42 protein-coding genes, 1 pseudogene and 1 riboswitch (1 of these 44 only partly in view) are annotated in these 50,102 nt (G+C 72.3%); of the genes and pseudogenes, 10 read left to right on the top strand and 33 right to left on the bottom strand.

What is annotated here, in order from left to right:
* Positions 1 to 61 precede the first annotated feature (61 nt).
* Positions 62 to 1,456 (top strand): sulfatase-like hydrolase/transferase, encoded by a 1,395-nt coding sequence (locus ABZ434_RS17715; protein WP_359136992.1) that lies wholly within the window; start codon positions 62 to 64, stop codon positions 1,454 to 1,456.
* Between the two features lie 28 nt (positions 1,457 to 1,484).
* Here the strand turns inward: ABZ434_RS17715 and ABZ434_RS17710 are convergent, their stop codons facing one another.
* The 8 genes from ABZ434_RS17710 to ABZ434_RS17675 all read right to left on the bottom strand — a co-directional run bounded on the left by ABZ434_RS17710 (position 1,485) and on the right by ABZ434_RS17675 (position 9,721).
* Positions 1,485 to 2,714 carry an MFS transporter gene (locus ABZ434_RS17710; protein WP_359136966.1) on the bottom strand — a complete coding sequence of 410 codons (1,230 nt, stop codon included), beginning with the start codon at positions 2,712 to 2,714 and terminating at the stop codon, positions 1,485 to 1,487.
* 141 nt (positions 2,715 to 2,855) lie between these two features.
* The gene (locus tag ABZ434_RS17705) at positions 2,856 to 4,073 is read right to left on the bottom strand and encodes a 4-hydroxybenzoate 3-monooxygenase (RefSeq protein WP_359136963.1); all 1,218 of its coding nucleotides are present in this window, start codon (positions 4,071 to 4,073) and stop codon (positions 2,856 to 2,858) included.
* A 3-nt stretch (positions 4,074 to 4,076) separates the two neighbouring features.
* Positions 4,077 to 5,282 (bottom strand): alpha/beta fold hydrolase, encoded by a 1,206-nt coding sequence (locus ABZ434_RS17700; RefSeq protein WP_359136960.1) that lies wholly within the window; start codon positions 5,280 to 5,282, stop codon positions 4,077 to 4,079.
* A 127-nt stretch (positions 5,283 to 5,409) separates the two neighbouring features.
* Positions 5,410 to 6,852: a 3-carboxy-cis,cis-muconate cycloisomerase gene (gene pcaB, locus ABZ434_RS17695; RefSeq protein WP_359136957.1), complete on the bottom strand. Its 1,443-nt coding sequence runs from the start codon at positions 6,850 to 6,852 to the stop codon at positions 5,410 to 5,412.
* Positions 6,839 to 7,453, bottom strand: a complete 615-nt coding sequence (gene pcaG / locus ABZ434_RS17690; protein ID WP_359136954.1) for a protocatechuate 3,4-dioxygenase subunit alpha — start codon at positions 7,451 to 7,453, stop codon at positions 6,839 to 6,841. The genes pcaB and pcaG overlap by 14 nt, the downstream gene beginning before the upstream one ends.
* Complete coding sequence (gene pcaH, locus ABZ434_RS17685; RefSeq protein WP_359136952.1) at positions 7,453 to 8,250, bottom strand: protocatechuate 3,4-dioxygenase subunit beta; 798 nt, start codon at positions 8,248 to 8,250, stop codon at positions 7,453 to 7,455. The genes pcaG and pcaH overlap by 1 nt, the downstream gene beginning before the upstream one ends.
* A gap of 41 nt (positions 8,251 to 8,291) precedes the next feature.
* Positions 8,292 to 8,939 carry a CoA transferase subunit B gene (locus tag ABZ434_RS17680; protein WP_359136949.1) on the bottom strand — a complete coding sequence of 216 codons (648 nt, stop codon included), beginning with the start codon at positions 8,937 to 8,939 and terminating at the stop codon, positions 8,292 to 8,294.
* Positions 8,936 to 9,721: a CoA transferase subunit A gene (locus ABZ434_RS17675; RefSeq protein ID WP_359136946.1), complete on the bottom strand. Its 786-nt coding sequence runs from the start codon at positions 9,719 to 9,721 to the stop codon at positions 8,936 to 8,938. The genes ABZ434_RS17680 and ABZ434_RS17675 overlap by 4 nt, the downstream gene beginning before the upstream one ends.
* A 172-nt stretch (positions 9,722 to 9,893) precedes the next feature.
* Here ABZ434_RS17675 and ABZ434_RS17670 point away from each other — a divergent pair, with 172 nt between their 5' ends.
* The 5 genes from ABZ434_RS17670 (at position 9,894) to ABZ434_RS17650 (ending at position 17,104) form a co-directional block, all read left to right on the top strand.
* Entirely contained in the window at positions 9,894 to 11,561 is a 1,668-nt protein-coding gene (locus ABZ434_RS17670; RefSeq protein ID WP_359136944.1) for an IclR family transcriptional regulator C-terminal domain-containing protein, read from the top strand.
* A gap of 186 nt (positions 11,562 to 11,747) precedes the next feature.
* Complete coding sequence (locus ABZ434_RS17665; RefSeq protein ID WP_359136941.1) at positions 11,748 to 12,710, top strand: quinone oxidoreductase; 963 nt, start codon at positions 11,748 to 11,750, stop codon at positions 12,708 to 12,710.
* A gap of 71 nt (positions 12,711 to 12,781) precedes the next feature.
* Positions 12,782 to 13,378 carry a TetR family transcriptional regulator gene (locus ABZ434_RS17660; protein WP_359136939.1) on the top strand — a complete coding sequence of 199 codons (597 nt, stop codon included), beginning with the start codon at positions 12,782 to 12,784 and terminating at the stop codon, positions 13,376 to 13,378.
* Positions 13,379 to 13,727: 349 nt separating this feature from the next.
* Entirely contained in the window at positions 13,728 to 15,362 is a 1,635-nt protein-coding gene (gene abc-f, locus ABZ434_RS17655; protein WP_359136936.1) for a ribosomal protection-like ABC-F family protein, read from the top strand.
* A gap of 77 nt (positions 15,363 to 15,439) precedes the next feature.
* Positions 15,440 to 17,104, top strand: a complete 1,665-nt coding sequence (locus ABZ434_RS17650; RefSeq protein ID WP_359136933.1) for an ABC-F family ATP-binding cassette domain-containing protein — start codon at positions 15,440 to 15,442, stop codon at positions 17,102 to 17,104.
* A gap of 313 nt (positions 17,105 to 17,417) precedes the next feature.
* Here the strand turns inward: ABZ434_RS17650 and ABZ434_RS17645 are convergent, their stop codons facing one another.
* From ABZ434_RS17645 to ABZ434_RS17600, 10 genes are all read right to left on the bottom strand, one after another.
* Positions 17,418 to 19,904: a hypothetical protein gene (locus ABZ434_RS17645; protein WP_359136930.1), complete on the bottom strand. Its 2,487-nt coding sequence runs from the start codon at positions 19,902 to 19,904 to the stop codon at positions 17,418 to 17,420.
* The gene (locus tag ABZ434_RS17640; RefSeq protein WP_359136927.1) at positions 19,891 to 20,691 is read right to left on the bottom strand and encodes an STAS domain-containing protein; all 801 of its coding nucleotides are present in this window, start codon (positions 20,689 to 20,691) and stop codon (positions 19,891 to 19,893) included. Before ABZ434_RS17640 ends, ABZ434_RS17645 begins: the two co-directional genes overlap by 14 nt.
* Positions 20,692 to 20,753: 62 nt before the next feature.
* On the bottom strand, positions 20,754 to 21,317 hold the full coding sequence (locus tag ABZ434_RS17635; RefSeq protein WP_359136924.1) for a hypothetical protein: 564 nt from the start codon (positions 21,315 to 21,317) through the stop codon (positions 20,754 to 20,756).
* Positions 21,318 to 21,411: 94 nt separating this feature from the next.
* Complete coding sequence (locus ABZ434_RS17630) at positions 21,412 to 23,601, bottom strand: alpha-galactosidase (RefSeq protein ID WP_359136921.1); 2,190 nt, start codon at positions 23,599 to 23,601, stop codon at positions 21,412 to 21,414.
* Between the two features lie 61 nt (positions 23,602 to 23,662).
* Positions 23,663 to 24,430 (bottom strand): NPP1 family protein, encoded by a 768-nt coding sequence (locus tag ABZ434_RS17625; protein ID WP_359136918.1) that lies wholly within the window; start codon positions 24,428 to 24,430, stop codon positions 23,663 to 23,665.
* 305 nt (positions 24,431 to 24,735) lie between these two features.
* Positions 24,736 to 25,557: a hypothetical protein gene (locus ABZ434_RS17620; protein ID WP_359136916.1), complete on the bottom strand. Its 822-nt coding sequence runs from the start codon at positions 25,555 to 25,557 to the stop codon at positions 24,736 to 24,738.
* Between the two features lie 316 nt (positions 25,558 to 25,873).
* Entirely contained in the window at positions 25,874 to 27,010 is a 1,137-nt protein-coding gene (locus tag ABZ434_RS17615; protein WP_359136913.1) for an XdhC/CoxI family protein, read from the bottom strand.
* On the bottom strand, positions 27,003 to 29,165 hold the full coding sequence (locus ABZ434_RS17610) for a xanthine dehydrogenase family protein molybdopterin-binding subunit (RefSeq protein WP_359136910.1): 2,163 nt from the start codon (positions 29,163 to 29,165) through the stop codon (positions 27,003 to 27,005). The genes ABZ434_RS17615 and ABZ434_RS17610 overlap by 8 nt, the downstream gene beginning before the upstream one ends.
* Entirely contained in the window at positions 29,162 to 30,154 is a 993-nt protein-coding gene (locus tag ABZ434_RS17605) for a xanthine dehydrogenase family protein subunit M (protein ID WP_359136908.1), read from the bottom strand. The genes ABZ434_RS17610 and ABZ434_RS17605 overlap by 4 nt, the downstream gene beginning before the upstream one ends.
* A complete protein-coding gene (locus ABZ434_RS17600; RefSeq protein WP_359136905.1) occupies positions 30,151 to 30,708 on the bottom strand; it encodes a 2Fe-2S iron-sulfur cluster-binding protein in 558 nt (185 codons plus the stop codon). The genes ABZ434_RS17605 and ABZ434_RS17600 overlap by 4 nt, the downstream gene beginning before the upstream one ends.
* Before the next feature lie 238 nt (positions 30,709 to 30,946).
* Here ABZ434_RS17600 and ABZ434_RS17595 point away from each other — a divergent pair, with 238 nt between their 5' ends.
* The gene (locus tag ABZ434_RS17595) at positions 30,947 to 31,546 is read left to right on the top strand and encodes a TetR/AcrR family transcriptional regulator (protein WP_359136902.1); all 600 of its coding nucleotides are present in this window, start codon (positions 30,947 to 30,949) and stop codon (positions 31,544 to 31,546) included.
* 22 nt (positions 31,547 to 31,568) lie between these two features.
* On the opposite strand, the gene ABZ434_RS17590 is transcribed toward ABZ434_RS17595, so the two are convergent.
* The 12 genes from ABZ434_RS17590 to ABZ434_RS17535 all read right to left on the bottom strand — a co-directional run bounded on the left by ABZ434_RS17590 (position 31,569) and on the right by ABZ434_RS17535 (position 44,587).
* A complete protein-coding gene (locus ABZ434_RS17590) occupies positions 31,569 to 32,813 on the bottom strand; it encodes a VWA-like domain-containing protein (protein ID WP_359136899.1) in 1,245 nt (414 codons plus the stop codon).
* Positions 32,810 to 34,072 carry an AAA family ATPase gene (locus ABZ434_RS17585; RefSeq protein WP_359136896.1) on the bottom strand — a complete coding sequence of 421 codons (1,263 nt, stop codon included), beginning with the start codon at positions 34,070 to 34,072 and terminating at the stop codon, positions 32,810 to 32,812. The genes ABZ434_RS17590 and ABZ434_RS17585 overlap by 4 nt, the downstream gene beginning before the upstream one ends.
* A 69-nt stretch (positions 34,073 to 34,141) precedes the next feature.
* Positions 34,142 to 35,542: a hypothetical protein gene (locus tag ABZ434_RS17580; protein ID WP_359136893.1), complete on the bottom strand. Its 1,401-nt coding sequence runs from the start codon at positions 35,540 to 35,542 to the stop codon at positions 34,142 to 34,144.
* 181 nt (positions 35,543 to 35,723) lie between these two features.
* Positions 35,724 to 37,175: a hypothetical protein gene (locus ABZ434_RS17575; protein ID WP_359136890.1), complete on the bottom strand. Its 1,452-nt coding sequence runs from the start codon at positions 37,173 to 37,175 to the stop codon at positions 35,724 to 35,726.
* 27 nt (positions 37,176 to 37,202) lie between these two features.
* Positions 37,203 to 38,609, bottom strand: coding sequence for an NtaA/DmoA family FMN-dependent monooxygenase (locus ABZ434_RS17570; RefSeq protein WP_359136887.1), 1,407 nt, complete (start codon positions 38,607 to 38,609; stop codon positions 37,203 to 37,205).
* An 18-nt stretch (positions 38,610 to 38,627) separates the two neighbouring features.
* Positions 38,628 to 39,854 (bottom strand): LLM class flavin-dependent oxidoreductase, encoded by a 1,227-nt coding sequence (locus ABZ434_RS17565; RefSeq protein ID WP_359136884.1) that lies wholly within the window; start codon positions 39,852 to 39,854, stop codon positions 38,628 to 38,630.
* Between the two features lie 72 nt (positions 39,855 to 39,926).
* Positions 39,927 to 40,013 (bottom strand): putative leader peptide, encoded by an 87-nt coding sequence (locus tag ABZ434_RS17560; RefSeq protein ID WP_359136989.1) that lies wholly within the window; start codon positions 40,011 to 40,013, stop codon positions 39,927 to 39,929.
* A 69-nt stretch (positions 40,014 to 40,082) separates the two neighbouring features.
* Positions 40,083 to 40,195, bottom strand: a riboswitch (SAM riboswitch).
* 219 nt (positions 40,196 to 40,414) lie between these two features.
* The gene (locus tag ABZ434_RS17555; RefSeq protein WP_359136881.1) at positions 40,415 to 41,686 is read right to left on the bottom strand and encodes a sugar ABC transporter permease; all 1,272 of its coding nucleotides are present in this window, start codon (positions 41,684 to 41,686) and stop codon (positions 40,415 to 40,417) included.
* A complete protein-coding gene (locus ABZ434_RS17550; RefSeq protein WP_359136878.1) occupies positions 41,683 to 42,462 on the bottom strand; it encodes an ATP-binding cassette domain-containing protein in 780 nt (259 codons plus the stop codon). Before ABZ434_RS17550 ends, ABZ434_RS17555 begins: the two co-directional genes overlap by 4 nt.
* Before the next feature lie 127 nt (positions 42,463 to 42,589).
* Positions 42,590 to 43,678: a substrate-binding domain-containing protein gene (locus ABZ434_RS17545; RefSeq protein WP_359136875.1), complete on the bottom strand. Its 1,089-nt coding sequence runs from the start codon at positions 43,676 to 43,678 to the stop codon at positions 42,590 to 42,592.
* A 163-nt stretch (positions 43,679 to 43,841) separates the two neighbouring features.
* Positions 43,842 to 44,294, bottom strand: coding sequence for an NAD(P)H-dependent oxidoreductase (locus ABZ434_RS17540; RefSeq protein ID WP_359136872.1), 453 nt, complete (start codon positions 44,292 to 44,294; stop codon positions 43,842 to 43,844).
* A gap of 155 nt (positions 44,295 to 44,449) precedes the next feature.
* Positions 44,450 to 44,587 (bottom strand): hypothetical protein, encoded by a 138-nt coding sequence (locus ABZ434_RS17535; RefSeq protein ID WP_359136870.1) that lies wholly within the window; start codon positions 44,585 to 44,587, stop codon positions 44,450 to 44,452.
* 47 nt (positions 44,588 to 44,634) lie between these two features.
* Between ABZ434_RS17535 and ABZ434_RS17530 the strand changes: the two genes are divergently transcribed.
* Positions 44,635 to 45,891 carry a four-carbon acid sugar kinase family protein gene (locus ABZ434_RS17530; RefSeq protein ID WP_359136867.1) on the top strand — a complete coding sequence of 419 codons (1,257 nt, stop codon included), beginning with the start codon at positions 44,635 to 44,637 and terminating at the stop codon, positions 45,889 to 45,891.
* A gap of 88 nt (positions 45,892 to 45,979) precedes the next feature.
* Here the strand turns inward: ABZ434_RS17530 and ABZ434_RS17525 are convergent, their stop codons facing one another.
* The 3 genes and pseudogenes from ABZ434_RS17525 to ABZ434_RS17515 all read right to left on the bottom strand — a co-directional run bounded on the left by ABZ434_RS17525 (position 45,980) and on the right by ABZ434_RS17515 (position 47,329).
* Positions 45,980 to 46,285: a hypothetical protein gene (locus ABZ434_RS17525; protein WP_359136994.1), complete on the bottom strand. Its 306-nt coding sequence runs from the start codon at positions 46,283 to 46,285 to the stop codon at positions 45,980 to 45,982.
* 68 nt (positions 46,286 to 46,353) lie between these two features.
* A pseudogene (locus ABZ434_RS17520) lies at positions 46,354 to 46,527 on the bottom strand (cytochrome P450); the annotation flags it as partial.
* Between the two features lie 16 nt (positions 46,528 to 46,543).
* Positions 46,544 to 47,329, bottom strand: a complete 786-nt coding sequence (locus ABZ434_RS17515; protein ID WP_359136864.1) for an alpha/beta hydrolase — start codon at positions 47,327 to 47,329, stop codon at positions 46,544 to 46,546.
* Positions 47,330 to 47,663: 334 nt separating this feature from the next.
* On the opposite strand from ABZ434_RS17515, the gene ABZ434_RS17510 reads away from it, so the two are divergent.
* Positions 47,664 to 49,112, top strand: coding sequence for a Gfo/Idh/MocA family oxidoreductase (locus tag ABZ434_RS17510; protein WP_359136861.1), 1,449 nt, complete (start codon positions 47,664 to 47,666; stop codon positions 49,110 to 49,112).
* A 26-nt stretch (positions 49,113 to 49,138) separates the two neighbouring features.
* On the top strand, positions 49,139 to 50,102 hold the 5' portion of the coding sequence (locus ABZ434_RS17505) for an NEW3 domain-containing protein (RefSeq protein ID WP_359136858.1). The gene runs 41 nt beyond the window's last position; only the first 964 of its 1,005 coding nucleotides appear in the window; the start codon lies at positions 49,139 to 49,141; its stop codon lies off the right edge, out of view.

Raw genomic sequence — 50,102 nt, 5'->3', positions numbered from 1 at the left:
GGGTCGGCCCGCGCCCCGGGGGGCGGCGCCGCGGCCCCCCCCGCCCGGGGCGCCCCCGCAGGTGATCGTGATTCTCACCGACCAGCAGCGCTGGGACACGGCCGGTGTGCACGGCAACCGGGCGGGAGTGACTCCCGAGTTCGACCGGATCGCCCGTGAGGGAACCCTGTTCGAGCAGGCGATCACTCCCAACCCGGTGTGCGCACCCGCCCGTTCGGCATTGCAGACCGGTCTCTTCCCGACTGCCACGGGCGTCTTCCGCAACGGTCTGCCGCTGCCCCCCGAACTTCCCACGCTGGCCGGTGAGTTCGCGGCCGCCGGATACGCGACGGGTTACATCGGCAAATGGCATCTGGCGGGCGAGGACCAGCCGGACGGCCCGGTGGAGCCCGGCCATCGAGGCGGCTACACACGCTGGCTCGCCTCGGACCGGCTCGAATTCACTTCGGACGCGTACCGCACGGTGGTGTACGACGAGGACGGGGATGCCGTCCGGCTGCCCGGATACCGATCGGACGCCCTGATCGACGCGGCGATCCGTTTCGTCGCCGACCACCATGACCACCCGTACCTGCTGTTCCTCTCCCTGCTGGAGCCGCACCACCAGAATCCCACCGACGACTACCCCGCCCCGGCGGGGTTCCGGGAGCGCTACGAGGGCGCCTGGCTGCCCCCCGATCTCGCCGCGCTCGCACCGGGCGCCCCGCAGGGCGGTGCGCACCGCCATCTGGCCGGGTACCTCGGGCAGATCAAGCGGGTCGACGAGGGTGTGGGGCGGCTGCGCGATGCCCTGCGGAGCATCGGCACCGAGGAGAACACCGTACTGGCGTGGACCGCGGATCACGGCTCCCACTTCCGTACGCGTAACAGCGAGTACAAGCGCTCGGCCCATGACGCGTCCGTCCGTGTGCCGTTCGCGCTCACGGGGCCGGGCTTCACGGGCGGTGGACTCGTCCGGCAGCCCGTAGGCACGGTGGATTTGATGCCCACGCTTCTGGCAGCCGCGGGCCTCCCGGTGCCCGACGGAGTGCAGGGGCGTTCCCTGCTCCCCCTGACGGGTGGGGGCCGTGATCCCGGCCGGCCCGGCTCCGTGTTCGTCCAGATCAGCGAGGACCGTGTGGGGCGCGCGGTACGCACCTCCCGGTGGAAGTACGCGGTGGAGGCGCCCGGTGCGGACGCCTGGAACGAATCCGGCGCGGACCGCTACGCGGAGACGGAACTGTACGACCTGGCAGCCGACCCGTACGAGCTCGACAACCTCGCCGGTCTCGACTCGCACCGGGAGGTCGCCGACGAGCTGCGGCGGGAACTGCTGGACTGGCTCGGTCGCATCGAGGACGCGGAGCCGGAGATCGAGCGGGCGGCCACGCGCCCGGCGGGCCAGCGCCGCACGGAGTCGTTCCCGGCCGGGGCGCCGTGGGAGGGATTGCGCTTCGGTCATCGCCCGCGCCCCTGACCGCCCCGGGCCCGTCGCCGCTGCCTGCTCAGGCGCCCTGAGCGACAACGGCGGCGGGCGCGGGCTCCTGCCGCGTCCGTGCCGCCCACCGTGCCGCCGGGCCCAGCCCGTACGACGCGGCAAGGACCGTGGCCCCGAGCAGCAGCCAGCCCGCCGTGCCCCATCCGACCAGCAGTGCGGTGAGCAGCAGGGGTCCCAAGGTGCGCGCGACGGTGACCCCTGTTCCGAAGAAGCCCTGGTACTCACCGATGTGCCCTACCGGCGCCAGTTCGAAGGCGAGGTGCCAGGAGCCTGCCGAGTGGAGCATCTCCGCCGTCACCAGCAGTACGGAGCCCCCTGCCAGTGCGGTCACCGCGGCCCACGGGGAGTTCACCGCCGAGACGGCGAAGACGGCGCAGGCAAGGAGCATCAGAGCGCCGGACCGACGCAGCGCGCGGACGGCCGTGGGAAGCCCGTACACGGAGCGGGCGGTACGCACTTGAAAGAGCATCACTGCGACGGTGTTGAGAACGAAGGCCACGGAGATCACCCATTCGGGAGCCTCCGTCCGTTGGGTGATCCACAGGGGCAGTCCGAGGCTGAGCAGCGGCATGCGCAGCAGGAGGACGGTATTGAGGAGCGTGACGAGGGCGTACGGCCGGTCCCGCAGCACTTCGAGCTTCGCACCCCGGGCTCCGGGCACCGCCTCGACGGCCGGCAGCCGCAGAAGGACGAGCGCGCAGAGCAGAAAGCTCAGGGCGTCGACGGCGAAGACGGACAGGTAGGCCGCCTGGCTTCCGGCGGACAGGGCGAGGCCGCCGAGCACGGCGCCCACCGCGAGGCCCGCGTTGAGCGTTGACTGGAGGTGGGCCAGTGCCCCCGTGCGGTCCTCCTTGGCCACCAGGCCCGCGAGCAGCGCCTGCCGGGCGGCGGCGAGACCCGATTGCGCGGTGGCGTAGAGGCACGCGGCGGCGAGGAACGGCGCGAAGTCCCGTACCACCAGGAAGGACGCGACAGCGAAGGCCGTAGTGAGGGCGAGCAGCACCGCCGTACCCCGCGGACCGCGGCGGTCCGCGATCCGGCCGAGCGGGACCCCGGCGACCGAGCCGACCGCCCAGGCCACGGTGAGGCCGAGACCGATCCTGGCAGGGGCGAGACCCACGACGTGGGTGAAGTAGAGGGCGGACGTGACGTAGTACGCGCCGTCGCCGACGGAGTTGCTCAACTGAGCCAGTGCCAGAGTTCGTTGTGATCCGGCCGGTGGCAGAAGGTTCGGCATGGCCCCGACGTTACGCAGGGACCGGCTCACCCGCGTGGGGCACTTCGAGGCTGTCTGCATGGGCCACTTGGCCCGCCTTCTTCCCGATGGGCGCTGCACGGGCGAAGTGGACTCGTGTGCAAGTGCCACCAAGTACCGCAGTCACTGGAGTGAGATCCAGGGAAGTCCTCCTGGTGGCCATCGCTGGGGCAGGGGCAGTCCGGCGTAGTTCTGCGCGAGTTCGGCCGCGGCGTGCGGTGAGGCGGCGATCCTGTCCAGCTGCGAGATCTGCAGCCGGGTGTCGAAGCCGCTCTGCTGCGGGTCGGTGTGGAGCATGGTGGTCATGGCGTACGAGAAGTGCTCGGCCCGCCAGACCCGGCTCAAGCAGGTGTCCGAGTAGGCGTCCAACAGGTCGGACGATCCGGTCGTGTGCCGACGTACCAGCGCGCGGGCCAGCACGACGACGTCGGCCGCCGCCAGGTTGAGCCCCTTCGCCCCGGTGGGGGGAACGATGTGGGCTGCGTCTCCGGCGAGGAGCACCCGGCCGTACCGCATGGGTTCCGTGACGGAGCTGCGCATCGGCAGGACGGACTTCGACGTGATGGGGCCGCGTCGCAGCTGCCAGTCCCCCTCCACGGCGAAGCGGGCGTCGAGCTCGTCCCAGATCCGCTCGTCGGACCAGTCGGCGGGGTCGGTGCCGTTGGGCACCTGGAGGTAGAGCCGGCTGACCTCGGGTGAACGCATGCTGTGCAGCGCGAAACCGCGCGGCGAGTGGGCGTAGATCAACTCGTCGCACGACGGCGGTACGTCGGCCAGGATCCCCAGCCAGGAGTACGGGTAGACCCGGTCGTACGTGCGCCGCGCCCCGCCCGGGATCGCGGTCCGGGTCACGCCGTGGAATCCGTCGCAGCCCACCACGTAGTCACAGGTGAGCACCTTGTCCAGGCCCTCGTGGGTGTACCGGACTGTCGGGCGGTCGGTGTCGGCGCCTTCGACCGACGTGACCTGAGCCCCGAAGAACAGCGGGGCCCCGTCCGCGAGTTGCAGGGCGATGAGGTCCTTCACGACTTCGGTCTGGGCGTAGACCCACACCCTGCGGCCGCCGGTGAGCGAGGGGAAGTCGACGCGGTGCGCCCTGCCCTCCCAGCGCAGTTCGATGCCGTCGTGCACCAGGCCCTCGGAGTCGAGGCGCTGGGCGGCGGCGGCATCGCGAAGGGCGTCGACCGTGGGCTGTTCGAGGATTCCGGCGCGCTGACGCTGTTCGACGTAGGCCCGGTCGCGGCTCTCCAGGACCACGCAGTCGACGCCTGCGCGGTCCAGCAGCCGGGCGAGCAGCAGCCCCGCCGGACCACCGCCGATGATGCCTACGGTCGTGTGCATGGGCTACTTCTCCTCTGCGGCAGGGGTGATTTCGTCGAGGATCCGGTCCGCTGCGGCGAACGCGGCGTTGGCCGCGGGGACTCCGCAGTAGACGGCGGCCTGGAGCAGTACCTCCTGGACGTCCTCGGGGGTGAGGTCGCCGCTGACGAGCGCGGCCCGCAGGTGCATGGCCAGTTCCTCGTGGTGGCCGCGGGCCACGAGGGCGGTGAGGGTGAGGCAGCGCCGGATGCGGTGGTCGAGACCTGGCCGGGTCCACACCTCGCCCCAGGCGTAGCGGGTGATGAAGTCCTGGAAGACGGCGGAGAAGGGTGTGGTGCGGGCGATCGCCCGGTCGACGTGCGCGTCCCCGAGGACGGTTCGGCGCACGGTGAGCCCCGCGCCGTGACGGGCCGCGTCGTCGCCGGCGAGCGCCGCCCCGGCCGCGAAGTGGCTGAGCAGCGCCGCCGATACGGGCGCCGGCCGTTCGACGTTGGCCAGGTGCGAGGCGCCCGGGAGTTCTACCAGCGTCGATCCGGGGATGGTGTCGGCCAGTTCGCGGGCATCGGCGACCGGGGTCGCGGGGTCCTCGCGGCCTGCCACGACGAGCGTGGGTGCGGTGATGCCTGCGAGTTCGCCGCGCAGGTCGTGGGCGGCGAGGGCGTCGCACAGTGCGGCGTACGCGTGGGGGTCGACGCCGCGCAGGCCGGCCAGGAGGGCGCGGGCCGGGGGGCTGTCGGCGAAGTCCGCGGTGAACCAGCGGCCCGCCGCCGTGCCGGCCACCGGTCCGATGCCTTCGGCCCGTACGAGGGTTGCGCGCTCGCGCCACGCCTCCGGTTCGCCGAAGCGCGCCGATGAGCAGACGAGTGCGAGCGACGTGAGCCGGTCGGGGTTGTGGACGGCAAGCCAGGCTCCGACCGCGCCCCCGAGGGATATGCCCGCGTACGCGAACTGCTCGATGCCGAGGGCGTCGGCGAGGCGGAGCACCTGCCGGCCCAGCTCCGCGACCCCACCATCCGTGGGGAACAGCGCGGCGGGGGTGCCGCCGTGGCCGGGCAGATCCCAGCGGACGACGCGGTGCTCGCGGGCCAGGCCGGTGACCTGCGCGTCCCATACGGACAGTGCGGTGCCCAGGGACGGCCCGAGGAGAAGGGGCGGTCCGCAGTAAGGGCCGTCCACCCGGTGGTGGAGAAGACGCTCGGTGGGGGTGGTGGACGGGGGCGGGGTGGTCATGGGGCTCCTGTACCGGACGGCGCCGGTGGTGAGGGGTGTCCGGCATCAGCTTCCGGGGCCGCGCGGTCAGGGCGCGCCGCCTCCGGGCCATGGGTGCGCGTCGGGAGTGTTCTGCGGGGGCTGCACGTCACGCGGGTGCGCCCCCCTGGCTGCCACGGCGCAGGGCGCGGTCGACGAGGAGGCCGGCCGACCCGGTGTATCCGGACGGGTCGGCGAGGACCCGCAGCTCGTCCGGCCGGACCACGCCCGCCAGTGCCGGGTCCCGGGCCAGGGCTTCGTGCAGGGACAGCCCGTCGCGGGCCGCGCGGGCGGCACCTTCGGTCACCGCTCTGCGGGCCTCGGCCCGTCCGGTCCTGGCCGAGAGGACGGCGGTGAGCCGTTCGCTGACGATCAGTCCGCGGGTCGCGCCGAGGTTCGCGCGCATGCGCCCGGGGTGGGCCCTCAGCCCTTCGGCAAGGGAGGCCGCCGCGTCGGCTGCTCCGCCGACCGCGCGCAGGGCGTCCCGCAGGGGCTGCCATTCGGCGTGCCACGCTCCGGGCGGGCGTTCGTCCTCGGCGGCGAGTGCCCCGTACAGGATCCCCGCGAGCGCGGGGACCTGACGGGCGGCCCCGGCGATGAGGACGGCGGAGACCGGGTTCGCCTTGTGCGGCATCGCCGACGATCCGCCGCCGGCGCTCTCGGAGACCTCTCCGATCTCGGTGCGCGACAGGACGAGGACGTCCGCGGCAAGTTTCCCGAGTGCCCCGGCGGTGAAGGCCAGGGCTCCCCCGAGGTCGGCGACCGGGGTGCGCAGGGTATGCCAGGGCAGCGAGGGCGCGGTCAGTCCGGTCGCGGCAGCGTAGGCCTCGACAAGAGGCAGGCCGCTCTCACGATCCGTTGCCGCGGCGTCTGACGCGACCGCCTCCCCCGACTCCGCGAAGGCCGAGAACGCAGCCAACGTCCCGGCGGCTCCGCCCAGTTGAACCGGGAGCGTATGCCTGACCGCGGCTATCCGGTCGCGGGCATCGAGGATCAGGCTGCGCCAGCCCGACACCTTCAGACCGAACGTCGTGGGCACGGCATGCTGGGTGAGGGTACGGCCCGCCATCGGTGTGTCGCGGTGCTCGGCGGCGGCGCGTGCGAGAGCCGCGGCGGCACGGTCCAGGTCGGCCAGGATCAGGCACAGAGCCTCTGACGCCACCAGCATGGCGGCGGTGTCGAGGATGTCCTGGCTGGTCGCGCCCCGATGGACATGGGCGGCGGCCTGCGGGGACCACTCGGCCACGGCGGCCGTCAGGTCGGCGGCCAGCGGGATGACCGGGTTGCCGCCCGAACGGGCCCGCAGCGCCAGGGAGCGCGGGTCGAACCGGGCGGCGTCGGCCGCGGCCGCGGCAACGCAGTCCGCGGTCCCGGCCGGGGCGTGGCCGAGCGATTCCTGGGCGCGGACGAGCGCCGTCTCGGCGGCGAGCAGGGCGCGTACGTAAGAGGCGTCGCCCGTCGCCCCCTCGACCGCCGTCCCGGCGCGGGCCGGTGCCAGCAGGCCGATGTCCGCCGCCGGGCCGAAGCCCGGCGCCGCGTCACCCGAAGTCAAGGAAGACCGTCTCCTCATGTACGCCGTCGTACTGCAGACGGATGTCGAACCGGTGGACGCCCGGGTCCTCCGGCGTGGTGAGGAGGGTGGCCCTCCGCACCTCGGTAAGCCCTGCGAGGAGCTGGTCCTGCGCGAGACCGTCGGCGTCGTGCAGATAGGCGCGGGTGTGCAGGTGGTGCGTCAGACCGCGGGCGAAGACGACGATCGCGAGGTACGGGGCTCCGCCCGGCGGCTGCGTCACGACGGTGTAGTGGCCGTCGGCGTCCGTCGCGACCCGGCCGAAGCCGGTGAACGCGACTCCGTGGCGGCCGATGACCGTCCCGGTGACGGGGTCTCGGCGCAGGGAGCCGGGCTCACCGTGCCGGGACCCGTCGGGTGCGGCCTGCCACACCTCGATCAGGGCGTCGGGCACCGGCTCGCCCGCCCCGTCGATGACGTGACCGTGCAGGACCACGGTGGTGGGCTGGCCCGCGCGGGCGATGTCGCCGCCGCCCGCGAAGGGCAGGGCGTACCCGTAGAAGGGCCCGACGGTCTGGGACGGGGTGGGCAGGAGCTCGCGGGGGCCCGGAGCCGAGGCGCCGGCGGGTATGGCGGCGGACATCAGCGGCCCTCCTCGGTCCAGGTGGCGGACGGGCCGTCGAGGACGATGTCCCAGCGGTAGCCGAGCGACCATTCGGGAGTGGACCCGTCGTGGTCGTACGCCGCGACGAGACGGCCGCGGGCGTCGTCGTCGGTGACGGACTGGAGGATGGGGTCGTAGGCGAAGAGCGGGTCGCCCGGGAAGTACATCTGAGTGATCAGACGCTGCGTGAACGCGGCCCCGAACAGCGAGAAGTGGATGTGCGCGGGACGCCAGGCGTTGGTGTGGTTGCGCCAGGGGTAGGCCCCCGGCTTGACGGTGACGAAGGAGTAGGCGCCCTGATCGTCGGTCAGGCAGCGGCCCACACCGGTGAAGTTGGGGTCGAGCGGGGCGGGGTGCTGGTCGCGCAGATGGGCGTACCGGCCCGACGCGTTGGCCTGCCAGATCTCGACGAGCTGACCGCGCACGGGACGGCCCGAGCGGTCGAGGACCCGTCCGGAGACCGCGATCCGCTCCCCCAGCGGTTCTCCGTGGTGCTGCCGTGTGAGGTCGTGGTCGAGTTCGGTGACGTCGGTGACGCCGAACACGGGACCGGTCAGCTCGACGGCCTCCGGGTCGTCGCCCACCGGGATCAGCGGCTGCTTCGGATGGCGCAGGGCGCTGCTGCGGTAGGGCGCGTAGTCGCGGGCGGGGTGATGGCGCGCGGGTGCGCCGCCGGCGAGGGTCGCGGCGTACTCCTCGCGCGCGGCGGTGATCTCGGCGGTGATGTCTGCCTGGCCCGGCGGGCGGGGAACGGACGGTGCCGGCAAGGTGCTCATGGGTGTGGCTGCTTCCCTTCCGGTACGGTGCGGCCGCCCGCTCATGACATCGTCTCTTCGGCGACGCGGACCGGGGCGGCGGTCCGGGCGAGCACCTCGGCCACACCGACGCCCGGGGCGGTCTGTGCGAGGACCAGTCCGTGGGGGGTCACGTCGAGCACGGCCAGATCGGTGATGACGCGGTGGACGCAGGCCCGGCCGGTGAGCGGGAGGGTGCACTCCTCGACGATCTTCGGGCTGCCGTCCTTGGCGGTGTGGGTCATCGTCACGATGACGCGGCGCGCCCCGTGCACGAGGTCCATGGCACCGCCGATCCCGGTCACCAGCTTGCCGGGGACGGCCCAGTTGGCCAGGTCACCGCGCGCGGACACCTGCATGGCACCGAGCACCGCCGTATCGATGTGCCCGCCGCGGATCATGCCGAAGGAGAGCGCCGAGTCGAAGAACGAGGCACCCGGCACCACGGTCACCGTCTCCTTGCCGGCGTTGATCAGATCGGGATCGACGTCCTCGTCGTACGGGAACGGGCCGGTCCCCAGGATGCCGTTCTCGGACTCGAGGACGACGTGCACACCGTCGGGCAGGTGGTTCGGGATCAGCGTCGGCAGGCCGATGCCCAGGTTGACGTACTCGCCGTCGCGGAGCTCGGCAGCCGCTCGGGCGGCCATCTCCTGGCGGTTCCAGCTCATCGGTGACCGTCCTCGTCTGGGTTGATCCGCGGTGTCACGGTGCGCTGCTCGATCCTCTTGCCGGCGGCCTGTTCCGGGGTCAGTGCGACCACGCGGCGGACGAAGATGCCGGGCAGGTGCACGTGGTCGGGGTCGATCTCGCCCGGCTCGACCAGCTCCTCGACCTCGGCGATCGTGATGCGGCCCGCCATGGCCGCGAGGGGGTTGAAGTTGCGGGAGGCCTTGTTGAAGACGAGGTTCCCGTGCCGGTCCCCCCTGGCCGCCCTGACGAGTGCGAAGTCGGTACGGATGCCGCGCTCCAGGACGTAGGGGGTGCCGTCGAAGTCGCGTACCTCCTTGGCCGGCGAGGTGATCGCGACGCCCCCGTTCCCGTCGTGACGCCAGGGCATTCCGCCCTCGGCGACCAGGGTGCCGACTCCGGCCGGCGTGTAGAACGCGGGAATGCCCGCCCCGCCGGCGCGCAAGCACTCGGCGAGGGTGCCCTGCGGGATGAGTTCGAGCTCCAGCTCACCGGCCAGGTACTGGCGGCCGAACTCCTTGTTGCCGCCGATGTACGAGCCGGTGACCCGGCTGATCCGGCCGGCGGCCAGCAGGACGGCGAGCCCGGCGTCCTGTGCGCCGCAGTTGTTCGACACGACACGCAGGTCCCCGGTGCCCCGTTCATGGAGGGCCGCGATCAGCACGTCGGGGACGCCGCTGAGTCCGAAGCCGCCGACCGCGATCGATGCGCCGTCCGGCACGTCGGCCACGGCTTGCGCGGCGGATGCGACCACCTTGTCCATGGGTCCGTTCCTCACTTGTTCGCATAGTGAAGTTTCCTTCACTATTCTTGGCCCCGGAGTCTGCCGCCCGCCCGGATCCCTGTCAACGGTCGGCGGCTCACCACTCCGACCGGACCGCCCCTCACCTGCCGGTGTTCACTACTGTGTCCCCACGACGCACGACGGAGAGCCGATGTCACCGACCCACACACTCCAGCAGACCGAGACGTCGGCGCCGGCCGAAGCCGTGGCCCCGCTCATGCGCGGCATCGCGGTCCTGCGCCGGCTCACCGACGAGGGCGGGACGATGAGCCCCAGTTCCATCGAGCGCGCCACCGGCCTCGCCCGGTCCACCGTCGACCGGATCACCGCGACCCTGGCCCGCATGGAGTACGTACGGGTGGACGGACGCGAGGTCACGCTCGCCCCGCACCTGATGGAACTGGGCAACGCCTACCTCTCCGCCCTCCGCCTCCCGTCGCTGCTCGGCGGACGCGCCGACGCGCTGGCCGGCGAGCTCGACGAGTCGGTGTCCCTCGCGGTCGGCGACGGCGACGGGATCCGCTTCGTCCATCAGGCCACCCGGCGTCGCGCGATGTCGCTGAGCTTCCGCATCGGGGACCTGCTGCCCGCCGAACGCACCGCCCCCGGACCGCTGTTGGCAGCCGACTGGGATGCGCGGGAGTGGCAGCGGTGGCGGGAGCAGCGGGCCGCGGCCCCGGAGGGCCTGGCCTTCACCGTCGTGCCTCCGCATGCGCCTTCGGACGAGAGGGAGTTCGCCTTGCGTGCGGAGCGGGCGCGCCACGACGGCTGGGCTCTCGACGACCAGCTGATCGAGCCCGGCCTCGTCGCCCTCGCCGCACCGGTGCGCTCCCCCGGGGGTGAGGTGGCCTGCTTCGTCAGCGTCGTGAGCCACACCAGCCGGCACACCGCGGCCTCGCTGCGCGACACCCTGCTGCCCCGCGTGCTGGCGGCCGCGGCAGCCATGGAGCAGGACCTCCGGCAGGCCCCGCCCGCGGTCGCGCCGGACTCCTCCCCGGCGCTGGCGTCCTGGACCGGCGCCTCCAAACAGGAACTGGGCCGCGAGTTCATCGAGTCGCTCGCACGCGGTCTGACCGTGCTGGCCGCGTTCGGCGAGGGCCGGGACACGCTGACGCTGACCGACGTGGCCCGTGCCACCGGGCTGGCCAGGGCCACTGCCCGGCGCGCCCTGATCACCCTGGAACACCTCGGTTACGTCACCGTCCGGGGCCGGGACCACCGCCTCACCGCGCGCGTGCTGGCCCTCGGCTACCCGCCGCTGTCCGTCGCGACGCTGCCACAGATCGCCCAGCCCCACCTGGCCGCGCTGACCGGCCAGGTCCGGGACTCGGCCTCGCTCGCGATCCTCATCGGCGACGACATCCAGTACACCGGTCGCGTGGCGACCCGGCGCATCATGAACGTCCACATCACGGTCGGCACGCGCTTCCCGGCGCACGCGACCTCAATGGGCCGCGTCCTGCTCGCCGCGCTGTCCCGGGCGGAACGCGAGACCCGTCTCGCCGGCGCGGAACCGCGCGCCCTGACCCCGCACACCGTCACCCGGCCCGACGAGCTCCGCGCCACCCTGGAGCGTGTGAGGCAAGACGGATACGCGCTGGTCGACGAAGAGTTGGAGGTGGGGCTGCGTTCGGTGGCGGTCCCCGTCCACGACCGCCGCGGCACGGTGGTGGCAGCGGTCAACGTGGCCATGCACAGCAGCAGCCGCACGCTCGAGGAGTGCGTCCGGGATGTGCTGCCCCGCCTGCGCACTGCGGCCGGATTCATCGAGGCGGACCTCCACATCACCGAACGGTTCGTACGGGTCCCGGCGATGTGATCCCGGCGGGCGCCCGCCCGACACGAACACGTCGCACGTACCCCAGCCCGAAGGACCCCTGCCGACCTCTCGTACCTCCGGGCGCCCCAGCAGACTGGACTTGCGGGTCCATTTTTGCGTTTCTACGGTGCTCATACGTCGTCCTCGTGAACGGACCACGGCCAACTTCGAGAGAGGCGCACCCTCATGCACGCTGTCCACATCGGGCGACACGGCGGACCCGAGGTTCTGACCTGGACCGAAATGCCGGACCCCACCCCCGCCCCCGGCCAGGCGCTGGTCAGGCTCGGCGTCGCCGGAGTGAACTTCATGGACGTCGGCGCCCGCGCGGGCGGAGCCCCGGGGTGGGCCGCCCCCACCGTCCTGGGTGTCGAGGGCATGGGTTACGTGACCGGGCTGGGCGATGGCGTCGAGAACGTGGCCGTCGGCGACCGGGTCGCCTGGTTCTACCACCCGGGCAGCTACGCGGAGCTCCTGGCGGTGCCCGCGGACACGCTGGTCAAGGTCCCCGACGGGGTGCCGGACGAGACGGCTGCCGCGGTGATGATGCAGGGGCTCACGGCGAATCACTTCACCACGGAGACGTACGCCGTCCGGCCCGGCGACACGGCCGTGGTGCACGCGGCAGCAGGAGGCGTGGGGCTGATGCTCACCCAGATGATCAAGGCGCGTGGAGGCCGGGTCATCGGCCTCGTGTCCCGCGCGGACAAGGCTGCCGCGGCCGAGGAGGCCGGAGCCGACCATGTCCTCGTGTCGTCAGGAGCCGGGTTCGAGGGCCGGGTGAAGGAGCTGACGGACGGCGCGGGCGCCCACGTGGTGTACGACGGTGGCGGCAGCGCCACGTTCCGGTCCTCGCAGCTCTCCCTGCGGCTGCACGGAGTGCACGCCTACTACGGCCCCTTCATGGGCATCCCGTCACTTTCCGTGACCGATCTGCCGAACAGCATCCTGTTGACATACCCGACCGTGCAGCACCACGTCCCCACCCGGGAAGCGCTGGTCACCCGGACCGCGGAGGTCTTCCGGATGGTCCAGGAGGGGCACGTCTCTCCGCGCGTCGGAGGCCGCTACGCCCTCCACGACGCGCCACAGGCACACACGGACCTCGAATCCCGCAGGACCACCGGGAAGCTGCTGCTCCTCCCCTGACCCGCGCACACCGGGCCCCGGCCACCGCACAGCGGTTCAATGGACTCCCCGTCCCGGACAGGAGAAGCATCGTGCCGTTGACTCCCAAGGGGGCCGCGACCAAGCAGCGCATCGTCGAGGGTGCCGCCACGGCGATCCGGCGACAGGGCGTGTTCGCGCTGACGCTCGACGACGTCCTGGCAGCCACCGCGACCAGCAAGAGCCAGCTGTTCCACTACTTCCCCGGCGGGAAGGACGAGCTGATGCTGGCCGTCGCCCGCCACGAGGCGGACCGGGTGATCGGCGACCAGCAGCCGGAACTCGGCGCCCTCACCTCGTGGGCGGCCTGGCAGAGCTGGCGGGACAAGGTGGTCGCCCGCTACCGCGAGCAGGGCAGGGAGTGCCCGCTCGACATCGCGGTGTCACAGATCGGATCGGCGACGGCGGGCGCGCAGTCCGTCGCCGTCGGACTGCTCGACCACTGGCAGGCCGAGCTGGCCGCGGGCATCCGGCACATGCAGTCCATCGGTGAGGTCGACGCCGACCGGGACGCGGACCGCGCGGCGGCGGCGCTGCTGGCCGGCATCCAGGGAGGCGTGGTGATCCTCCTGTCCACCGGCCGCCTGGGACACCTCGAAGCGGCCCTGGACCAAGGGATCGCCGATCTGCGCCGCCGGGTGACCGCGTGAGCCCTCGCGCACGGACAGGCGCCGCCGGGCGGCCGCGTGAGCCCTCGCGCACGGACAGGCGCCGCCGGGCGGCCGCGTGAGCCCTCGCGCCGGATCGCGGGACGACGCGCGCGAAAACCGTAAGGCCGTGAAGCGGCTCGACTGCTAAGATCGTCGGGCTGTTCAGCGTGTACCGAGGAGACCAGACATGGCAGGCGACGACGACATCTCCGGGTGATACCCGGAGCCGATCGGCCACCGCGGGCGCCCAGGGGCGCCACCGCAGTGGCCATGTCGTTGTTCCCCTTTTGGCCACTCCTCCGGGGCGGCAGTCCGTGCCGACCCCGGATTCACACGCGAGGTCTTCCGTATGTCCGACGCATCCATCATCTGCTCGAACCTCTCCTTCTCCTGGCCCGACGACACCCCCGTCTTCGCCGATCTCTCCTTCACCGTGGGCATCGGCCGCACCGGCCTGGTCGCACCCAACGGGTCCGGCAAGAGCACCCTGCTCAAGCTGATCGCCGGGGAGCTGCGCCCCGCAGCCGGTTCCGTTTCCGTGGGCGGCACGCTCGGCTACCTCCCGCAGAGCCTGCCCCTGACCGGTGACCTGTCGGTGGCCGAGGTCCTGGGCGTCGAGGCGGTGATCCGCGCGCTGGACGCCGTCGAGTCCGGCGACGTGGGCGAGGAGCATTTCGCCGTCATCGGTGACGACTGGGACATCGAGGAGCGCACCCGCGCCCAACTGGACCGGCTCGGGCTGGAGGGCCTCTCGCTCGACCGCAGCATCGGCACGCTCAGCGGCGGTCAGGTCGTCTCGCTCGGTCTGGCCGCCCAGTTGCTGAAGCAGCCCGATGTACTCCTGCTCGACGAACCCACCAACAACCTCGACATCGACGCGCGCCGCACACTCCACGACACACTGGCGGCGTGGAACGGCACCCTGCTCCTCGTCAGCCACGACCGCGCGCTGCTCGACCGCATGGATCGCATCGCCGAGCTCCACCCGGACGGACTGAACCTGTACGGGGGCAACTTCACCGCCTACGAGGAGTCCGTGCGGGCGGAGCAGGAAGTGGCCGAGAAGAACGTCCGCAATGCCGAACAGGAGCTGAAGCGGGAGAAGCGGGAGCTGCAGCAGGCCCGTGAGCGGGCCGAGCGCCGCGCGAGCAACGCGGCCCGCAACCTCAAGAGCGCGGGCCTGCCCCGCATCTTCGCCGGGAACATGAAGAGGGGCGCCCAGGAGTCCGCGGGCCGGGCGGGTCAGACACATGCCGCCCGGGTCGGCGAGGCCAAGGCGCGGCTGGACGAGGCGGGCCGTGCCGTACGCGACGAACAGCGCATCACCCTCGACCTCCCGGAAACCGACGTCCCCGCAGGTCGCACCGTCCTGCTCGGTGAACGGATGCGTGTCCGCCACGGCGACCAGGAGCAGTTCGCCGGCCAAGGCGTCGACCTGACGATCCGGGGCCCCGAGCGCATCGCGCTCACCGGTCCCAACGGGGCGGGCAAGAGCACCCTGTTGCGCCTGATCAACGGCGATCTGCCGCTGGACGGCGGAGATATCAGGCGGGCCGACGGACGGATCGCCTACCTCTCGCAACGCCTCGATCTGCTCGACCTCGACCGCACGGTGGCGGAGAACTTCGCCGTGTTCGCACCGCACCGGTCGGAGGCGGAGCGGATGAACCTGCTCGCGCGCTTCCTGTTCCGCGGCGACCGCGCCCACCTGCCCGTCGGTGTGCTGTCCGGCGGCGAACGGCTGCGGGCCACCCTGGCCTGTGTCCTGTGCGCGGAGCCGGCCCCGCAGTTGCTGCTCCTGGACGAGCCGACCAACAACCTCGACCTGGTCAGCGCCGATCAGCTGGAGAGCGCGCTGGGTTCCTACCGGGGGGCGTTCGTGGTCGTCAGCCATGACGAGCGGTTCCTCGAACGGATCGGGGTGCAACGGTGGCTGAGGCTGGCCGACGGGGCCCTGGTGGAGACCGGAGCGCCGCAGACGTGACCCCCTGACGTGCCGTCCTGGCCCGCGCCGAGGCCCAGCGCCCGGCGGGCCGAGTACCCCTCACGTCGGAGTCAGCCATGAGCAACCCCACGCCCCCGCCCGCCCTGCTCGCACACGACCTCGTCCGCACCTTCGGCGCGCGGCGCGTACTGGACGGGGTGTCACTCATCGCGCCGCCCGGCCACCGCATCGGCCTGATCGGGGAGAACGGGGTCGGCAAGTCGACCCTGCTGCGGCTCCTCGCCGGGACGGACGAACCCGAATCCGGCAGCGTCACCCGGCCCCCCGATGTGGGCTTCCTGCACCAGGAGATGGCGTTCGACACGGGGTCGACGATCGCCGACGTGCTGGACGACGCCCTCCGCGAGGCCCGGGCGGACCTGGCGGAGCTCGACCGGCTCTCCGCCCTGCTCGCCCATACCCCCCAGAGCTCCCCGGACCACGCCCTGCTGATGGAGGCGTACGGGGGCCGGCTGCAACAGGCCGAGGAACGCGAGACGTGGGACGCCGACCGGCGCGCCGCGATCCTGCTCACCGGGCTCGGCCTCGCGGCTCTGCCGCACGGGCGGACGCTCGGTTCGCTCTCGGGCGGGCAGCGCGGCCGTCTGGCACTCGCCGCGTTGCTGGTGCGACGCCCCTCCGCCCTGCTGCTGGACGAGCCGACCAACCACCTCGACGACGAGGCCGCCGCCTTCGTCGAGGAGCAACTGCGCACCTTGCCGGGTCCCGTGGTGATCGCCAGTCACGACCGTGCCTTCCTCGACGCCGTCTGCACGGATCTGATCGACCTCGATCCGGCCGTCGACGGCCCCGTACGGTACGGCGGCGACTACAGCGCCTACCTGACCGAGAAACGGGCCGAACGGGCGCGCTGGGAGCGCCGCCATGCCGAGGAACAGCAGGAACTTCGGACGCTGCGGCACTCGGCGGACGTGACCGCGCGCATGGTCGCGCCCGACCGCGGTCCGCGCGACAACGAGAAGATGGGGTACGGCCTGCGGGCCGGCCGCGTGCAGAGTCAGATCGCGCGCCGGGTCCGCAACGCCTCCCGCCGGCTGGAGGAGCTGGAGCGCAACCGGATCGGCGAGCCGCCCCCACCCCTTCGGTTCCGGTACACCTCTGTGGCCGGGCCGTCGGCACCGGGCACCCTCCTGTCCCTGCGGGCCGTACGTGTCCCCGGGCGCCTGGCCGTCGACCGCCTCGACGTCACGGCGACCGAGCGCCTGCTGGTCACGGGCGGCAACGGAGCGGGAAAGTCGACGCTCCTCGCGGTGCTCGCCGGGGGCCTCGCGGCCGGTGGTCTCGCCGTCGAGGGTGAGGTGGGCCGGCGGCCGGGGCTGACGGTGGGGATGCTCACCCAGGACACGGAGTTCGCCCGGCCGGAGCGAACCGTCCGGGAGACGTACGAGAAGGCGCTGGGCGTAGAACGGGCCGAGAAGGTTCCGCTGGCCTCGCTCGGCCTGCTGCACGAGGGAGACCTCGACAAACCGGTGGCACATGTGTCGGCCGGCCAGCGCCGCAGGCTCGCCCTCGCCGTGCTGACTGCACGCCCACCGCAGCTCCTGCTGCTGGACGAGCCCACGAACCACCTGTCCCCGCGCCTGTGCGACGAACTGGAGGAGGCCCTGGGAACCGGCCCCGGCGCCGTCGTCCTGGCCAGCCACGACCGCTGGCTGCGCAGGCGCTGGCAGGGCAGGGAACTCCGGCTGCACCCGGCACTGGAGGACCGGGGCACAGGGTGAGCATCACACCCGGCACGGGAGGACCAGGCCACAGCATGAGCATCACACCCAGCACGGAGGACCAGGCCACAGCATGAGCATCACACCCAGCACGGAGGACCAGGCCACAGCGTGAGCATCACACCCAGCACGGACGACCAGGCCACAGCGTGAGCATCACACCCGGCGCGGAAGGCCCGGGGCCTGCACGGACGAGCGCCCGCCCCGCGATGCCGTTCGCAGCATCGCGGGGCCCGTGCTTCGGGCGGTCGGCGCTCGCCCGCCGGGCTCCGGGCTACGGGCTACGGGCTACGGGCTACGGGACAGGAGCTCATCACTCCGCCGGCAGCCCCGTCCTGCGCAGCCGCTCCACCGTCTGTGCCGAGGTCGCGCGGGGGGCCTGGACCGCCAACGCCGACAGCAGCGCTTCCCAGGCGTCGGGGAGTCCCGCGTCCACGGCCGACCGGTAGGCGGCGCAGGCCTCGGCCGGCCTGCGCTGTTCCAGGTACAGGGCGCCGAGCGCGGCGTACGCCTCCGTGTCACCGGCCTCGCAGCCACGGATGTAGGCGCGTTCAGCGGCAGCGGGGTCGCCCCGTTCCTCCCGTGTGCGGCCCAGCGCGGTCCAGGCGTCAAAGGCGCCGAGGGCTCCGGCCCGCAGCACCGCTCGCCTGGATCCGTCCCGGTCGCCCGCCCGCTCCCGCATCCGGGACAGCGCGGCCCACGCCGCGGCGGAGCCCCGGTCCGCGGCGAGGTCTGCGGCACTCTCCGCGCCCGCCGTGTCCCCGGCGCGTTCCCGGCCGCGCGCCAGCGCGATCCACGCCTCCACGTCTCCGGCGCGCGCCGCCTCCTCGGCGGCACGTGCGGCGCCCGTGTCGTCACCGCGTTCCTCGCGGTCTTCGGCGAGCGCGGTCCAGGCCTCCGGATCGCCGGTGCGCACCGCCTGCGCCGCCGCCTCCTCGGCGGCGACGCCGTTGCCTTCCGACTCGGCGAGCAAGGCCAGTTCTCGCCAGGCCGCGCCGACGCCGAGGGCCGCGGCCTCCCGATGGGCAGCGGCCGCCCCCGACACGTCCCCGTCCGTATGGCGCAGTCGAGCAAGCAGGGACCAGCCTTCGGCACTGCCGCCGTCCGCACCCCCCGTGGCCGCGGCCACGGCTGACGCGGGGTCACCGAGCGACCAGTGCAGCCGTACAAGGCGCGCCCACGCGGCTGTGACGCCCAGACCGGCCGCCCGCGCGGCGTGCTCCACCGCCCCCTGGGGATCGCCCGCGCGCTCGGCGACCTGCGCGAGCCCGATGTGCCCCCACCCGTCACCGACGCCCGCTGCCTGCGCGAACGCCTCGGCCGCCGCCGGGCCGTCATGTGCCGCGCGCATCCGGCCCAGCGTCCGCCAGGCGAGCGGCTGCCCCGCATCCGCTGCCAGGGCCGCGACGGCGTCCGCGGCTGCCGGGTCCCCCTCCTCCTCGCGGATACGGGCCATGGCCGGCCACGCCCACACATCGCCCGCTCCGGCTGCGTGCCGGTAGGCGTCGTAGGCGGCAGGCCGGTCGCCCCCGCCCTCCCTCGACACCGCAAGAGCCGCCCAGGCCACGGGGTCCGTCGCGGCCGTCTCCTCGGCGGCGGCCCGGCCGTCGGTGGTCTCCCGCAGCACCGCCCAGGCGGCCCGGGCCCGGTCGTGCCCCCGGCTGACGGCGTTCTCGTACAGCACGGCGGCACAGCCGTAGCGGCGGCGCCGTTCGGCGGCCCGGCCGAAGGTGTAGAGGTCATCGGCGGTCCTGGCCCAGGAGGCGCCGGCCCAGAGTTCGGCCGGCGGCGCCCGGTGCGCCCTGACCCGCCGGATGTGCTGTTCCAGGTAGTCGTCCGGCCGGTAGCTGTCCGGGGCGCCGACACCCGGCTCGTGCCGCTCGGCGACGAGCGGTGCCGGACCCCGTCCTGCGGCCGTCAGTGCGCCGATCGCCACAGAGAACCAGTCCTCGCCCGCGGTCGCACGGGCGGTGGCGTCCATGAACCCGGCCGCGGCCTCCCTCAGCAAACCCTTGGGGACCGCGCCGGCGGGCCCGAGCCTGCGCGCCTCGACGGCCGCCGTCAGCACGGCGTGTTCGGGAGCGGTGAACCACTGGTCCGGCCCCATGTCCCAGCATCGGACCAACTCCGGCCCTCCGGTGAGGTGTTGCAACACGCGGTTGCCGGGTCCGGCCGCCCGGACAGCGGCGGCGATGCGCGGGTCGCGGGCAGCCGCGGCGGCCACGGCCGGGGTGTCGGCGGGCAGCGTGTCCGGCACGGTGATCATCGCGTGCCGCCCGGTCAGCAGAGCCCTGACGAGAGGAGCTTCGTCCTCGCCGTCCCGTCGGTTCTCGGTCAGCCGCCTCAGGTGTTCGGGCCACATGGTGCCGACCACCGCGAGCGGCGCCACCCGGTCGAGCAGCTGTCTCAACGCCCTGGCGGCCCGCTCGCCCGGGGCCCCGTTCAGATAGCGCTGGGCCTCGTCGAGCCACAGCACGGTCCGGGGGCCGATGTCAGCGGCGATCAGGTCGTCCGTGTCCGCGGGGTGCACGACTGGCCAGTCGGGCAGGACGGCCGCCACCGCCTCGTAGGCGGCACGGGTCTTGCCGCTCGCGGAGCGGCCCACCAGCAGGACGAACACGGCGTCGTTCGTGGCGGCGGTGTGGGCCAGCCGCTGGCGCAGGGTCTCGTCGTGGGGGCGGGGAAGGTATTCCGTCAGCGGCTGGTCGGCGGATCCGTCCCGGCCGGGGGCGAGGTGGACTCCGAGACGTACGGGGTCCCACCGGGAGGCGGTGCGCCCCGGCGCTTCATCGTCGGACATACGCTCCGGACGCCTCCCGCCCGATGGTCTCGACGGCGCGGTCCACCGTCTCGAATATGGGAAACACCTTGGTCAGCCCGGTGATCCGGAATGCTTTCAGTACCGGTTCGGACGACGCCACCAGCGCCACCCGACCGTCGAAGGCGCGGACCCTCTTCAGACCGCCGACGATCACCCCAAGTCCGGTCGAATCGATGAAGTCGACATGAGTCAGATCCATGATCAAGTAACACCGCCCCTGACTCACCAGGTCGGCCATCAGCTTGCGCAGGGGTGCCACGTTGGAAACGCCCAGATTTCCCGGCTCTCCGCCCATGACCCTCACCAGGGTGATGTCCTCGGAGAGGTGTTCGTACGTGTGGTCGCCGGCAGCGACGACGGCCTTCGCCGTTGCGCGACGCCGGCGGGCCCGGTCCTCGACGCTCTCCTTCGCGTAGGAGGCCGCGAGCTCCTCGACCGCGCTCGACACGGTGTCACGGACGGGCAGGGACTCGCGCAGGCCCACCCTGGCCAACATGCCACGCGCCTGCTTGTTCGGGGCGGCCATCACGAGGGCCCCGCCCGCGAAGTGCACACGCTTGAAAATCCCGCCGAGCATGGTGAAGCCCGAGTAGTCGACGGAGCGGATCGCACCCAGGTCGACGACGAGGACAATCCGGCCCTCGCCGATCAACTGGCAGAGCACCTGCCTCAGTTCCGGCGCGCCGGCGCTGTCCAGCCCACTGTCCTGGCGCGCGCCCTCCACCCGTACGACGGTGACGCCGTCGCGCTGATCCTCGTAAGACACCTTCAGGTGCAACCTGCCCCCCCATCATCTCGGGCACTGCGGATCATATCTCCCCCGTACGCCTACACAGGGGTGAGCGCGGCCCGGGCCGCATCAAGGAACTCAGCTTGCGCTACGGAGTGTTGGGCTCCAGGGGCTGCGATGCCGAGTGAACTCCGCAGAGTCTCCCCCGCCACCGCCACGCCGGCCGGCCCTTCCAGACGTACGACATTGAGCGCCTCCCCGACCGCGCCCATCGCACTGTCGTAGTCCCGTCGGCGCAGTGCCTCGTCCGAGGTGCCGATGGCGCTCCGCCAGGCGGCGAGCGCCTGTTGGGCGCTGTCGGTACGGCTCAGATACGTGACGTAGGCCGCTCTGCGCACCGCCCGCTGGTCCGCGAGCGTCTGCTCGGCGAGAGTCCGCCGAGCGACATCCAACTGGGCCGTGGCCTGGAGTTGCCCGGCGTCCCAGGCGGCGGCTGCCTGTTGGCGTCCGGCTTCCCACGCGGCGGCTGCCTGACGCTCGCCCGCCGCCCAGGCGGCCGAGGCCTGACGCTTGGCGGCGGCGAGCGTGAGCACCCCGGTCAGCGCTCCTCCGCCCATGGCGGCCCCCGCGGCAATCAGAGCCGTCACCACAGCCTCGTCCACCGCTGTCCCCCTCCAGTCGCACCGGACGCCGAGTGCCACGAACACTACGGACCCGGCCCTGCCATCATGCCCGGGGACCATGACGGAGGACGCGTCAGTGCGCCGGATCCGTTGCCACGGCCTCGATCAGCAGGGCCTGACCCGGGTTGAGCGTCGGCATGGGCAGTCCCGCGCCGGTCAGTACCGTGCCGGGCATCGGTACCCAGTCCTCGACCGCCGCCCGGTACCAGGCGGGGGCGACGACCTGGTGCACGGAGGGCAGTCCGGCCTCCGCGCGGATGCGGACCCGGTAGGGCCGGCCGGGGGCGAGACCGGGGAGGGGGACGCGGCCCGACTGGGCCGGCACGGAGGTCTCCGTCCGTGCCCAGCAGTACAGGGCGGTGCCGGCGTCCGGTGCGACGACGCCGTGCAGGTACGTCGCGTCGTCCGCGAGGTCCGCCCTGACGACCCGTCCACCGTGCAGCAGCCCCCGTACCTCCTTGTAGAGCGCCGCCCACCTCGTCAGGGCCTCCCGCTCCGCAGGCGTGCGCGCCGTCAGGTCGTCCTCGATGCCCGCGTGCCCGAACAGTGCGGTGATCAGACGGAACGAGTCGTCGGCGACCCGGCCCGTCGTATGGCTGCGGGGGCCCCCGACATGGGCGCCGATCAGCTCGGGCGGAAGCAGCTGCCCCGTCCAGCGCTGGATGGACTGGCGCTCCACCGGGTCGTTGCAGTCCGAGGCCCACACCCGGTCCGTGCGGGCGAGGACGCCGAGGTCGACGCGCCCGCCGCCGCTGGAGCACGATTCGATCTCCAGGCCGGGCCGGCGGGACCTGAGCGTGTCCATCAGCCGGTACAGGGCGCGCGTCTGAGCATGGACCCCCGGCCGGTCACCGCCGTGCGTGTCGCGGTGGACGGCCTCGTGCAGTTCCCGGTTGTGGTCCCACTTCAGGTAGTCGATGCCGTACTCGGCGACGAGGGCGTCCAGCGACTCCAGCAGATAGGCGAACGCCTCCTCGTGGCCCACGTTCAGGACGTACTGGTGGCGGGAACTAGGCCCGAGGCCCGCGGAGGGGCCGAGGATCCAGTCCGGGTGCTCGCGCGCGAGGCGGGACCGGAGGTTCACCATCTCCGGCTCCACCCAGAGTCCGAACTGCATGCCGTGGGCGTGTACCCGGTCCGCCAGCGGGGCCAGGCCCTGGGGCCACATCTCCGGGTCGACCCTCCAGTCGCCGAGTCCGGCCGTGTCGTCGCGGCGGCCGAGGAACCAGCCGTCGTCCAGGACGAGGCGCTCCACCCCCACCGCGGCAGCGGCGTCGGCCAGCGCGAGGAGCCGTTCGGGGCGGTGGTCGAAGTAGACCGCCTCCCAGGTGTTCAGGGTCAGCGGCCGTGGGGACGACGGGTGCCCGGGCCGGGAACGGAGCATCGTGTGGAACCGGCCGGCGAGCCCGTCGAGGCCTTCGGCCGACCAGGCGAAGAAGCACTCGGGCGAGGTGTAGCTGTCGCCCGGGGCGAGCCGGATCTCGCCCGGTGTGAGCAGTTCGCCACCGCCCAGGACGCCGCCGTGCACCCCCGCGCCCTCGGGCAGCCGTTCCGCGAGCCAGCGCTGGTTGCCGCTCCAGCCGACGTGCAGCGCCCAGACCTCGCCCGTACGGAATCCGAACCCGGGGACGCCGACCGTCAGCAGATGGGGCGCGTCGAGCCCGGGGCGTCCCCGGCGGACCTCGCGCACGTGGGCTGCGAAGGCGAGCCGGCCTCGCTGCGGGGAACGTTCGCGGCACCACTTGCCGGTGAAGTCCAGGATCTCCTGGGCGCGGTTGGGCAGGGGGAGCAGGGCGGTGGTGGCGGCGAGGTCGTACGGAGCGGGGCCGGGGGCTCCGGCCGGGGCGGACATCCGGGTGCGCACGGCCAGGACCCCGGACGGGTCGAGTCGGTAAGTGAGGGTGAGGTCGAGCCCGGCGTCGGTGTCCCGGAGCGCGAGCACCAGAACGTCCGGATTCTCCTGGGCGCCGGTCATCGTGACGCGGGGCGTGGTGGCCGTCCCACCCCGGTGGCCCTCGTGGGCAGGGGTGCCTGACCATCCGTCGGCCTGGGTGGGCCAGACCGTGAACTGCCGCGGCTCGTCGAGCGCGCAGTGGAGCGAGGCCGCGTCCGCCGACAGCGCCAGGGCCGCGAGACCTTCGTCGGTCAGCTCCCCGAGGTCCTCGCCCCAGTGCAGGATGCGGGGCAGCGGAGTGCTGAGCTCGACGGCGAAACTCACCCCTGCCGCGCGCAGATGTGCGATCCGGGTGGTGTTGCGGGTCATGCCGTGTCCTCTCGGAACCGGTGAGGGCGGCGATTCGTTTCGCCGCTCTGTTCGCGACCGGTCAGGCGTAGGGGTCGAAGGGGATCCCGGCGGGCTTCGCTTTGGCCAGGTGGCCGGCGAAGTTGCCGTCCTTGAGGCCGAGGACCGCACTGCCGAAGTCGGCCTGCACCAGCTTCTCCCGGATGCCGGCGGGGTAGCCGTCCCAGCCGACCAGGTCGGGGAACTGCCACTGGTGGTAGTGGTTCTCCGGCGGCTCGTCGCCCGTGGTCGCGCGGCGGAAGCAGTGCGTCCCTATTCCGTCCTTGTGGTAGACGACCTTGGGGTGCGTCCCGTCCCACAGCATGCCGTCCCTGCCGTACACGTTGAAATCGCCGTGGGCGGACGTGGACACGTACTTCGCCTCGTCGCCCTGGACCCACACCACGACGTGCTCCCAGTCGTGGCGGTGTCCGCCGAGTCCGCTGCCGGCCACGGCCTGGTCCTTCTCGAAGTAGAGGCCGTACATGATGGCGCACCAGCCGTTGTTGCACAGGGAACGTGCGTAGCTGTTGGTGTTGTCCAGGTCCCAGGAGTCGTGGCAGCTCCCGTTGACGGCACCGGTGGTCTTCAGTCCGGGAGCGACTGTTCCGTCGGCGCCGATGGCGGGTGTGGGATAGCAGCCGTCGCCGTCGTAGTCGAAGGCGGGCTGGAACGTCTGCTCCAGCCCGTTCGCGTTCGCGGGCAGCGCGCCCGGGACGGCGGCGAACGCGCTGCCGGACGCGGCGACGACCAGCACCGCCGCGGCGGCCAGGGGAAGTAACGCCTTACGGAGTCGTCCTGTGTTCTTCACTGCTTCCTCCTGCTTCACGCCTGCCGGACACAGCCATGCCATGGCATGCCCATGTCCAAGCTCACGGAACCCCCTCGCACCCGGCAGCGGCAACCCCGGCGACGACGCTCACGCGTGGTCCGCGAAGCAGTGGGCGGCTATGCGGCGGGTGGGACAGCCGAGCCGCTCGTCCGTGAGCAGGCGCACGAGGAACTCGCCCCTACCGCACTCGTATCGCTTCCAGGTATCGACGTCCGTACGGTCGACTACGGTCCAGTCGTCCGGATCGGCCGCACTCTGTCCGAAGCAGTGGCGTCGCGCGCGGATCAGCGCAGTAGCGCTGCGCGCAAAGTGACGCCGTGCCGCGTACGCAGCCGCCGCAGCTCCCACAGCGCCGCGGCGGTGACGGTCAGCGGGGCTCCGAGGATGAACACCGCCCGAACCCCGAACGGCACACCGTCGTAGGAGCCCCGGAGTACGTCGAAGAGGGCGACTTCCCAGACGAGCAGTGTGGCGAGCAGCGGTGGAACCGTCTCGTGAAGGTCTGCGGTCCTGAAGACGTGTACGAGCGCCTGCGCGATGCCGTAGAGAGCGAAGGGTGCGAGCCAGAGGAGGAAGGCACCCAGGGCGAACAGCACCGCCACCCGTCCTGCCGACGCGGTCCAGTCCGTGTTCTCGTCCACGTACCCCAGACCTGTGATGAGTCTGGGCACGGCGAGCGTGGCGACCAGGGCGAGCAGCGCGCCGACGGGCTTGGCCGCGCGGCGCAGGAACACGCGCCGGTTGGGCGGGCGGGCCGCCATGACGAACGCGGCCACGGCGACCGGGAAGGTCACCCCCAGCGCGATGAGGGTGGTACGGATCTGGCCGAATCGGTCGTCGACCACGGCATCCGCGTCCGCTGCCTGCCCGTACGACAACAGCATCCACGTGACAGCGATCAGGCCGACGACCGTCCGCAGGACCTGGACCCTCTTCACCACCGGATCGAACACCCGGTCCGGCCGGGACGGCGTGAACACCGCGCGCCCCACAGCGATCGGGTTGAAGAGACGACCGAAGGTCAGCCGGCGTGCCGGCCGGCCCACACCGGGCAGCGGTCCTCCCCCGTACGGATTCCACGGCGCCCCTCCCCCGCCACCGCTCATCCCCGGATCCCTCCTGCCGTTGTTGCGACACGCAGTCGCCGACGTCACGAGCCAGGGCTTCCAGGCACGCCACGCGCACGAAGTGCCTTGCCCCGCGCTTTCCCTTGGGAGCCTATCCGTTCGCCATCGGTCGGGAGCGTGGCCCGCTACGCGACAATCACTACGAGTGGGGCGACGTGCACGGGGAATGCTGCGGCAACCCCTTCGAAGCCCTCCTCAGTGGTGCGATGCAGGCCACGTCACCCCGAAGCGCCCGTCAACTCCTGCGGATCATCGGCCGGTTCGACGACCGAGGCCGGCCCGGGAACGGACGGCGCTAGGCGCTCCTGACGCTGAGGCTCATCGTGTCGACGTCATGGTGAATGGGCGTCCGCGATCCGGTCAGCGGAGCGCCCGTTCCGCCCCGGCGCTCCGCCACGATCTCCGCCGCGATGGACAGGGCGGTCTCCTCCGGCGTACGGGCGCCGAGATCGAGGCCGATCGGGGAACGCAGGCGGTCCAACTCGTCCTCACTCACGCCGACTTCGCGCAGCCGTCGATTGCGGTCCTCGTGCGTGCGGCGCGAGCCCATCGCGCCGACGTACGCGACCGGCAGACGCAGCGCCGTCTCCAGCAGCGGAATGTCGAACCTTGCGTCATGGGTGAGCACGCACAGGACGGTGCGCTCATCGGTGGCGGTGCGCCCGAGGTACCGGTGCGGCCAGTCGACCACCACCTCGTCCGCCTCGGGGAAGCGGGCCCGGGTGGCGAAGACGGGCCGGGCGTCGCACACCGTCACATGGTGGCCGAGGAACTTCCCCGCCCGAACGAGCGCCGTCGCGAAGTCGACGGCGCCGAACACGATCATCCGTGGCGGCGGCACGCTCGACTCCACGAACAGCGTCAGGCCACCCGGGCAGCTCGTCCCGTCCTCCGCGATCTCCACGGTGCCGGTGCGACCGGCGTCCAGAAGCGCCCGGGCCTCCGCGGCCGCCCTGCCGTCCAGGGCCGGACGCCCGTCAAGGCTGCCCTCGTAGGACCCGTCGCCCCGGACCAGCAACGCCCGGCCGAGCAGCCCCTCGGGCCCACGGGCCACCCTCGCGAGCGCCACCGGGTCGTCGCGGCCGGCCGCCGACAACGCCGCTCCGAGCACCCACTCCTCGGAGCGCACGGGTGCGACCAGGACATCGATGACGCCGCCGCAGGTGAGCCCCACGGCGAAGGCGTCCTCGTCGCTGTACCCGAACCGCTCCCGCACCGTCCGGCCGTCCTGGAGTGCCTGGACGCACAGTTCGTACACGGCGCCCTCCACGCAGCCACCGGAGACCGAACCGATGGCGGTGCCTTCGCCGTCGACCGCCATGGCCGCGCCCGGGGCCCGTGGCGCGCTGCCGTCGACCGCGACCACGGTGGCGACGGCGAAGTCGCGGCCCTCCTCGGACCAACGGTGAAGGGCCTGCGCGATGTCAAGCACCCGGGGCTTCCTCCGCAGACCGCAGGCGTGCCTCTTCCGCGGCGGCGAGGACGCGGTCGGGGCGGATCGGCAGGCGGCGGTGGCGTACACCGGTCGCGTGCCACACCGCGTTGGCGATCGCGGCTGCGACGCCCACGATGCCGATCTCACCGATGCCCTTGATCCCCACCGGGTCCTCGGGGTCGTGGTCGTCCACCCAGTCCGCCTCGATGTGCTGCACGTCGGCGTGGGCGGCGACGTGGTAACCGGCCAGGTCGGCGTTGACGTAACCGCCGGACGCCGCGTCGCGGACCGCCTCCTCGTGCAGGGCCATGGAGAGCCCCCAGGTCATGCCGCCGACGAGCTGGCTGCGGGCGGTGAGCGGGTTGACGATGGTGCCGGCGGCGAAGATGCCGAGCAGCCTGCGCACCCGTACCTCACCGGTGGTGATGTCCACGGCGGCCTCGGCGAACTGCGCTCCGTAGGAGTGCCGTTCCTTCTGCGCCATGGCGCCGATGGCTTCGCCGGTGTCCGAGCGGGTGGTGATGCCCTCCGGCGGAATGGATCCGCCGAGGGCGAGCAGTTCCCGCATGTCGTCCGCGGCCAGCCGCACCGCCCAGGCCCAGGAGCGCGTGCCCATGGAGCCCCCGGCGATCCACGCCGGGCCGAGGTCGCTGTCCCCGAGTCGTACGCGGATCCGGGCGGGGTCCACCTGCAGCGCGTCCGCGGCGACCGCGAGCATCGCGGTCCGCGCCCCGGTCCCGATGTCCGCCGCGTTGATCCCCACGGTGAAGTGGCCGTCCGGCTCCGCCGTCACGGCCGCCGTGGACGGGCCCACGCCCGCGGGAAAGGACGCCGCCGCCATGCCGGTGCCCAGGAGCCAGCGCCCCTCGCGGCGCAGCCCCGGACGGGGGTCCCGGCCGGCCCAGCCGAAGCGGCGTGCGCCTTCCTCGAAGCAGGCGAGCTGGTTGCGGCGGCTGAAGGCGAGCCCCGACACAGGCCCTGCCACGGGCTGGTTGCGCACGCGCAGCTCGATCGGGTCCAGACCGCACTTCTCGGCCAGCTCGTCGACGGCCGACTCGAGGGCGAAGGAACCGGGCGCCTCGCCCGGCGCCCGCATCCAGGTGGGGGTCGGCACGTCGAGCCGCACCAGCCGGTGTCCCGTGCGATGGGCGTCCGCGTCGTACATCGTGCGGCCCACACCGGCGCTCGACTCGACGAACTCGTGCACGGTCGATGTGAGGCTCAGCGCCTGGTGGTCGAAGGCCCGCAGCCGGCCCCCGGCGTCGGCTCCGAGCGTCACGCGCTGCACGGTGGGGCTGCGGAATCCGACGAGCGAGAACATCTGGCGGCGCGTCAGCACGACGCGGACAGGCCGGTGAAGGAGGGTCGTGGCCATGACGGCGGCCACCTGGTGGGGTGCCAGGCCCTTCGATCCGAAGCCGCCGCCTACGTGCTCGGAGCGCACCCGGACGGATGCAGGATCGAGGGAGAAGAGCGACGCGAGTTCGCTCGCCACCCAGAAGGTGCCCTGGTTGGAGTCGAGGACATCCAGCCGGCCGCCCTCCCACCGGGCCGTCGCCGCGTGCGGCTCCATGGAGTTGTGGTGCTCCTCCGGGGTGGAGTACTCCTCGTCCACGACGAAGGCCGCCTCCCGGAGCCGGGCCCGGAGATCTCCCTTCGTGGTGTCGGCCTGGGCCATCACGTTCTCGTCGGGGGTGTACGCACCGGAGTGGCCGGCCACGAAACCCACGTCGTGCGGCTCCTCCTCGTAGCGCACCACCAGCGCCTCGGCGGCCTCCCGTGCCTGCTCGGACGTCTCGGCGACGACCAGTGCCACGGGCCAGCCCATGAAGGGCACCCGGTCGTGCTGGAAGATCCCGACGACCGGGTTGGGCGGTCCCAGCATGCCCGTGTACGCGGTGTCGACACGCGGCGCGTTCGCGTGGTGGAGCACGGTGAGGACACCGGGCATGGCCCGTACGGGGGCGTCCTCCACGGACCGGATCCGCCCGCGGGCCACGGTCGACAGCACCAGCCAGCCGTGGGCGAGTTCGGCGAAGGGGACCTCTCCGGCGTAGCGGGCCGCGCCGGTGACCTTGTCCCTGCCTTCCACGCGCGTACGGGCGGAGCCGACAGCTCCCGTCACGGTGGTGTTCTCGGCAGTGGTGGTCATCGGGCGTCCTCCTCGGCGAGTTCGGTGAGCACGGCCGTCACCAGGTTGCGCATCAGGGTCACCTTGTATCCGTTCTCGGCAAGGGGCTCGGCGGCTGCCAGTTCGGCGTCCGCCGCCGCGGCGAACGCGGCCGCGTCCGCGGGGCCGCCGGTCAGTGCGCGTTCGGCCGCGCGGGCCCGCCAGGGCCGGGACGCCACCGCCCCCAGTGCCAGGCGCACTTCGTGTACGACACCGTCCTGGACATCGAGCGCCGCTGCTACGGAGCCGATCGCGAACGCGAAGGAGGCGCGCTCGCGCACCTTCCGGTAGCGGGAGTGGGCGGCGACGGGGGCCGGCGGCACGGTGACACCGGTGATCAACGCGCCGGGCGGCAGAGCCGTCTCGATGTGCGGGGTCTCCCCCACCGGCAGGTAGAAGTCGGCGAGCGGCAACTCGCCCGGCCCGTCCGCGGTTTCGTACGTGATCACGGCGTCGAAGGCCGCGAGCGCGACCGCCATGTCGGAGGGGTGCGTCGCCACGCAGTGCTCGGAGGCGCCGAGGATGGCGTGGTTGTGGTGCTCGCCCACCCGGGCGGGGCAACCACTTCCGGGCGTCCGCTTGTTGCACGGTTTCGCGACGTCGCCGAAGTAGCCGCAGCGGGTCCGTTGGAGCAGGTTCCCGCCGACGGTGGCCATGTTGCGCAGCTGGCCGGAGGCTCCCGCCAGCACGGCCTGCGCCAGGGCCGGGTAGTGCCGACGGACCTCGGCATGGGCGGCGAGGTCGCTGTTGGTGACGGTCGCGCCGATGCGCAGTCCGGCGTCGGGCGTGAACACGACGTCGCCGAGCGGGAGTTCCTGGACGTCGACGAGGAGCGTCGGCCGTTCCACGCCGGCCTTCATCAGGTCGACGAGATTGGTTCCGCCGCCGAGGAGCCGGGCGTCGGGGTCCTCCGCGAGGAGCGCCACGGCGCCGGAGACGTCGAAGACACGCTCGTATCCGAATTCCCTCATGCCACGGCCCCCTCGGCGTCGGCCGCCGAGATCTCAGCCGCGCGCGCCACGGCCTGCACGATCGACATGTAGGCACCGCAGCGGCAGAGGTTGCCGCTCATCCGCTCGCGGATCTCCTCGGCGGTGAGGGCGGGCACCCCCGCCTCCGGCCGGACGTCGTCGGTCACGGCGCTCGGCCAGCCCGCCGCGTGTTCCTCGATCACCGCGAGCGCCGAACAGATCTGGCCCGGGGTGCAGTAACCGCACTGATAGCCGTCGAGGTCGAGGAAGGCCTGCTGCACGGGGTGCAGCCGGTCCCCGTCGGCGACACCTTCGATGGTGGTGATCGCGCGCCCCTCGGCGGCGACCGCGAGCTGCAGGCAGGAGACGGTCCGTCGCCCGTCGAGCAGCACCGTGCAGGCACCGCACTGCCCCTGGTCGCACCCCTTCTTGGTGCCGGTCATGTCGAGGCGCTCGCGCAGGGCGTCGAGGAGGGTGGTGCGGTGGTCGACGGGCAGCGTGTACTTTTCGCCATTGATGTTCAGGGTGATGGCACTGGACGTCGATGGGGCCATGATCAGCCTTCTTTCGCCTGTTTATGCGCGTCGAACGTGATGCTCCCGGCAGCCGTACCGGGAGGGAGAGGGCAGTACGGGCGGGGGTGGGCGACCGGGGAACACGGTCGCCCACAAGGGCCGGATCTACCGCTAGGATGGGGTGAAGCGGACAGCTGTCCGCTTATCTGTCGAACCTAGCGGACAGTTGTCCGCTTAGCAAGGCCGGCTCGGCGTCGTGTTTCCGGAAGGAGGAGGCGTGGACGAGGAGAAGAGCACGCCCCAGCGTCCGGACGCGCAGCGGAACCGCGAGCGCATCCTGGCCGTCGCCCTCGTGGAGCTGACGCGGTCGGCGGACGCTCCGGTGAGCGCGATCGCGAAGAAGGCGGGCGTCGGGCAGGGGACGTTCTACCGGAACTTCCCCAACCGTGAGGCGCTCGTCCTGGAGGTCTACCGCTACGAGATGCAGCAGGTCGCCGACACCGCGGCCCAGTTGCTCGGGACCCGCACCCCCGACCGCGCCCTGCGCGAGTGGATGGACCGGCTCGCGCAGTACGCCATGGCCAAGGCGGGTCTGGCCGTCGCCCTGCGCGCGACCGCGAGCAGGTACGGCAGCCTCGCGCAACTGGGCCACGGCCCGGTGACCCGCGGCATCACGCTCCTGCTGCGGGCGAACGACGAGGCGGGCACCATCCGCCCGGGGGTGACCCCCGACGACTTCCTGCTCGCCATCGCCGGTCTCTGGCAGCTCGACCCGCACAGCGACTGGCAGCCGAGGGCCGCCCGGCTGCTCGACCTCGTGATGGACGGGCTGAGGGCAGGGGCGCCCGGCGCGGACGGGCCGTCGGCGCAGGCATAGGAACAGCGCCGCTGCCCATGGTTCACGCGCCCCCGATGACCACCGTGCGTGCCCACGCGGGCGGTGCGTCCGGAACGTAGTCCGCATCGTCCTCGTCCCAGCCCTGCGTATCGGGCCGGTCGAACAGGCCCACCACCGTCCGGCAGGGCGGCGGCGATCCGGGCCAGGGCGTCTGGCCGTCGGTGAGGGCGACGATGACATCGGGCCGGGGCTGCGACCGGAGTGCCCGGGCGAAGCCCGCGCGCAGGTCCGTTCCGCCACCGCCGGCCAACGGGATCCCCTCGGCACGGCACAGGGGGTGCACGACGCGGATCGCCGCGTCGCACGCCAGGACGGTCACCAGGTCCCGCCGGCCGCCCACGGCACGGGAGATGGCGGCCACCTCCAGCAGCGCACTGCCCAGTTCGGTGTCGCTGACCGAACCCGAGGTGTCGATGACCACCGAGACCCGGGGCGGTCTGCGCCGCAGGCTCGGCAGGACGACACCGGCCACTGCGGTCGAACGCCGGGCCGGACGGCCGTACGTGTAGTCCTCCCCGGCCCCCGGACCGGACACCGCCGACCTGACCGCCGACCCCAGCAACTGCCGCCACGGCTGGGCCGGGTGGAACGCCTCCTGCGCCCATCTCCGCCACCCCTTCGAAACGTCTCCGGGCCGGCCGACGATGCCCTGGGCCACCCGGACGCGCACCGCGTCCCGCTCCTGAGCGCTGAGACCGTGGGCGCCGTCCGGCCCCAGGTCCCACTCCCGTTCCAGCCCGTCGGCGCCACTGCCGCAGTCCAGCCAGGCCAGGTGCTGCGTACGCGGTCCGAGCCGGAACTGCCGCAGGTACTCCTCCATGAGTTCACCGGCGGGCAGGTCCAGATGCCGTGGCTCGACAGCGCCCGCGGGCCGGACGAGGCCGTCGCCGAACACGTCGTCGTTGATCTCGCAGTCGGCGGCGATGTTCATCCGCAGCCGCTCCGCCGGACCGGCCGGACCGCCTTCGCGTACGAGCCGGTCGCTGCGCCCGTGATGGTCACGCAGGAGGTGCGAGACCTCGTGCACCCAGACGCCGGCGAGTTCTTCCACGGGTGTCCGGTCGACGAAGCCGGGCGAGACGTAGCACCGCCAGTGCCGGTCGACGGCCATCGTCGGGACCCGCCGCGACTCCACGGTGTGCAGGGCGAACAGCGCGGTCGCCAGGTAGGGGCGGGCCCGGGCGGCCTGGAGCCGGGCGGCGAAGAGCTTGTCGAGGTCCAGTGCCCCCGGTTCGCCCGGGGTCACCGGCGGGCCTTGGTCGCGACAGCGGCGCGGGCCGCCGCCTGTTCGGCGCGCCGGGAGAGTGACACGGTCCCGGCCAGTGCCTCGATCGACTCCGGCACGTCCCAGTCCTGCTGCCGCAGGGTGGCGAGTGTCGTCGCGGGGACGACGACCAGGTCCGGCGCTCCGGTCTCCAGCGCCCGGACCAGCAGGGCCCATGCCGCGTCCCAGCGGGACTTCTCCGGACTCCGGCGGACCGCCGCGACCACACCGTCGAGTACCGCCTGGCGCAGATCCCCCCGCTCGGGCAGGTCGGCGCCCACCGGGTCGGCCAGCAGGGCCTCAGGGTCCGGCAGGTCCATGCGGTCCAGGCTCGCCAGCAGCTCCAGTCCCGGCCCGTCCCCCACCGTTCCCCTGACCAGCAGGGACAGCACATCGCGCGAGGCTCCGGCCGCCGTCGCGAACGCGATCAACCGCAGCGTCATCTCCCAGCTCCGCGGGGAGGGCCAGGCTCCGCCCCGGCGTGTCTCCCCCCTGGGCAGCCGGTGAACGAGGGCCGGGCGTGCGGAGAGCAGACCGCACACGGCCCGGCGGGCGAAGTCCACGGCCTCCGTGAGCCGTTCGGCGGCGAGTCGGGGCAGGGTCGCCCGGGGCCAAGTACCGCCGAGGCCGCGCACGACGACGTCGTGGTCGTGAACCCATTGGAGGTGCACGAAGCGATTGGCGAGGGGCGGACCGAGCTCCCATCCGTCGGCCGCCGACGAGCGGGGGTTGGCGGCGGCGACGATCCGCACCCCGGGCGGCAGTCGAAGGGCCCCGACGCGTCGCTCCAGTACGAGACGGAGCAGGGCTGCCTGTACGGCGGGCGGGGCAGTGGACAGTTCGTCGAGGAACAGCAGCCCGCGGCCGGCCCGCACCAGGCGCACCGCCCAGTCCGGCGGGGCCATCGGGACGCCCTGTTGCGCGGGATCGTCACCGACGATGGGCAGCCCCGAGAAGTCCGAGGGCTCGTGGACGCTGGCGATCACGGTGGTCAGCGGGAGTTCCAGCGACTCGGCGAGCTGGGTGAGAGCGGCGCTCTTGCCGATCCCCGGCTCGCCCCACAGGAGTACGGGCAGATCAGCGGCGACGGCCAGCGTGAGGGCCTCCAGCTGGGTGTCGGCGCGCGGTTCGGTGGTGGTGGCGCGAAGGAGCGCCATCAGCTCGCCTGCGACATCCAGTTGGGACGCGGGAGCACGGTCGTGGCTGGGGCCGGTGGGCGCGGACAGCGTGGGTGTGGACATGTGTGATCACCTGGGGAGTCTCGGTACGGATATGGGCACGGCTCAGGGCGCGGGGCTACGGACCCCGGATCAGCGGAAGGTGGCGTGGCGCGGACGCCGGTACGGGTTGCGGGCGCGGGAGCGCGGGTGTTCCGGATGGGGGTGGCGGGACCCGGACCCGGCGAGGTCCGCCCGGAACAGTCCGTAGGCGATCCGCCGCGACGCCGCGGTCTCCAGTTCGTCCCGCAGCGGGCCGCTGCGCAGGATCGCGCCGGGGCCCAGCAGTCCTTCGACGACGGCCAGCGCGCCCTCGATGTCGCCGTGGTCCAGGCGTTCGCGGACACCTGCCAGGCAGTCCGGGCGGCGGTGGGCCTCGTCGATGGCCTGGAGACAGGGCATCGGCGTGCCGGTGAGGGCGGCCAGGAGTTCCTCACGGCGGACCTCGGCAGGGTCGTGGTCGAGTGGGGACAGGGTCCCGTCGACGAGGCCGATCCGGTGCTGCGCTCCCCCGCACTCCACGAGGCGCGACGGCGCGACCCCGTCGGCAACCGGTACGGGCCGCGCCGGCACGTGTTCCGGGATGAGCGCCCGCAGGACCAGCGGGTGCAGCCGGTCGGCCGCGAACGCCCCGCTACGGATCAGCTCCAGGTCGGGCAGTGCCCAGGTCGCGGCGTCGGGCAGCACCGCAAGCGCGGAGCCACCGCCGTCCGGGGGTGCCTGCGCGATCCGCAGTACGGGCTGCCCGGCTCCGTCACCGTACGGGTCCGACTCGAGGAACAGGCGGTGCCGGCCGCCGAACCGCACCACGAACGTACCGGTGGGCGGGGCGTCGGCGCGCAGGAGCAGGAGCGCTTCGGCCGCCCACCGTCCAGCGGCGCAGCGCCGGCCCGGCGGCACCCGCTCGGCCACGGCAGGGTCCACGGCATCACCGGGCGGGCGGTCCGCGCCGGACCGGATGCGCAGTTCGCCCACTCTGCGCGCGTCCCAGAGGTGGCGGTGCAGGTCCAGGCGGAAGCGCCGGCTGGGGCGGGGATGCGGATGGCGTCGGGCGCCCGCGTCGGAGCGGGATCCGTCCCACAGGGCGAGGCTGATGCGCTGCCCGGCGTCGGCCCAGGCGGGCGGGGTCCGGACCACGAGATGCACCGGGCCACGGCCGTCCGGCTCCTCGGCGTCGTACCGTGCCAGCGCGATCGTCAGCCCCGGGCGCAGCAACCCGTGCGGGGCGATCCTCGGCAGGTGCCAGCGCAGCAGATCCGGCACCAGATGGCGCAGATCCGCCCGTACCCGGGCGGCGAGTCCCCGCCCGTGGGTCCGGGCCAGGGAACCGAGCCGGAGATCGACGTCGATGCCCGCGGCAGCGCACGCACCTGCCCAGTCACCGGCCTGACGGCGGGCGGTCGCGGTCTCGATCATGGAGGGCGGCACGGCGAACTGACGCACGCGCAGCCAGAAGGAGAGGAAAGGGTCCCGATTCGCGTTCTGGGTGAGCATCAGCACTCACCTTGCGCGGACGGGTCCCCCAATCTGAGAACAGTGTGTGTCGTCATCGCGGGGGAGCTTAGCGGCCCGTACCGGTGCCCGCCACGTGTTTTCGCACGGGCCGCGACCCCCACGTGCGCCCGCGGGTGAGCGGGACCACAGCGGGACCGGCCAGGTGAGCCCGCCCGGTCGCTCACAGCCCCGCCACTGCCCATTTCGCTTGCGTGGACAGCGGGCTGAGCGCTTTCGCCGACTCCTTGCCGATGGTGTCCAGCAGAACCCTCGCGTGCGCCATGGTCGCGCGCGCGAGTTCCGCGTCGCCCGCCCCACCGGCGGCGAGCGTCAGCTCCAGGTGCTGTTCCGTGATCAGCCGGCCGAGGCCGCGTCGGTGCCATCCCGCCACGTCCGCGTCCGGCGCGGGACCGCCGAGGCCGACCGCCGCGCGCGCCCGTTCCAGGGCCCGGCCGGCAGCCGCGAGGTCGCCCTTGCGGCGCTCGAGGCGGGCCAGGACGTACGCCTCCGATGCCCGGTCGGATGCCGTGTCCTGCAGCGAGAGCAGGTTGAACTGGGCGCGGGCCGCCTGCGCGTGATCGCCGATGTCCTCCAGCGCGCGGCTCAGTTCGCGGAGCCGGTGCGCGTCCGGGCCCGTGTCGTCCAGCATGCGGATGAGCGCGACCCGGGCGTGCTCGACGCGGCCCTGCCGGTGCGCCAGGCGGGTCCAGGTGAACTCGCTCTCGGCCGCGACGTCCGACCCGTGGCGCCTTGATTCCTCGGCCCGGGCCCATGCCAGGGCCGTGCCGGTATCCGTGACCACCCCGGAGGTGGCCACCCGCAGCAGGGGGACGTCCTCGTCGTGTCCGTGCAGGGCGACCAGCACCGCGGCCAGCCTCCGCTCCTCGAACCGCTCGGTCCGCACCGTGCACTCGGCCCTCAACAGCGGACGCAGCAGCGGCAGGTCGCCGTCCCGTCGGTCGAACTGCGCGGCCCTCAGCACCCCCGCCCGCAGCACCGCGTCCCCTGCCGCCTCCTCCCGCGCGGCGGGGTCCCCGGAGCGCATCCGCTTCAGCACCTCCCGGCCCGGGCCGAGGACGACGTCACGCAGGCACATCCGGTAGGCCTCGCTCAGCCGGTACGCGCACAGCTCCGCCGAATTGAGCAGCAGGTGGTCCGGTTCGGTGCGCCGGGAGGCCGACTCCGTCATCGCGAAGAGCTCCACCAGCGGCCGGTCCGGGAGACCGAGGCCGGTGATCAACGCCGCTCGCTGTTCGTCCAGCTCGGGCGCGTACTCCTCCCGCGCCTCGGCGTCGGACACCTGCACCGCGGCGCGCATCGCCTCCTCGTCCAGCTCCTCCGAGAGGTTCTCGCACCATTCGGGCAGCCGGATCTGCATCTCCAGGGCCTCGCCGACACTGTCGGCGATCAGCACGGCGTCCCCTTCGGAGGAGGCGTACAGCACGGCCTTCCCTCCGGAGAGGAAGAACGTGCCTCCGGTGTCGTCGCCGGCGATCGGCTCCAGCGACGCACCGGACGCCAGGTGCACGTCCTCGACGTGGTACGCCCGGCCCACGTCGAAGCCGAAGGGGAAAGCCGCGGCTTCGGCCAGTTCGGGCCGGGTGCGAAGGAGTTCGAGGAACGGGTCGGTCATACGGCCGCAGCCTACCGACGGGGTCTGTCAGGAGGCCACGCGCTCGCCCGCCCTCGCGCCTTCGGGACGGCCCAGGCCGAGGTGGTCGCGCAGAGTCGTCCCCTCGTACTCCGTGCGGAACACTCCGCGCTCCTGAAGGAGCGGGACCACGGTGTCGGCGAAGACGTCCAGCCCGCCGGGGGTGATGTGCGGAACGAGGATGAACCCGTCGGCGGCGTCGGCCTGGACGAATGCGTCGATGGTCGACGCGACGGTGGCCGGTGAGCCGACGAAGGACTGGCGGCTGCCGGTCTCGATGACCAGGTCGCGGATGGACCAGTTCTTCGCGGCCGCGAGCTCCCGCCACTCCCGGGCGGTGGCCAGTGGGTCGCGGTACATGCGGACCTGCGCCCGGCCGCGGGCGACGGTGTGTTCGCCGAGGTCCGGGTCGATGTCGGGAAGCGGGCCCTCGGGATCGTAGGAGGAGAGGTCACGGTTCCAGACGAACTCGAGGTGCTTGATCGCGGTGGCACCGCTGACCTGTAGGCGGCGTACCTCGTGGGACAGTTCCTCCGCCTCGGCGTCCGTGTCGCCGAGGACGAAGGTCGCGGCCGGCAGGATCAGCAACTGGTCAGGGGTACGGCCGTGTCGGGCGAGGCGGCCCTTGACGTCCGTGTAGAACGCCTGCCCCTCCTTGAGGGTGCTGTAGCGGCTGAAGATCGCGTCGGCGCCCTCCGCCGCGAACTCGCGTCCCTCGTCGGAGTCCCCGGCCTGGAAGATCACCGGGCGGCCCTGCGGACTCCGCGGCACGTTGAACTGCCCTTCGATGTCGAAGTGCTGCCCCTTGTGCACGAAGGATCCGGCCCGCGCGTCCCGGAGGAAGGTGCCCGTCGCACGATCGGCGACGATCTCGTCACCGCGCCATGAGTCGAACAGTTCGTTGGCGGTGGCGAGGAACTCCTTGGCCCGGGAGTACCGCTCCTCCTGCGGCAGGTATCCGCCACGCCGGAAGTTCTCACCCGTGAACGCGTCCCACGAGGTGACGACGTTCCATGCCGCGCGTCCACCCGAGAGGTGATCGAGGCTGGCGAACTGGCGGGCCACCTCGTAGGGCTCGTTGAACGTGGAGTTGATCGTGCCGGTGAGGCCGAGGTGTTCGGTGACGGCGGCGAGGGCGGACAGCACGGTGAAGGTGTCGGGGCGTCCCACGACGTCCAGGTCGTAGATCTCACCGCCCTGTTCCCGCAGGCGGAGCCCCTCGGCGAGGAACAGGAAGTCGAACTTGGCGCGTTCGGCCGTGCGCGCGAAGTGCGCGAAGGAGCTGAACTCGACGTGGCTGCCCGCCGCGGGGTCGCTCCAGACGGTGGTGTTGTTGACGCCCGGGAAGTGGGCGGCGAGGTGGATCTGCTTGAGCGGCTTGCCGGTGCTGTGGCCGGCGCCGTTGCTGGTGCTCATGTGGGTGGTCCCTCCGGCTCAGACAGTGGCGTAGCGATTGGCGGGGCGGGCGAGTCCGAGCAGCCCGCGCAGGGTGTCGGCCTCGTAGGCGGTCCGGAAGGCGCCTCGGCGCTGCAGCTCCGGCACGAGCTTGCGGGTGATCGCCGGAAGGTCGTGGCCGATCACTGCGGGGCGCAGCCGGAATCCGGAGAGCCCGGCCCGCTGCCATTCCTGGAGAAGGTCCGCCAGTTGCGCGGGTGTGCCGGTGAAGATCTTCGCGTCGCTGGGGTACGGATGTCCCGCGAGGTCGTCCAGACGGTCCCGGCGGGCCGCCGCGGCCGAGGGGGTGTCGTCGAGGAAGACCACGAGGTCCCCGAAGATGTGGAGGAGTTCCGTGGCTCGCCCCGCCGCCGCCTGCTGGGAGCGGATCTCGTGGACGATGGCTCCGGCCTGGCCCGGGTCGTGCGGGGTGACGTAGCCGATGTCCGTTGAGCGTGCCACCAGTTGGAAGGGCACGCTCCGGTGCGCCAGGGCGCTGACGACCGGCTGCCCCTGCGGGGGCCGGGGTGTGATGGAGGGACCCTTGACGCTGAAATGCCGGCCCTCGAAGTCGGTGTAGTGGAGCTTGTCGCGGTCGATGAAGCGGCCTGTGGCTGCGTCCCGGATCTCGGCACCGTCCTCCCAGCTGTCCCAGAGGCGGCGCACCGCTTCGACGTACTCGGCGGCTTCCTCGAAGAGTTCGGCGGTCAGCGCCCGTACGGCCGGGGTGTCCAGTTCGTCGAGGCGAAAGCGCGGGAAGGCGCGGCGGCCGAAGTGGGCGGCTTCGTGCCGTCGGGCCGATACCTGGATGCGCACACCGGCCCGGCCCGTGCTCACGTAGTCGAGGGTGGCAATCGCCTTGGAGATGTGGAACGGCTCGGTGTGTGTGGCGACCACGGTGGGGACGAGGCCGATGTGCCGGGTCAGCGGTGCCACGCGGGCGGCGACGAGTACCGCGTCGAGGCGACCGCGCTCCTGGTCGGTGCGGCCGTCGGGCTCCGGGAACTGCGAGGACTGGAGCCCGAGGGCGTCCTCGATCGTCACGAAGTCGAGCAGGCCGCGTTCGGCCTCGCTGACGATGTCGGTCCAGTACGCGGCGGTGAGCAGTTCCCCGGGCCGGGCCTCCGGCTCGCGCCAGGCGGCCGGGTGCCAGCCCGCTCCGTCGAGCGCGACGGCGAGGTGCAGCAAGGAGGACAGGGGAGGGTGCGGGGATGACGATGCGGACACGAAGGGTGCCTTCCTGATCGACCGTGGGTGATCGCCGGACCTCGTCGGGAGGTTCGGCGTCGCGGGAACGGGTCAGGAACGACAGAGCGCGCCGGCGACGCGCTGGAGATCGATGTGGGGCCGGGAGTAGAGGTGGACGCGGCGCCGGGGGGCGAGCACCTTGACGAGGGGGCAGGACACCGGTGGCACGACCCTCGCCTCCACTCTTCCGGCCGGGCGGGCCCGGAGGCCTCGCGCTTGCGGAACCCGGACGGGCCCCGCCTGGTCGTCACCTGGAGCACCCCGCCGCGCGGGAGGGTTGCCGGTCAACAAGCCAGGGCTCGAAGCTGACGCTCATGACCTGTCCGGAACGCTACGCGCGACGCCCGCGCCGCGCAATGCCCGCCGGATCATGGTCGTGCTCACCCCGCCGGAAGTCCCAACACCGCGGCTGCGCCGACTGTTCCGTCCGGCCACAGTGACGCCGGGCCCAGCGCCCGCCACGCGGCGCTCGCGCCCGGCCCCCCCTTGCGCCGGGGCCTGACCGGAGCCCCGCGGCGCCGATGGCCCCGGGGGCGTAATCACGCGCGTCCCGCGGCCTTCTGACTCCGGCGGGAGACGGAGTCGACGACCACGGCCGCCAGCAGGACCGATCCCGTGATCATGAACTGGATGGCGTTGCTGACGCCCATGATGTTCATCCCGGACTGGATGGACCCGATCACCAGGGCGCCGAGCAGGGCCGACCACACCGAACCGCGGCCGCCGAACAGGCTCGTGCCGCCGATGACGGCCGCGGCGATGACGTTCATCAGGAGGTTGCCGCCGCCCGAGGTCTGACTCGCCGACTGGATCTGCCCGGCGAGGAAGAGGCCCCCGACCGCGGCCATGGTGCCGGCGATGGAGAAGACGGACATCCGGACGAACGGCACGCTGATGCCTGCCCGTCGCGCACCCTCCGAGTTGCCGCCGACCGCGAAGACCTTCCGCCCGTACGTGGTGCGTCGCAGCACGAAGTCCAGTACCACCAGCACGACAAGGAAGATCAGGAGGGCCAGTGGGAGGCCCTGGTACCGGTTGAGGATGTACGCGGTGGTGAAGGCGATCGCGGCGATGACGACCGTACGCAGCACGATCTCGGCGACGGGGCGGGACGGCACCCTCGCCGCCCTGCGGCGCGCGGCGTCCAGGAGGGAGGCCGCCAGGAACAGACCCACCCCGGCCGCCGCGGTCGCGTAGGCGGCAGCCGGGCTGTGGTAGATGGTGGAGTAGATCTCGGCGACGTTGGTGTCGCCCGGGATGTTGACCGTGCCGCTGGAGCCGAGCACCTGCAGCATCAGCCCGTTCCAGGCGAGGTTGCCCGCAAGGGTGACCACGAACGCGGGCACGCCGACTTTCGCGAAGAAGAAGCCCTGGATGAGGCCGACCGCAGCTCCGCCCAGCACGGCGATCAGGAGCGCCAGCCATTCGTTCATGCCGTTCATGACGTTGAGAACGGCGAAGATCGCGGCGCACAGACCGCTGACGGACCCGACGGACAGGTCGATCTCACCGAGGAGCAGCACGAAGACGATGCCGACGGCGATCATGCCGGTGCCGACGATCTGCTGGCTGAGGTCGGAGAGGTTCTGGGCCGAGAGGAACGTGCTGTTCAGGCTGCCGAACACCGTCCAGATGATGATCACGGCGATGACTACGGGGAGGGAGCCCAGTTCCCCGCTGCGCATCTTGCGCCAGAACTCCGCGGCGTACCCGCGGATGCCCTCCTCGCGGACGAGCAGGCGGGTGTCGATGGCGGGCATGGCGTCGTGGGCTGGTTCCTGGCCGTCGTCGTGTCCGGGTTCCCGTGTCATCGCTCCTCCTCCCGCTTACGGGCCTGGCGGCGGGTGACCGCGCTGTCGGAGGCCCCGGTGATGGCGGAGATGATCTCTTCGGTGGTCGTGGAACGCCGGTCGAAGAAGCCGTTGTTGCGACCCAGGCGCATCACCGCGATCCGGTCCGCGACCGCCATCACGTCCACCATGTTGTGGCTGACCAGGATGGTCCCCAGACCGCGCTGCCGGAGCCGCTCGACCAGGTCGAGGACCTCGGCCGTCTGCTCCACCCCCAGGGCCGCGGTGGGTTCGTCGAGGATGACGACCTTCGGATCGCCGATCAGGGACCGGGCGATCGCCACCGTCTGGCGCTGTCCGCCGGAGAGCGAGGCGACGGGGATGCGGACGCTCGGGATGCGGATGGACAGGGTGTCGAGCAGTTCGCGCGAGCGCTGGTCCATGCGGACCTCGTCGAGCACACCGAAGCGGCGCAGTTCGCGGCCGAGGAAGAGGTTGCCGACCACGTCGAGGTTGTCGCACAGGGCCAGGTCCTGGTAGACGGTCGCGATGCCGAGGTTCTGGGCGTCGTGCGGCCGGCTGATGGCGACCCGGCGGCCCTGCCATTCGATGACGCCCTGGTCCGGTGGGTTGACGCCCGCGATCGCCTTGACCGCGGTCGACTTGCCGGCTCCGTTGTCGCCGACGAGCGCGACGACTTCGCCGGGGTGGACCTCGAGATCGAAGCCCGACAGTGCCTGGACCGCGCCGAAGCGCTTGGAGATCCCCCGCAGAGTGAGCACAGGTGCTTCCGGCAAAGGAACCGCCTCCTGGGTCGTCCGCACGCACGGGCAGACGGTCTCTGCCCCCGCCGGACGAGCCGCGTGGTGCGGCCCGTCCGGATGTGTGGAGTCGGGAGTACTGATGTCGGTTCGCGAAGGGGGGCTACTGGAGTCCGGCCTTCTCGCAGGCGTCGGAGTAGGCGGGAGTACAGATCTCCTCGACCGAGTACAGGCCGTCCTTGACGACTGTGTCGTTGATGTTGTCCTTGTCGACCACGACCGGCGTCAGCAGCTTGGCCGGGACCTTTTCGCCGCTGCCACTGGTGACGGTGGTGGGCGTGAGGTTCTTGGGAACGTCCTTGCCCTGGGCGAGGTCGACCGCGATGGCGGCGGCGGTGTCGGCCTCCGGCTTGTACGGCTTCTCGACGGTGATGGTCTGGGTGCCGAGCAGGATCCTCTGGATCGCGTCGAGCTGGGCGTCCTGACCGGTCAACGGCACGTTGATGCCTGCTGCCTTGAGGGACGTGGCGATACCGGCGGCCAGGCCGTCGTTGGCCGAGTAGACACCGACGATCTTGTCCTTGCCGAGCGCGCTGATGGCACCGGACATCTGCTGGTTGGCGTTGTTCGGGTCCCAGTTCGGAGTGTCGTACTCCTTGCCGATCTTCACCTTCCCGTCGAGGACGGAGTGCGCGCCGGCCTTGAACTCGGCGGCGTTCGGGTCGGTCGGCGAACCGTTGTGCATCACGATCTCGCCGCTGCCGGCCTTGTCGCCCAACGCCGCAAGCAGCGCCTTGCCCTGCAACTCTCCGACCTTGCGGTTGTCGTACGAGACGTAGGCGTCGACGGGCCCCTGCGCGAGCCGGTCGTACGCCACGACCTTCACGCCGGCGTCCCGCGCCTTCTGCACGGAGGACTGGATCGACTTGGCATCCACCGCGTCCAGAATGAGCACCTGGTCGCCCTTGGCAAGCGCCGTGTTCACCTGCTGCTGCTGAGTGGTGGCGCTCTCGGCGGCGTTGTAGTAGTCGATCTGGGCGCCCGGCGCCAGCTCCTTGATCTTGTCCTCGATGTAGGGCCGGTCGAACTTCTCGTACCTCGTGGTCTTGCTCTCGGGCAGCAGCAGACCGATCTTGACTTCGTCCGCCTGGCGGCCCGCTCCCGGCTGCGCCGCGCCGCTGGTGGCCACCGCGCCCATCGACAAAGCTACCGCTCCGGCCAGGGCTATCGCGCTCCGCAATGTACGGGTCATGGGAGGCTCCTTCTCGTGCGGCGCCGTCCCTCCACCGGGAGAGCGCGGAAACGAAAATGTGCTTTTGGCCTACATATCGACATTAGCGGCATCGCCTGGACCGGCAAGCGGGTGACGTCGGCGGGCCGACGGGCCCTGCCACGGGGGGCGAAGGCAGGGTGGGTCAGTCCGCCAGGCCGGCGGCGAGGGTCGCCCCCAGCTCCCAGCACGCCTCGGTGTCGGCCTTGGAAGGTTCTCCCGTGACCGTCACCGCGTCCGCCGCACGGCGCCACCCCAGACCCGTCGTGATGGACTCGACGGCCCGCACGGCGCCGGTGACGTCGTTGCCGCCGTGCACGTAGTAACCGAAGGGACGGCCCCGCGTCGCATCCAGGCAGGGGTAGTAGATCTGGTCGAAGAAGTGCTTGAGGGCGCCGGACATGTAGCCGAGGTTGGCCGGGGTGCCGAGCAGCACGCCGTCGGCGGCGAGGACGTCCGATGCCGTCGCGGCGAGCGCCGCGCGCCGCACTACGCGGACGCCCTCGATCCCGTCGGTCGTCGCACCGGAGACGACGGCTTCGAACAGCGCCTGGCAGTTCGGCGAGGGCGTGTGATGGACGATCAGCAGAGTGGCCACACCCCGGAACCCTGCCGTGCGCGCCGCGCCGCCGCAAGCGAGAACCGCGCGCGGTGGCAGCCCGGTCGCGTCGGCCCGGCACCCCCGGCGCTCCGCGCGGCCCCGGGCGGCGGGCCCCCTGTCACTCCCGCGCGGAACCGGGTCACCGCGCCCGGTCAGAACCGGTGTCGAGCTGCTCGCAACGGCTGCGGAGCCATGGCGTCGACCGGCTCGGGCGGCCGCCGGCTGGGGAGGTGGTGGCCGGTGCCGTCGGGTACGAAACCGAAAAGGGCGTCCTGTGCCGTCGCTGTCATCGACCATTGACTCCGTCACGCATCAGCGGATCGACGGAGAGGTACGCATGGCATCCCGCACAGGCGCCCGGCGAGGCATCGGCATTCTCGCGGACGACCTCACCAGCGCCGGGGACGGGGCCGCCCCGTTCCGCCGGACCGGTCACGAGGCACGGATCCTGCTGTCTCCCGCCGCGACGGCTCCCCCGGGTGCCCCGGGCCCTCCCGCCGTCGTCCTCGCCCCGGGCGTGCACGCGGTCGACCTCGGGACCCGGCTGTCGGACGAGGACACCGCCGCCACGCGCACCGCGCAGGCCGCACGCCTGTTCACGAACTCCTCGCTGTTGCTCAAGACGGTCGACTCGACCTTGCGCGGGCACGTCGCGGCGGAGATCCGGGCCGCTCGGGCGGGATCGCGGCGACAGGCCGTCATCATCGCTCCCGCCTTCCCGGCGGAGGGCAGGGTGACGGTGGACGCGGTCCAGTACGTGCGGGGGGTGCCGGTCCATGAGAGCGAGTACGCCCGTGACCCCGTGCACCCGGTGCGGTGCTCGGACCTGCGGACGCTGTTCCCGGAGGCCGTTCCGGTCGGGCCGGACCGGGTGGCCGAGCTGCCCGGTCTGATCCGCCGGGGCGGCCTGATCGTCTGTTCGGCGGGGGTCGACGCAGACCTCGACCGCCTGGTGGCCGCGGTGCCGCACCTCGAGGACGTGCTGTGGGTCGGCTCCCCGGGACTGGCGGCCGCCCTGGCCCGGCGGTGCACTCGGGGCGGCGGTCCCGCACCCGCACCCGCCCCGGCCCGCCGACCGCTTGTCGTCGTCGGCAGCGCCAACCCGGCGACCCGGCGGCAGCTGGCCGCGCTCCACGCCCGGACCGACGTCGAGGGAGTCACCGTCGGTGACGATCCCGCCGCGGCGGTGGAGGCGCTGCGCGGCATGACTGCCCCCGTCCTCACCCTGCGGACACCGGATGAACGCCATGAGCCACAGGCCGCCCGGGCCCTCGCCCGCGCCCTCGCGGCAGTCGCACGGACCCTGACCGGCGAAGGCCTGGTGGACGCGCTCGTCGTCACCGGCGGCGAGACCGCCGCGAACGTGCTCCAGGCCCTCGGCATCGACGGCATCGATCTGCTGGACGAGCCCGAACCCGGCGTCGCCCGCGGGACCCCGACCGGACAGCCCTCCCTCACCGTCCTGATCAAGGCCGGCGGCTTCGGCGACGACCGGATGCTCCTGCGGCTGTGCCATCTGGTGCGGCACCCGGCCGACCCGCCTTCCGTGGGATCCGGGCCTCGGGTCCCTGGCCGGCCGACACCGTGTTCATGAGGGCCCGCGCTGGGGAGTTCGACGCCGTGGTCGCGCAGTACCCCGACCAGGCCTCATCCCGTCAAACACCTGGGGCTGGAGCACGGGGTCAACTGTCCTCCCGGGCCGGACGCGCCTCCAGGACGGAGAGCACCAGCACGTCCCGGGCCAAGCACACGACCTCGGGAGTGAGGGCCCCGCCCAGCTCGCGCAGCGCCCGGAGCCCTTCGGCCTCCGCTGCGAACAGGCCGTCAGCAGGGCTCTCCTGAAAGGCCTTCACGAACACGGGTGGCCCCTGGCGGCGGGTCGCGATGCCCGCCAGGGCAGCCACTCCCCCCTCGGCCGGCGTCACCGACACCACGTCATGCAGCCCGGCCCGGTGCAGGTGGTCCAGGAGCAGGGAGGGGGAAGACATGGGCAGGGACACTACAACATGGCGCCGTCGTCCCCCTCCTCAGTCCGCATGCGGCCGCGGAACTGATGTCAGGCACCTGCCATTCGCACGGGCAGCGACTTCAGTCCGTTGATGAAGTTCGAGACCAGGCGGCGTGGCGGTGCCGCGGGTCCGAGTGGGCCGGGCGGGAGTACGCGGCACGTCTCCTCGTACAGCACGCGCAACTGCGGGCGTGCGAAGTGCGCGCCCAGGCAGACATGGGGGGCCGTCACCGCCCGCTCACGCCGTCGCCTCGGCGTCCGCCCGCAGGAAGTCCTCCACCACCCGGATCAGGCCGAGCGGGGCCTCGTCCATCGCGTAGTGGCCGCACGAAGGGAGCTCCACCAGTTCGGCGTGCGGGAACCAGCGCATCCAGGTGGCCCGCTGCACGTCGGCGGAGAGGGCCGGGTCCAGCGCCCCCACCACCGCCAGGGCCGGCACCGGCGAACCCTCGATCCGGTCGTGGAAGTCCTCCCCCGCCCAGGAATCCAGCCAGGCACGGAAGGCCTTCGGGTCGCTGCACTCGACCGAGCGACGCACCATGCGATCCAGCCAGGCCGCCGGGCGCCGGCCGCCGGTGGTGATGTCGAGGATGGTCCGACGGTTGCCCGGGTTCTGCGCCGCCTCCGCGAACAGCTCCCACTGCTCGGGCGGCAGGGGCAGACCGGAAGCGGGAACCGGTGACACCCCGACGATTCTGCGCACCCGCTGCGGCGCGGCGGCCAGCGTCCGCTGAATGACGGAGCCGCCCATCGAGTGCCCGATCAGCGAGAAGCGGTCCCAGCCGAGCCGGTCGGCCAGCGCGAGCACGTCCGCCGCGCCCTCGGCCGTGGTGTAGGCGCCGTCCGCGTCCCTCGCCTCGCCGTATCCCCGCAGGTCCACCACCGCGTACTGGAACGAGGCGAGGTCGAGGTCCGGCACCACCGGGCCGTAAGCGGAGCGGTCGGCGAACCAGCCGTGCACCGCGATCACCTTGTGCGGGCCGTCGCCGTACAGGGCATGAGGCAGAACAGAGAATGCGGTCACGCCGGCTCCCGTCACGTGCGGCGGTGATCTGTCGGTCGACAGCCCGTCCGCACACGGTGACGGCTACCCACGACCCGCGCAAGGGTGCGTGCGGGGGACGTGCCGGGGGCGGCGGACGGCCGCAGCCACAGCCCGCGGGCACATTCCGGCGGCGCCTCGTCACCTCGTCGGCCCATCGGCCCGTCCACCCGCCCGGGACCTCACCACCACCACAACCCATGTTCATTAATGCTCGAAACCCAGCGGTGACGAACAACTCTTGACATGTCACAGTCGTTCCCGCGAGAGTCGTCCCCGCCAGTGATGCCGGTCGCGTATCGAGGAGCGTTGTCGCATGCCTGAAATCCCCGCAGTCTCACGCCGTTTGGTCCTGGGAGGAACGCTGGCCACGGGGGCGCTCGCCGTCGGGCTCGGATCGTCCGCACCCGCTTCGGCGGCCCCTGGCTCCGCAGCGGCCGCCGCCCTCACCTCAGCGGCCGCCCCCCGTCGGCGAGCCGGTCAGAAGTCCATGGTCAACGTCCCCTTCGAGCCCTACGCGACGGTGCGTGTCGGGGTGATCGGGCTCGGCAACCGGGGCTCCGGGATGACGACCGGCTGGTCCGTCATCCCCGGCTGCGTCGTGACCGCGGTCTGCGACATCCGCGCCGACCGCGCCACGCGCACGGCCGACCAGCTGGAGAAGGCCGGAAAGCCGCGACCGGCCCAGTTCGGCGGCTCCGCCGACAGTTACGCCGACATGCTCGAGCGCGACGACATCGACCTCGTCTACATCGCGACGCCCTGGGAGTTCCACTACGAACAGGGCAAGGCCGCGCTCCTGGCCGGCAAGCACGTGATCGTCGAGCTGCCCATCGCGACCGAACTCGACGAGCTCTGGGACCTCGTGGACACCTCGGAGCGCACCCGTAAGAACCTGATGCTGTCCGAGAACTGCAGTTACGGCCGCAACGAGCTGGCCATGCTCAAGATGGGCCACGAGGGCCTGTTCGGCGAGCTCACCAACGGTCACGGCGGATACCTCCACGACCTGCGCGCGCTGCTGTTCTCCGACACCTACTACACGGACTCCTGGCGCCGGCTGTGGCACACGCGCTCCACCGCCTCCTTCTACGCCATGCACGGACTGGCTCCCGTCGCCGCCGCCATGGACATCAACCGCGGCGACCGGATGACCACGCTGACGGCCACCGCGACGGCCCCGAAGGGACTCGCCGACTACCGCGAGCGCTTCATGCCGAAGTCGCACCCGTCCTGGAACGAGACGTACATCAACGGCGACCTGGTCACCTGTCAGATCCGCACGGCGAACGGCCGGACGATCCGGGCCGAACACGCGGTCAGTGCGCCTCGTCCGTACAGCCGGATCAACTCGCTGGTAGGAAGCCGCGGCATCTTCGAGGACTATGCGGGCACCTCGACGACCGACGCACGCGTCTACTTCGAGCCGGACCACAGCGGCGACACCTGGCGCGACTTCGACACGTACCGCAAGGAGTTCGACCACTGGCTGTGGAAAGAGCTCGGTGACGAAGCCGAGAACGGCGGCCACGGCGGCATGGACTACGTGCTGCAGTGGCGCACGGTCCAGCTGATGCGGGCCGGCCTGGTGCCCGACATCGACGTCTACGACTCCGCCTCGTGGTGCGCGCCCGTTCCGCTGAGCGTCATGTCCCTGGCCGCCAAGGGACGTCCGGTGGAGATACCGGACTTCACCCGCGGCTCCTGGGTCAACCTGCGCATGGGACTCGACTCGCGCACCACCGAGATGCCCCCCGTCGCCTGATGACCTCCCACCCCAAGGAGCACGCCATGAGACCGGCCCGACTGATCAACCCTCTCAGAGGCGCCGCCCTGGCGGCAGCGCTCCTCCTCGTTCCCGCGCAGGCGGCCTCGGCCGCGCCTGCCGCTACGCCCGCTGCGGCCGCCGAGTCGCAGACCGAGGTGACCGTCTCCCCCGTGGACCTCGACGGGCCGGCCATCTCGACGGTGAAGGTCACGGTGAAGAACTCCTCGCCGCAGCGCCTGCGTTCACTCAAGGTGTCGTTCGCCGGGCCCGTCGGATGGGCGGTCCAGCCGGCCGTGGCCGGTGTGGACGGCTCGCTGTCCACGGGCGCCTCGGCCTCCGCGACGTTCCGCATCCAGGTTCCGGAGAAGCGGTCCGGGTTCGTGATCCGCACGTTCACGACGACGGCGACCTACCAGGGCGGCGACGGCCTCGGCACCGCGACGGGTACCCGGACCGACCGGTCCGGATCTCCGCAGGCGAACCTCGCGGCGGCGTACAACGGTGTCGCCATCACGGACGAGTCCGCCACGACGGCCGGAAACTACGACGGCGAGGGCAACAGCTTCTCGGCGCAGAAGCTCGCCGCGGTCGGTCTGACGCCCGGGGCGAAGGTCGACGCGCTGGGCGCCACCCTGACGTGGCCGGACGTGCCGGCGGGCACGAAGGACAACGTGGCAAGTGCCGGGCAGGCCGTCTCGCTTGCAGGCCGGGGGTCCGCGCTGGTCTTCCTCGGTTCGGGCGTCGGAAGCGGTGCCACGGGCAAGGCCACCGTCTTCTACACCGACGGCACGACCACCACGGGCTCGTTCGGCTTCCCCAACTGGTCGTTCGACCCCGTCGACGCGCACGGCGCGACCCTGGTCAAGTCGACGGACGGCCGCAACAGGCCCGACGGCTACGGCAACGCCACGGTGAAGTACAGCGTGTTCGCCCACTCGATCGCGCTGGACCCGTCCAGGACGGTCGAGTTCGTGGTCCTGCCCGCGA

The organism is Streptomyces sp. NPDC005761 (assembly GCF_040630635.1).
Classification (GTDB): domain Bacteria; phylum Actinomycetota; class Actinomycetes; order Streptomycetales; family Streptomycetaceae; genus Streptomyces.
This window is presented reverse-complemented; position numbering and strand designations above follow the sequence as displayed.

Coding starts and splice junctions, on each gene's coding strand:
- ABZ434_RS17710 (WP_359136966.1), bottom strand. CDS start 2,714: ATGCCGAACCTTCTGCCACCGGCCGGATCACAACGAACTCTGGCACTG.
- ABZ434_RS17705 (WP_359136963.1), bottom strand. CDS start 4,073: ATGCACACGACCGTAGGCATCATCGGCGGTGGTCCGGCGGGGCTGCTG.
- ABZ434_RS17700 (WP_359136960.1), bottom strand. CDS start 5,282: ATGACCACCCCGCCCCCGTCCACCACCCCCACCGAGCGTCTTCTCCAC.
- pcaG (WP_359136954.1), bottom strand. CDS start 7,453: ATGTCCGCCGCCATACCCGCCGGCGCCTCGGCTCCGGGCCCCCGCGAG.
- pcaH (WP_359136952.1), bottom strand. CDS start 8,250: ATGAGCACCTTGCCGGCACCGTCCGTTCCCCGCCCGCCGGGCCAGGCA.
- ABZ434_RS17680 (WP_359136949.1), bottom strand. CDS start 8,939: ATGAGCTGGAACCGCCAGGAGATGGCCGCCCGAGCGGCTGCCGAGCTC.
- ABZ434_RS17675 (WP_359136946.1), bottom strand. CDS start 9,721: ATGGACAAGGTGGTCGCATCCGCCGCGCAAGCCGTGGCCGACGTGCCG.
- ABZ434_RS17670 (WP_359136944.1), top strand. CDS start 9,894: ATGTCACCGACCCACACACTCCAGCAGACCGAGACGTCGGCGCCGGCC.
- ABZ434_RS17665 (WP_359136941.1), top strand. CDS start 11,748: ATGCACGCTGTCCACATCGGGCGACACGGCGGACCCGAGGTTCTGACC.
- abc-f (WP_359136936.1), top strand. CDS start 13,728: ATGTCCGACGCATCCATCATCTGCTCGAACCTCTCCTTCTCCTGGCCC.
- ABZ434_RS17650 (WP_359136933.1), top strand. CDS start 15,440: ATGAGCAACCCCACGCCCCCGCCCGCCCTGCTCGCACACGACCTCGTC.
- ABZ434_RS17645 (WP_359136930.1), bottom strand. CDS start 19,904: ATGTCCGACGATGAAGCGCCGGGGCGCACCGCCTCCCGGTGGGACCCC.
- ABZ434_RS17630 (WP_359136921.1), bottom strand. CDS start 23,601: ATGACCCGCAACACCACCCGGATCGCACATCTGCGCGCGGCAGGGGTG.
- ABZ434_RS17620 (WP_359136916.1), bottom strand. CDS start 25,557: ATGAGCGGTGGCGGGGGAGGGGCGCCGTGGAATCCGTACGGGGGAGGA.
- ABZ434_RS17610 (WP_359136910.1), bottom strand. CDS start 29,165: ATGACCACCACTGCCGAGAACACCACCGTGACGGGAGCTGTCGGCTCC.
- ABZ434_RS17605 (WP_359136908.1), bottom strand. CDS start 30,154: ATGAGGGAATTCGGATACGAGCGTGTCTTCGACGTCTCCGGCGCCGTG.
- ABZ434_RS17600 (WP_359136905.1), bottom strand. CDS start 30,708: ATGGCCCCATCGACGTCCAGTGCCATCACCCTGAACATCAATGGCGAA.
- ABZ434_RS17585 (WP_359136896.1), bottom strand. CDS start 34,072: ATGTCCACACCCACGCTGTCCGCGCCCACCGGCCCCAGCCACGACCGT.
- ABZ434_RS17580 (WP_359136893.1), bottom strand. CDS start 35,542: ATGCTCACCCAGAACGCGAATCGGGACCCTTTCCTCTCCTTCTGGCTG.
- ABZ434_RS17575 (WP_359136890.1), bottom strand. CDS start 37,175: ATGACCGACCCGTTCCTCGAACTCCTTCGCACCCGGCCCGAACTGGCC.
- ABZ434_RS17570 (WP_359136887.1), bottom strand. CDS start 38,609: ATGAGCACCAGCAACGGCGCCGGCCACAGCACCGGCAAGCCGCTCAAG.
- ABZ434_RS17555 (WP_359136881.1), bottom strand. CDS start 41,686: ATGACACGGGAACCCGGACACGACGACGGCCAGGAACCAGCCCACGAC.
- ABZ434_RS17545 (WP_359136875.1), bottom strand. CDS start 43,678: ATGACCCGTACATTGCGGAGCGCGATAGCCCTGGCCGGAGCGGTAGCT.
- ABZ434_RS17535 (WP_359136870.1), bottom strand. CDS start 44,587: ATGACAGCGACGGCACAGGACGCCCTTTTCGGTTTCGTACCCGACGGC.
- ABZ434_RS17530 (WP_359136867.1), top strand. CDS start 44,635: ATGGCATCCCGCACAGGCGCCCGGCGAGGCATCGGCATTCTCGCGGAC.
- ABZ434_RS17525 (WP_359136994.1), bottom strand. CDS start 46,285: ATGTCTTCCCCCTCCCTGCTCCTGGACCACCTGCACCGGGCCGGGCTG.
- ABZ434_RS17510 (WP_359136861.1), top strand. CDS start 47,664: ATGCCTGAAATCCCCGCAGTCTCACGCCGTTTGGTCCTGGGAGGAACG.